Raw genomic sequence first — 57,062 nt, forward strand, 5'->3', positions numbered from 1 at the left:
CGGATCGCCGGCAGGTCCACCGCTGTCGCGTCGCCCTTGAGCAAGGCGCGCCAGTTGGTCTTGTCCGCCACCTGGCTGCGGAACAGGTCCTCGACGAACCCTGACTGCTGGCGAGTGGCGACCCGCAGGATCGGCAGTGCCTGGCTGGCGCCCTGGTCCAGCCAGCGGGTCGGCAATTGCGTGGCGCGGGTAATGCCGACTTTCACGCCCGAGGAGTTGGCCAGGTAGACCACATGATCGGTCATGCAGAATTGCTCGCCCCAGGCCGGGTCACGGCAGGTGCCCGCGTCGAAATGGCAACGCTCCGGGCTCATGATGCACAGGTCGCACTGGGCCAGCTTGGTCATGCAAGGGTAGCAATACCCCTGGCTGAAGCTGGTCTTGGTCCGGCGTCCGCAATGGGTGCAGTGGATCGCACCGAGGTACTCCAGGCGGATCGTGCTGCCGATCAACGGGTTGACCGGCACCTCGACCTCGTCCAGGCGAAAGGCGTATTGAACGGTCGGCCCGTCAAGGCGGGCCGACATCTTGCTGATTGCACCACGGCCAATCTCGATCAATGGATGGCATCCGACTTGAACAGGATATTGGGCACTTCGATCGACTTCGACTGGCATTCCTGCGGGCCCATGTAGCCAGTGCGCTCGTCTTCGGGCAGGTTCTGGACTTCCCAGGCGATCATGGCCTGCAGCGACAACTCGCGCTGCTCGGCAGTGAGCTTGTTGCCATCGGCCCATTTACCGATTTCCACGGCCAGTTTCAGGCTCTTGTAGATATCGGGGGTGATGTTTTTGATCATTTCGTTGAAGGAAGACATGGGTTCTCCGCGCAATCGCGCATTCTCAAAAGGCACAGGCGCCGGTCAAAGGGCCATTTTACGGCGAGCGAACAGCCCGCCCAACAAGCCCGTGAAGCATCCGACGAGCAGCCCGCCGACGTGGGCAGCATTGGCGATTTCACCGAAGCCGATCAGCGAAACCAACCCTGACAGGCACAACAGCAACCACACCAGCATCATCACCAGCACCCCACGGGGCAGGTGATAGGCCGGGTTCGGTGCGAGCAGTTGGTAGATCCAGCAATGGCCCAGCAGGCCGTACAGCACGCCGGACAACCCGCCGAACAGCGTCGGCCCGCTGAAAAAGTACTGGGCGAAATTGGAGACGAGGCTGAACAACAGTGTCAGCCCCAACAGGTTGATACCGCCCTGGCGCGCTTCGATCCGCCGCCCCAGTTCCCAATACCACATGCCATTCATGGCGATGTGCAGGAAGCCGAAGTGAATCAGCATCGGCGTTACCAGGCGCCACCACTGCCCCGCCGCCAGGCTATCGCCCAACGGCGTGAACTGGATGTAATCGCCAACGACGCGAAACTCGAGGAAGGTCAGCCAGCGCAGCGTCGCAAGATTCTCCCCCAGCAGGGTGACCGCGCTGACAATCAGGCTCAGCAACAGCACCAGGGCTGTCACTGGATGGCGGGTCAGTTGCTGGACGAATCCCGCTCGCCGGGAAGTCCCCCCCGTGTCGGGCAGCTCCAACAGCTGTTCGGGATCGCCGGCGGGAAAACGGGCATACAACGCACGCACGTCCTCGCTGATTTCATCCGGCACCCAGAGCACCTGCTCGCCTGCCTCTTCGCTGACGCGATGGGGCACCTGCATGCGTTGCAGCAGCTTGACGAAGCCGCTCAAGTCCACTGCCAGGGGCAGGCGCAGAACCGCGACGGCACTCATTTCATCTCCTCTGGCCGCTCGACATCGACCCAGACGAACTTGTGCGGATCCAGGCGGGTTTCCTGGTCGAGGCGATAGGCGACCAGCTTGCCGTAGAGCACCGCGCTGTAATCCAGGCAGGCCAGGTTCGGGCGGATCGGCGCGGGTTTGCCGCTGCGCCAATAGTGACCGACGAACAACAGCGGCTCATCGATGCCATAGCGCAGCAGGTTGTTTTTTTCATCCGGCGACAGCGGCGTACGGGCCACCGGTTCCGGCAAGGCGTCGGGCTGGAACACGATGTCGCCGTAGGTCTGCGGGTTGTCTTCCCAGAACTTGGTGCGGAAAAACGAACGGGTCAGGCCATCGCCCCCCGTCAGCGTCAGGCCGTGGGGCAGGCGCATGTCCGTGCCGCGCAACAAGCGATCGAACACCGTGCAGGCAAAACTGCCCGGTTGCGCCGAGGCCTGGAGGAAATGCTCGTCGACACAACCGTCCGGGAACAGGCCCCGCAGCGGTTCGATCAGGCCGGCATCCCAACAGGCGTGCACCACCCGGAAGCGGCCGGCGTCGACAAACAGCGGCAGCTCATAGAACCATTCGAGAAAGTCATGCCAGTCGCCGGGATGCTGCTCGAACTGGGTCAGTGTCTCGTTGAGCAGGCGGGCATGGCGCGGCGTGTGTTCGCGCACGTAGCGCTGGCCGCTGCCCGGCAATGCCGGTGTGCTCCAGCCCAGGGCGTTGAACTCGTGGTTGCCCATGATGCACAGCGCTTGGCCGGCCATGACCATGTCATGGACGATGTGCAGCGCCTCGCGGATCCGCGGGCCACGGTCGATGATGTCCCCCAGGAACACGGCCATGCGCGACGGATGCCGCCAGACCCCGCCCTGCTTGTGGTAACCGAGTCGGTCCAGCAGGTGTTCCAGGGTCAGGGCGCATCCGTGCACGTCACCGATCAAATCGTAACTGCGCGCAGGATCGAGCATCAGTCGCCTCCACCCCCCAACCGACTGCCCCAACCAAGCTTGGTCCGGCAGACTTCGTAGTAATTGTGATCCAGCGGGTGGATCAGGCGCAGCTTCTGCGCTTTTTTGCTGACGGTGATGGTGTCCCCCGGCGCGCAGGTGAAATGGTTCTGGCCGTCACAGGACACTTGCGGGTAGATCTGCATATCCTTGGACACGACGATTTTCAGCTCACTGTTGCCATCGACCACGATCGGTCGCCCAGACAAGGTATGGGGGTACATGGGCACAATCACAATAGCGTCGAGCTTGGGATGCATGATCGGCCCGCCGGCCGACAGCGCATAGGCGGTGGAGCCGGTGGGGGTGGCGACGATCAGGCCGTCGGCTTTCTGGCTGCAGACGAACTGGCCGTCGATGTACAGCTCGAACTCGATCATCCGCGTGGATTTGCCGGGGTGCAGCACCACGTCGTTGAGGGCGTCGCCCTGGCCGATGGCCTCGGCGTGACGGCGGACCTCGGCCTGCAGCAGGAAGCGGTTTTCCACCAGGTAGTGGCCGTCCAGCACCTCGGCGACCTTGATCTCCAACTCATCGGGGCGGATATCGGTAAGGAACCCCAGGCTGCCGCGGTTGATCCCCAGCACCGGGATATTGTGCCGCGCCAGGGCCCGGGCGGCCCCCAGCAGGCTGCCGTCGCCACCGACCACGATCACCATGTCACAGACTTCGCCGAGCATCTTGCGCGACGACGTCTGCAAGCCATGGCCCGGCAGGACTTCGGCGATGGTATCTTCGAGGATCACATGCAGGTGCCGCTCCAGGAGGAAACGTTTGAGACGGCGAACGGTGTCCAACACCTGCGAACTGCCCAGGCGACCGATGATGCCGATATTGCGAAATTGCTCCATGAGGCTCCTGCGAGGGTCTGCGGCGGGCGAAAAACACGATTATGGGCGAAAGCGCGCCGTAGACAAAATCCTTTAAGCCTTCAGCGCAACGGCTATGCTCGCAAGATGATCCTGTTCCCTGAATTGCTGGACTTGCCCCGACGCCTGCACCATCCCGAAGTGCGCGACCTCGCGTGGGCGATCATCGCCCCGCCGATGCTCATCGACACGCCCTGGCCCCAGCGCCACCCCCTGACGGGCAGTGATTGGGTGCAGGAGCCAGGCCGACTGGAACACTGGCTGCGGCAACTGGACCGCGACAGCTATCCATTGCTGCACTGCCTGTCCCAAGGGCGAACGCGCCGCCTGGGCCTGTATTACGAAAGGCTGTGGCAATTCGCCGTGCAGCATGCCCCGGGCATCGAATTGATCGCCGCGAACCTGCCGATCCGGCGCGAAGGCCATACCCTGGGCGAACTGGACCTGTTGCTGCGTGATCGCGACGGCACCCACCACCTGGAACTGGCCATCAAGTTGTACCTCGGCCCCCAGCACGGAAACGGACTGGACGCCGCGCAATGGCTGGGCCCGGGTTGCCATGACCGGCTCGACCGCAAGCTGGCGCATCTGCGCGAACACCAACTGCCGATCTCGGCCCGCCCGGAAAGCCGCGAGGCCCTGGCGGCACTGGGCATCGAGCCCTCGGGCCTCGAGCTGTTTCGCTCCGAGCTCTGGCTGGGCGGGTATTTGCTCTACCCCTGGCCGGGCCAGGCCGAACCACCGGCCGGTGCCCATCCCAGGCATTTGCGCGGGCGCTGGCTGCATCAACGGGACTGGCCTGCGTTCATCGCCCAACGTCCGCCGGGTCGCTGGCAACCCCTGCCCCGCGCCGCCTGGCTGGCCCCGGCGCATTATCCGGCCGAGCAAACCTGGAGCACCGCGCAGCTGGAGGCTTGGCGAATAGCCCTGGACCCCATGGCGCCGGCACAGTTGATGGTGCGCCTGAGCGAAAACGCCGAGGGTGAGTGGGAAGAAGCCGAGCGGGTGTTCCTGGTGGCGGATCGTTGGCCGGATGTGCCGGGTGGTAGCTGAGCCTTGCGCTGCCTGTCAGGGCCTCATCGCGAGCAAGCTCGCTCCCACATTGGAAAGCACCTTTCTGCATAAGTGAGTTCCCGCATTGGAATGCGCGCCCTTGTGGGAGCGAGCTTGCTCGCGATGAAGCCAACTCGGTTCTAGAAGGACAACCGCACAGCCAACGCCGCCAACGTCACCAGCAGCACCGGCACGGTCAGCACAATCCCGACCTTGAAGTAATACCCCCAGCCGATCCGGATGTTCTTGCGCGCCAGCACATGCAGCCACAGCAACGTCGCCAGGCTACCAATCGGCGTGATTTTCGGGCCCAGGTCGCTGCCGATGACGTTGGCGTAGATCATCGCCTCCTTCACCGCCCCGGTGGCCTGGCTGGCATCGATGGACAAGGCGCCGATCAGCACCGTCGGCAAATTGTTCATGGCCGACGAGAGCAGCGCCGTCAGCACACCGGTGCCCATGGCCGCGCCCCACACGCCATATTCGGCGAAACCGTCGAGCCAATGGGCCAGGTAACCGGTCAGTCCGGCGTTGCGCAGGCCATAGACCACCAGGTACATGCCGAGGGAAAAGATCACGATCTGCCAGGGCGCTTCCTTCATTGCCTTGCGGGTGGAGATCTTGTGGCCGTGGGCCGCGACCGCCAGCAGCAACGCAGCACAGACCGCCGAGATCGCACTGATGGGAATCCCCAGGGGCTCCAGGGCAAAACAGCCCAGCAGCAGGATCACCAGCACCGCCCAGCCGGCATAGAACGTCGCCTTATCGTGGATCGCTGTCGCCGGATCATCCAGTTGATCGGGGTCATAGTCGCGCGGAATGTCGCGGCGAAAGAACCACAGCAGGATGGCCAGGCTGGCCGCCACGCTCACCAGGTTCACCGGCACCATGACCGCCGCGTAGCGGTTGAAACCAATGCCGAAGAAGTCCGCCGAGACGATGTTCACCAGGTTCGATACCACCAGCGGCAGGCTCGCGCTGTCGGCAATGAAACCGGCGCCCATCACGAACGCCAGGGTCGCCGCCGGGGAAAACCGCAGTGCCAGCAGCATCGAAATCACGATAGGGGTCAGGATCAACGCCGCCCCGTCATTGGCAAACAACGCCGACACCAGCGCCCCCAGCAACACCATGAACGCAAACAGCTTGCGCCCACTGCCTCGGCCCCAGCGAGCCACATGCAAGGCCGCCCAGGCGAAGAACCCCGCCTCGTCCAGCAGCAGGCTGATGATGATCAGCGCGACGAACGTACCGGTGGCGTTCCAGATGATCTGCCAGACCAGCGGGATATCGCTGATCTGCACCACCCCGCTCAACAACGCCAGCAGCGCGCCGAGCGTCGCGCTCCAACCGACACCGAGCCCCTTGGGCTGCCAGATCACCAACGTAATGGTCAGCAGGAAAATCAACGACGCAATGAGCATGCGCAACAGCCTTGAAAAAGGGAAGGGAAAGAAGGACTCAGCAACAACGCGCCACCGGACGATCAGGCATGGCGTTCAAGCGCTGCACGTCCGCTGTCAGCCACGCGGTACTGGCCGCCAACGCCTGCTCCAGCATCATACTGACCCAGGCCGGTAACTGCGGGTGCTGGCGGTAATAAACCCACTGCCCTTGGCGTCGGTCGCTGAGCAGCCCAGCGTTGCGCAACTGCGCCAGGTGCCGAGAGATCTTCGGCTGGCTCAGGCCCAGCGCGGCGGTGAGTTCACAGACACACAACTCGCCTTCACGGGCCACCAGCAACGCAATGCGCGTACGGGTGTCATCGGCCAGGGCCTTGAAGACATCGACGGGATTGGGGGAATCGGGCATGGCGTGGGCAAGCCTGGGATGAGCGAATGGCGAATATATGGATATTCGAATATCCAGTAAAGCGGGGATTTTGATTTGCCAGATGCGTTTGCAGATGTACATGCACTTGTGGCGAGGGGATTTATTCCCGCTGGGGCGCGAAGCGCCCCCATTCAAATTGTCTGGCACACCAGGGTGTTGGGTTTGGGGCCGCTTCGCAGCCCAACGGGGATAAATCCCCTCGCCACAGAGGTGCTCTGCTTGAAGTTCCAGTGGCCGTCAAGCCTTCTTATGCTGCTCGACCCACTTGCCATAGGCATCGATGAATTTCTGCAAGAATGGCCTGACGGACTCCGACAGGTTGCCCGCCTCGTCGAACGCCGTCCCGGCGTTACTCAGGTAGCCTTCCGGCTGCTGCATGCAGGGCACGTCAAGGAACACCAGGGACTGGCGCAAATGATGATTGGCGCCGAAACCGCCAATGGCACCCGGCGAAGCGCTGATCACCGCGCCTGGTTTGCCACTCAGGCAACTCTGGCCGTAGGGACGCGACCCCACATCGATGGCATTTTTCAACGGCGCCGGCACCGAACGGTTGTACTCCGGCGTGACGAACAACAAGGCATCGGCCGCGCCTACCTGCTGGCGGAAAGTGCTGTAGGCTGCCGGAGGGGACACATCGATGTCTTCGTTGTAGAGCGGCAACTCGCCAATCTCGATGATATTCAGCTTGAGGTTGGCTGGCGCCAGGTCAGCCAGTGCCAGCGCGACCTTGCGGTTGATCGATGCCTTGCGCAGGCTGCCCACCAAAACGGCCACTGTGTAGACATTACTCATGAGAGGCTTCTCGACTGTCGGCTCAAAGGAGCCTGTAGTTATAGATGATCGGGGTGACAATTGGACCAGTGGAGCGACAAAAACCGGCCGGCTGGACTATTTTTTTCATGTAGGAAAACTTACCGCGCTTGACCAGGGTCTACAGAACCGCAAATCGAGTGATTTATTTCCAGAGGTTCTAAGCAATGGCAGCAGTACTTGTCGGACAATTTCATGCGCGGGACGCCGAAGGTCGCGTCTACTCGGTGCATGAGTTTCAGGAATCGACCCCGTCGCCCGACGGAAATGGCAAGGAGCCTGTCACTACCTATAAATTGGCTATCGGGGATCGAGTCAACAAGCTCGACGATGGCAGATTTATTCTCGTGCAATCTCAAATCGAATTGACGCGCGAACCGGAAACGCCACTGTCCACTCAAACGCCCGCTGAAACGCAAATAGCTTCATAACCGTTGGTTATGAGCAGAAGTCATGCCCGGACTTGGGTTAGGATTCAGCCAATCAATGGCTCACCCGCCGAACATGGACTTCTTGCATGCGTTTACGCCACATCGAAGTGATCCAGGCGCTGCTGCAGACCGGCCACCTCGGCACGGCGGCCGAATGGCTGCAACTGCCGGTGGCGGAGGTCGAGACGATACTGCGCGACGCCGAGGCCCAATTGGGTTTCATGCTGTTCGCCAGCGTGCGCGGTCGTTTGCAGGCGACCCGGGAAACCCTTGAATTGCGTGACGGTATCACGCGGGTGTACGACACCCTCGAACCGGTGCAGCGCCTGGCCAGCAGCCTGAAACACCATCAGGCAGCGCCCTTGCGCATTATCTGCACACCGCCGCTGGCCCAGCGGTTGCTGCCCCAGAGCATCGCTGCCTTGCGTCGTCGCCATCCGGATGCGCCGTGCACCCTCCTCAGCCGACCGACCCGCGATATCGTCCACAGCCTGCTGTTGCGTGAAAGTGACCTGGGCCTGAGCCTGCACGACCCGGAACATCCCGACATCCATTGCCGGATTATCGCCCAGGGCAAACTGCAATTGCTCGCGCCCCACGGCTGGCTGCAACCCCGTCAAAAATATATTTCGCTTCAGGACCTGGCGGGCCAGCCGTTGGTGGGCCTGGATGGCCACGACCCGCTGAGCCCTGCATTCGAGCACAAACTGGCGGCGCTGCGTCCGGCGCCCATGATCCAGCTCCGCGTCCAGACCCATCAGATGATGCGCGCCATGGTCGAGGCCGGCGAAGGCCTGGCCATCGTCGATCCGTTCACCGCCTCGGGCGCCAAGGACGGCGGCCTCGACGTCTGCCCGGTATCGCCCGCCATCGCGATTGGCCTCTATGCCTTGAGCCTCAACGGCGCCCCCTCTTCACCCGCCCTTCAATCGCTGCTGGAACGAATTACGGAACAAGCCGAGGCGTTGCTGAGCCACTGATCGACATGCCCAGTGGGTCGTCGAACAGCCGGTACCAGAACAGCGCGACTTCGGCGGTATGCCGGTCAATGCCGCGATAGCGCAGGTGATCGATACCACCCAGCACGTAACCGCAACGCTCATAGAGCCGGCAGGCGCCCAGGTTGTTGTTCTGGGTCTCGAGCATGATGCCCGGCAGTTTTTTCTTGCGACTCCAGAACTGGGCGACATCGAGCAACGCCTTGGCCACCCCGTGGCGACGGGCCGGGGCGTGTACCGCCAGCTCGTCGATGTGAGCATAGCCGTTCCAGTTGGTACTGACCACCAGGTGCCCGACGGGCTGGTCATCGAGGTAAGCCATGAAGATCTCGCTGTCCGGGGCATCGCGGAAGCTGCTGAACTCCTCGGGATCGATGCCATAGCACTTGCGATAGGGAACGATGGGCGTCACCGCCCATTGGCTGACGGGACGGCCGATCTGCGCCGTCGCGTAGTCGCTGACTTCAAAGCTGAAATCGCTGCCCCAGATGTAGGCGGCAAAGCCATCATCGACAATGCGCACCGACAGCCCGGGGTGCTTGGGGTTCATGACCGGTTGCATACTGGGGAAGGTCCTCATTCCTTGAAGCACCCAACGGCGTGGTGCCATCCATTGCCCTTGTCTTTCAAATCATCACACATCAAGCGGGATCCGTACCGTAGCCTGCCCGTTACCTCAGGGTAGAAGGTCGTGGCGATTGTGGCGAGAAATGAACAATGGGTGTCCCTGCGCAAACGAGCTTGTTCGCGATGACGGTAGTCCAGCCTCCATCAATGCTGGATGTGCCGCCGCCATCGCGAGCAAGCTCGCTCCCACAGGGTTTCATCAGTGCGTGGCGGCCTGTGCCTCGGCCAACTGTGTCCACAATGCCGGAGCACCCGCGGACTTGGCGATGGCTTCCAGACGCGCGGCATGCTCGGCCAGGTCGCTTTCGCTGGCGCGAATGATCCGCGATGGCTGGCGGTCGGCGGGCAAACGGCGAATTTCCGTGGCCTGGTTGCCGGAGCCTTCGCCGGTACCGTTGCCGTCCGAGGCGTTGCCGGCCAGGGACAGGCTGGTCTGGCCGCCGGTCATGGCCAGGTAGACGTCGGCCAGGATCTCGGAGTCGAGCAAGGCGCCGTGCAGTTCACGGCCGGAGTTGTCGACACCGTAGCGCTTGCACAAGGCGTCGAGGCTGTTGCGCTGCCCCGGATGCCGTTCCCGGGCCATCATCAGGGTGTCGAGGATGGTGCAATGCTGGGTGATGTCGGCCCGCTCGTGCTGCCCCATCAGGGCGAATTCGTTGTTGATGAACCCCACGTCGAACGCCGCGTTGTGGATGATCAACTGCGCGCCCTGGATGAATTCGAAGAACTCATCGGCCACTTCGGCAAAACGCGGCTTGCCCACCAGGAATTCGTTGGTGATGCCGTGGACGCCGATAGCGCCCTCGTCGCTTTCGCGGTCCGGTTGCAGGTAAACGTGGAAATGGCGACCGGTCAGGCGCCGGCCGATCAGCTCGACACAACCGATTTCAATAATCCGGTGACCATCGGTCACCGGCATGCCGGTGGTTTCGGTATCCAGTACTACAGATCTGTTGGCCATCAGTGTTCAGCTCTCAGCGGGCAGTCTTGCAAAAGCGCGGATATTAACACGCTCCGAGGGAATGACTGACCACAGCTTTTGTGGCGAGGGGATTTATCCCCGCTGGGCTGCGAAGCAGCCCTAAAGCCAGGCATCACAGTGCGCCAGGAAGATCGAAGGGGGGGGCGCTTCGCGCCCCAGCGGGGATAAATTCCCTCGCTACAAGTGCGCATGCTTCAGTGGACATGGTTGCATCAGGCCTGCTTGTAGCCCCGCACCTCATCCACCCCACGGTTGGCCAACTGGTCGGCCCGTTCGTTGCCGTGGTGGCCGATGTGGCCACGGACCCATTTCCAGGTGACGTTATGGCGGTTGACCTGCTCATCCAGCAGCTTCCAGAGGTCGGCGTTTTTCACCGGTTCCTTCGCCGCCGTCTTCCAGCCGCGCTTCTTCCAGTTGGCCATCCACTCGTTGATGCCTTTCATCACGTATTGCGAGTCGGTCACCAGCAGTACATCGCAAGGCCGCTTGAGCTCTTCGAGGCCTCGGATGGCGCCCATCAGCTCCATGCGATTGTTGGTGGTATTGGCTTCGCCGCCCCAGAGTTCCTTCTCCACGCCCTTGCACACCAGCAACGCGCCCCAGCCGCCCGGGCCGGGGTTGCCCTTGCAGGCGCCATCAGTGAAGAGTTCTACGCTATCGCTCATGCCAATCTATCCAGAAAAAATGCAAAGGCCAGCCGACCAGGCGGGTTGATGCCTGTCGTCGAAAGGCCGGCCAGGCCTGCTAAAAAGGGTTATGGCTCGATGTGACGACGATTGACCTTGGCCATTGGCAAGGGAATCAGCTTGCCCATCGGCTCGCGTCGCGCCTGACGCACCGGGCGCAGCCCGACCGCGATCTTGCGCGCCACCAGCAGGTAGAAACCGCCGCCGGACAGCTGCCAGTCGCCGGCCTTGCGCTCCCAACCGGCCAGGCGAGCCTGCCACTTGGGTGACGCAAGCGGCGGACGATAGCACCCGAAGCGGCGTTTCTCCAGCGCGAAGCCCAGCAGGTTGAGCCAGTCGCCGACCCTCGACGCCGAGATGCAGCGGGCCTGGCGCAAGGCGTCGTGGGCAAACACATGACGCAACCCCCAGGTGCTCCAGGGGTTGATACCGATGATCAACAGATGCCCGCCGGGGCGTACGCTGCTGGCGGCTTCACGCAGCAAGCCGTGGGGCGACAGGCAGAAATCCAGGCCGTGCTGCATGACCACCACGTCGGCGGCATGTTCGCTCAGCGGCCAGGCCTGCTCCTCGCAGACGATTTCCACCCCAGGCAACGGCGCCCCCAGGCGTACGTTGCGCTGGACCTGCGGTGCCGACGGCGGCGTTTGCGCCGAAGGCCCGTAGTGCACCAGATAGCCGCCAAAGAACCGGCCCAACTCGTCTTCGAGCATGCGCCGTTCCTCTTCCAGCAAAAATTGCCCGACAGGGCCGGACAGCCATTCACGGGCGGCGCTGATCAACGCCAGCCAGTCAGGATCAGCCTGAGCGAACGCTTCATCGGTCATTGCATTCTCCAACGCGTCAGGAAGTTCTAAGATGCGCCTTTGTTTTCCGCTTGGCGAATTCCGCGATGATACAGATCAGTGCCCTGCCCGCGTTCACCGATAACTACATCTGGTTGTTACAGGATCACTCCACCCAGCGCTGCGCCGTGGTCGACCCGGGTGATGCCGCGCCAGTACAGGCCTGGCTCGACGCCCATCCGGGCTGGGTCCTGAGCGACATCCTGATCACCCACCATCACCATGATCATGTCGGCGGCGTCCAGGCGCTGAAGAATGCGACGAACGCCACCGTCTACGGCCCGGCCAGCGAAAACATCCCGGCACGGGACCAGGCCCTGCATGACAACGACCAGGTCAACGTGCTCGGCTGGGACTTCGATGTCTACGCGGTGCCTGGCCATACACTGGGGCACATCGCCTACTACCACCATGGCCTGCTCTTTTGTGGCGACACCCTGTTCGCCGCCGGTTGCGGTCGACTTTTCGAAGGCACGCCCGCGCAGATGCACCATTCCCTGGGTCGCCTCGCCGCCTTGCCTGAAGACACGCTGGTCTACTGCACTCATGAATACACCCTCAGCAACCTGAAGTTCGCTGCCGCCGTGGAGCCGGGCAACCCGGACATCGCCGCCCGCCTGGAAAAAGTCACCCGCCAACGCAACGAAGGCATCATGACGCTGCCCTCGACCCTGGCCCTGGAAAAACTCACCAACCCGTTCCTGCGCACGACTGAAACATCCGTTAAACAAAAAGCAGACGAACGGAACGGCCAGCGAAACCAGACGCCGAGTGAGGTTTTTGCGGCCTTGAGGGCTTGGAAAGATAAGTTCTAAGGCAGCTATCGATTGATACAAAAATTCTGAAAGGTTGACCTGTTGGGGTGCGCTTCCTAGAATCGGCCGACATTTTTGCCCGGAACTTACTTCCAGCCAATGTCGTCATCCATACGCAGGTCCGTCCAGTCAGACACATTGACCCGCTTGGCTCAGGCCATCGCGGTGGCTGTGTCCGCCACCCTGGCGGGCTGCCAGAGCACGAGCCAGCTGCCGCAGACCGACGCGGCGCACACCCCGAATATCGCCGCTCGCGCCAAACAGAAGCCGGTATGGCTCACCGAGAAACCCAGCCCCCAAGTGCCCCAGGACATCTGGGAACGCATGCGCCAGGGCTTCCAGCTGCAGGAAACGGCCGGCGTCAACCCGCGTATCGAGCAACAGCGCCTGTGGTTCGCCAGCAACCCTTCCTTCCTGGAAAACGCCGGTGAGCGCGGCAGCCTGTACATCCATTACATCGTCGAACGCCTTGAAGAACGCAACATGCCGCTGGAACTGGCGCTGCTGCCGGTGATCGAGAGCGCCTACAACCCCATGGCCTATTCCCGGGCCAACGCAGTGGGGCTGTGGCAATTCATCCCGTCCACGGGGCGTTACTTCAACCTGCGCCAGACCCGCTTCTATGACGGGCGACGCGACATCACCGCCTCCACCACGGCCGCCATGGACTACCTGACGCGCCTGCATGACATGTTCAACGGCGACTGGTTGCTGGCGCTGGCGGCCTACAACGCCGGTGAGGGCACCGTCAGCCGCGCCATCGAGCGCAACGAGAAGCTTGGCCTGCCCACCGACTACTGGAACCTGCCGCTGCCCAGCGAGACCCAGGCCTATGTGCCGAAGTTGCTGGCGCTGTCCCAGGTGGTGCTCGCGCCCGACGCCTATGGCGTGAACCTCAACCCGATCGCCAACGAACCCTATTTCCAGGTCGTCGAGATCAACCAGCGCATGGACCTGTCCAAGGTCGCGGCGGTGGCCAATATCGACGAAGACGAGCTGTTCCAGCTCAATCCGGCCTTCAAGCAGCGCACCACCATCGACGGCCCCCAGCATTTACTGGTCCCCACCTCCAAGGCGCAGTTGCTGACCGCCAGCCTGTCGACCATGCGTCCGGAAGAGTTGATCAGCCAGCGCGCCCTCAAGCCGGTTTTCGAATCAGCCGACGACAGCGAAGTGGAAGGTGCCAGGCGCACCTACCGCGTCAAGCGCGGCGAAAACCTGGCCCAGATCGCCAAGGCCAACAACGTCCAGACCAAGGACCTGCAACGCTGGAACAAGCTCAGCGGCAACAAACTCAAGGTCGGCCAGACCCTGGTGATGCAGGACGCCAGGGCCAGCAAGGCCACCGGCAAGCGCATCAACACCGTGGTAGCCGCCAACAGCAAGGACCAGAAGAAGCAGACCCAATACAAGGTCAAGCAGGGCGATTCGTTGTACGTCGTCGCCAAGCGCTTCAACGTGGAAATGCAGCACCTCAAGCGCTGGAATCCACGGATGGGCAAGGCACTCAAGCCTGGGCAAATGCTGACGGTGTACTCCCCGCACTGACATGACCGGGGGCTCCCGCTGGGCTGTGTGTAGGAGCTGGCGAAGCCTGCGATCTTTTGATCTTTCGCTTGGGACTCAAGTGTCTGGGGAAAGATCGCAGCCTCGTTGCACTCGACAGCTCCTACACCGCTCCTACAGCCCCCGCCTTTTTCCTGCCGATACAAGCTGTTACTGTACAGGCCATAAAAGCCCAAGCCGCCTGGATCGGATCTCCGACTTGATACGTCCCCTCCTCCTGTTCCTGATCAGCCTGGCCTTGAGCTCTCCCGCCAGCGCAACCATCAGCGAAAGCCATGGCTATGCGCAGTTCGGCACGCTCAAGTACCCGGCCAGATTCACCCACTTCGACTGGGTCAACCCGCAAGCGCCCAAGGGCGGAGTCTTGCGGGTCATGGCATTCGGCACCTTCGATACGCTCAACCCCTACACGTTCAAGGGCAGCAGCCCGGTTTCCACGCCCAATTTCCTGCAATACGGCATCAATGAGCTGAACGAACCGCTGATGGTCGGTACTGGCCAATACGCACCGTCCGGCGATGAACCGACGTCGAGCTATGGCCTGATCGCCCAGTCGGTAGAGTACAGCGAAGACCGCAGCTGGGTAGTCTTCAACCTGCGCCCCGAAGCGCGCTTCCACGATGGCGTGCCCATCACCGCCTATGACGTGGCGTTCTCCTACAGGACCCTGCTCAAGGACGGCCACCCGCAATACTGCACCAACCTGCAGGAAGTGCTGCGGGTCGACATTCTCAACCCGCTGAAAATCCGCTTCGTCTTCAAGCGCGCGGGCAATCCCTTGCTGATCCTGCGCCTGGGTGAGCTGCCGGTGTTGCCCCAGCATTACTGGAAAGGCCGCGACTTCAAGGCGACGACCTTCGAACCGCCCCTGGGCAGCGGGCCGTATCGCATCACCAAAGTGCAGCCAGGCCGCCAACTGGTGTTCGAACGGGTCAAGGACTACTGGGGCAAGGACCTGCCGGTCAATCGCGGCAAATACAACTACGACCGCATGGACGTGGAGTTCTATCGTGACAGCGAAGTCGCCTTCGAAGCCTTCAAGGCCGGCGAGTTCGACATCTACATCGAACACCAGGCCAAGAACTGGGCCAACGGCTACGACTTTCCGGCAGTCAACCGGGGCGATGTGATCAAGGCGCAGATACCCCACCAGATCCCGACCCAGACCCAGGGCCTGTTCATGAACACCCGGCGCGGCACATTCGCCGACGTCAAGGTGCGCGAAGCCCTGGGGCTGATGTTCGATTTCGAGTGGACCAACCGCACCCTGTTCAGCGGCGCCTACAAGCGCACCCTCAGCTATTACCCCAACAGCGAATTCTCCGCCACCGGCCTGCCGGTGGGTCATGAATGGCTGCTGCTCAAGCCGTACCGGGATCAATTGCCACCCAAACTGCTCACCGAACCCTTCAGCTTGCCCAAGACCGACGGGCGCGGCATTCCCCGGGAAACCCTGCGCAAGGCATTGGGACTCTTGAAGGAAGCCGGCTGGAATCTCAACGGCCAACGCCTGCTGAACGCTGACCACCAGCCCCTGAGCTTCGAAATCCTGCTGGTGAACCCGAACCTGGAGCGTATCCTGCAACCCTACGTCGAAAACCTTGCCAGCATCGGTGTCCAAGCCCGGCTGCGCACGGTGGACCGCGCCCAATACAAACAGCGCCTGGACCAGTTCGACTTCGACATGATCCTGCTGACCTTGAACCAGACCCTCAGCCCGGGCCTCGAGCAATGGCAGTACTTTCACTCCAGCCAGGTCGGGGTCAAGGGCAGCAAGAACTACGCCGGGATCGCCAACCCGGTGGTCGACCATCTGCTGGAAAAACTGCTCGCCGCCCAGACCCGCGATGAACAGGTCGCCGCCGGCAAGGCCCTGGATCGCGTACTGCTGTGGCAGCATTACTGCATTCCCAACTGGTATCTCAACTATCATCGCCTGGCGTACCGCAACCGGTTCGCCTTCGTCACCACGCCGCCCTATACCCTGGGCCTGAGCGCCTGGTGGCTGAAATCTTCGGAGAAAGATCAATGAAGCCTTTACGTGCCCTGCTCCTGCAGGCCAGCAGCCTGTTATTCGCCGGGCTGGCCTGCGCCGCGCCGCAGCATGCCGTGACCTTGTACAACGAGCCGCCGAAATACCCGGCCAACTTCCAGCACTTCGACTACGTCAACCCGGACGCGCCCAAGGGCGGCATCTTCCGCCAGGGCGGCTTTGGAGGGTTCGACAGCCTCAACCCGTTCATCAGCAAAGGCGTGCCAGCCGATGACATTGGCCTGATCTACGACACCTTGGCCAAGCAGGGCCTGGACGAACCCTTCACCGAATATGGCCTGATCGCCGAAAAAATCGAGAAAGCCCCGGACAATGCCTGGGTGCGCTTCTACCTGCGCCCCGAAGCCCGTTTCAACGATGGCCATCCGGTACGGGCGGAAGACGTGGTCTTCAGCTTCCAGACCCTGACCAAGGACGGCGCACCGATGTTCCGCGGCTACTACAACGACGTCGCCGAAGTCATCGCCGAAGATCCGCTCAAGGTCCTGTTCAAGTTCAAGCACACCCATAACCGCGAGCTGCCGTTGATCCTGGGCCAATTGCCGGTATTGCCGAAGCACTGGTGGGCCGAGCGCGACTTCAACAAGGGCAACCTGGAGATCCCCCTGGGCAGCGGCCCCTACAAGGTCGCCGAAGTGAAGGCCGGCCGCTCGATCCGCTATGAGCGGGTGAAGGACTACTGGGGCAAGGACCTGCCGGTCAATCGCGGGTTCTACAACTTCGACGTGCTGGTCACCGACTACTACCGCGACAACACCGTCGCGGTCGAGGCGTTGAAAGCCGGGCAGTTCGATTACTGGCTGGAAATGACCGCCAAGAACTGGGCCAATGCCTACAACATCCCGGCCGTGACCGAAGGCCGGCTGATCAAGGAACAGATCCCCAACGGCAACCCCACCGGCATGCAGGGCTTTGTCTACAACCTGCGCCGGCCAGTCTTCCAGGATGTGCGAGTACGCAAGGCCTTGAGCCTGCTGCTGGATTTCGAGTGGACCAACAAGCAACTGTTCAACGGCGCCTACGCCCGCACCCGCAGCTATTTCGAGAATTCGGAAATGGCCGCCACCGGCCTGCCCGGCGAAGACGAACTGAAGATTCTCGAGCCCTTGCGCGGCCAGATTCCCGAGCAGGTCTTCAACGAGTCCTTCCAGCCTTCGATGTGCGATGGCAGCGGCATGATTCGCGACCAGCAGCGCAAGGCCTACCAATTGCTGCAAGAAGCCGGCTGGCGCATCGTCGACGACAAGATGGTCGACGCCCAAGGCAAACCGGTGGTGCTGGAGTTCCTGCTGGCCCAGACCGAGTTCGAGCGGATACTGCTGCCCTTCAAGCGCAACCTGAGCGACCTGGGCATCGACCTGGTGATCCGCCGGGTGGACGTGTCCCAGTACATCAACCGCGTGCGCTCCCGGGACTTCGACCTGGTGGTGGGCAGCTTCCCGCAATCCAGCTCGCCGGGTAACGAACAGCGTGAGTTCTGGATGTCCGCCGCCGCCGACAAGCCCGGCAGCCGCAACACCATGGGCCTGAAGGACCCGGCCGTGGACCAACTGGTGGAGCAACTGATCAATGCCGACTCGCGCAAGAGCCTGGTGGCTCACGCCCGGGCATTGGACCGGGTCTTGCAATGGGGCTACTACGTGATTCCCAACTGGCACATCAAGACCTGGCGCGTGGCCTACTGGAACCACATCGGCCATCCGAAAATCACCCCAACCTATGACATCGGCACCACCACCTGGTGGGTCAAGCCGGAGGTCAAGCCGGCCGATGAAGTAGAGAAGCAGGTCATCGAGCAGCAAATCGCCGCCCCTGCGAGCGTGGAGTAACAAGATGCTGGCTTACATTTTTCGGCGACTGCTGCTGATCATCCCGACCCTGTTCGGCATTCTGCTGATCAACTTCGTCATCATCCAGGCCGCGCCCGGCGGGCCGGTGGAACAGATGATCGCCAAGCTCGAAGGGTTCGAGGGCGCCACCAGTCGCATTGCCGGCGGCGGTGCCGAAGTGTCGGTGGCCGGCTCCTCCTACCGCGGGGCCCAAGGCCTGGACCCAGGGCTGGTCAAGGAAATCGAACGCATGTACGGCTTCGACAAGTCGGCCCCCGAACGCCTGTGGATCATGATCAAGAACTATGCCCACCTGGACTTCGGCGATAGCTTCTTCCGCGATGCCAAGGTCATCGACCTGATCAAGGAAAAGATGCCGGTGTCCATTTCCCTCGGGCTGTGGAGCACGCTGATCATGTACCTGGTGTCGATCCCGCTGGGGATCGCCAAGGCCACGCGGCATGGCAGCCATTTCGATGTGTGGACCAGTTCGGCGATCATCGTCGGCTACGCGATCCCGTCGTTCCTGTTCGCCATCCTGCTGATCGTGGTGTTCGCCGGCGGCAGTTATTTCGACTGGTTCCCGTTGCGCGGGCTGACTTCCAACAACTTCGACGAATTGAGCATGGGCGGCAAGATCCTCGATTACTTCTGGCACCTGGCCTTGCCCGTGACCGCCCTGGTGATTGGCAACTTCGCCACCATGACCCTGCTGACCAAAAACAGCTTCCTCGACGAAATCAACAAGCAATACGTGGTCACCGCCAAGGCCAAGGGCCTGACCCGCCATCGGGTCCTCTACGGCCATGTCTTCCGCAACGCCATGCTGCTGGTGATCGCCGGCTTCCCCTCGGCATTCATCGGGATCTTCTTCACCGGTTCCTTGCTGGTGGAAGTGATCTTTTCCCTCGACGGCCTGGGCCTGATGAGTTTCGAAGCGGCCATCAACCGCGATTACCCGGTGGTGTTCGGCACCCTGTTCATCTTCACCTTGCTGGGGCTGGTGGTGAAACTGATCGGCGATCTGACCTACACCTTTGTCGATCCGCGCATCGACTTCGAAAGCCGGGAGCATTGAGATGAACCTGTCCCCTCTCAATCGCCGTCGTTTCGAACTGTTCAAGGCCAACAAGCGTGGCTGGTGGTCGCTGTGGTTGTTCCTGATCCTGTTCGGGCTGAGCCTGGGTGCCGAGTTGATCGCCAACGACAAGCCGCTGGTGGTGCATTACGACAACGGCTGGTACTTCCCGGCCCTCAAGCGCTACCCGGAAACCACGTTCGGCGGCGAGTTCCCCCTGGAAGCCAACTACAAGAGCCCGTACATCCGTGAACTGCTGGCGGCCAAGGACGCCTGGGTGCTGTGGGCACCGATTCCGTTCAGCTACCAGAGCATCAACTACGACCTGAAGGTCCCGGCCCCGGCACCGCCCTCTTCCGTGAATTGGCTGGGCACCGATGATCAGGGGCGCGATGTTTTGGCCCGGGTGATCTACGGCTTCCGTATCTCGGTGTTGTTCGCCCTGACCCTGACACTGCTCAGCTCGATCATCGGCGTGGTCGCCGGCGCCTTGCAGGGCTTCTATGGCGGCTGGGTCGACCTGGCCGGCCAACGTTTCCTGGAGATCTGGTCCGGGCTGCCGGTGCTGTACCTGCTGATCATCCTCGCCAGCTTCGTACAGCCGAACTTCTGGTGGCTGCTGGGCATCATGCTGCTGTTTTCCTGGATGAGCCTGGTGGACGTGGTCCGCGCCGAGTTCCTGCGCGGGCGCAACCTCGAATACGTGCGCGCCGCGCGGGCGCTGGGTATGCAGAACGGCGCGATCATGTTCCGGCACATCCTGCCCAACGCCATGGTGTCGACCATGACCTTCATGCCGTTCATCCTCACTGGCGCCATCGGCACCCTCACCGCCCTGGATTTCCTCGGCTTTGGCCTGCCGCCGGGGGCGCCGTCCCTGGGCGAACTGGTGGCCCAGGGCAAATCCAACCTCCAGGCGCCGTGGCTGGGCATCAGTGCGTTCGCCGTGCTGGCCGTGATGCTGAGCCTGTTGGTGTTCATCGGCGAGTCCGCTCGCGATGCCTTCGATCCGAGGAAGTGATATGAACCAGGACAATCTGATCGAAGTGCGCGACCTGGCGGTGGAGTTCATTGTCGGTGAACGCCGCCAGCGCGTGGTCGAGGGCGTCAGCTTCGACATCAAGCGCGGCGAAACCCTGGCCCTGGTGGGTGAAAGCGGCTCGGGCAAGTCGGTCACCGCCCACTCGATCCTGCGCTTGCTGCCCTACCCGCTGGCCCATCACCCCACCGGGACCATTCAGTACGCCAACCAGGATTTGCTGGGATTGAAGGAAAAGACCATCCGCCATATCCGCGGCAACCGGATCGCGATGATTTTCCAGGAGCCGATGACCTCCCTCAACCCGCTGCACTGCATTGAAAAACAGATCAATGAAGTGCTTGGCATCCACAAGGGCCTGACCGGCAAGGTCGCGACCCGGCGGACCCTGGAGTTGCTGGAGCTGGTCGGCATTCCCGAGCCCCACAAGCGCCTCAAGGCCCTGCCTCACGAGTTGTCCGGCGGCCAGCGCCAGCGAGTGATGATCGCCATGGCCCTGGCCAACGAGCCGGAACTGCTGATCGCCGACGAGCCGACCACCGCCCTGGACGTCACCGTCCAGCTGAAAATCCTGCAATTGCTCAAGGAGTTGCAGGCGCGATTGGGGATGTCGTTGCTGCTGATCAGCCACGATTTGAATCTGGTGCGAAGAATTGCGCATCGCGTATGTGTCATGCAGCGCGGTTGCATCGTCGAACAGGCATCGTGCGAAGAGTTGTTCCGCACGCCGCAGCATCCGTACACTCGGGAACTGCTGGGCGCCGAGCCCAGTGGCACGCCGGCGAACAACGTCGTCGGCCCGCCGCTGTTGCAGGTCGAGGACCTGAAAGTCTGGTTCCCGATCAAGAAAGGCCTGTTCAAACGCACGGTGGACTACATCAAGGCCGTGGACGGCATCCGCTTCAGCCTGCCCCAGGGCCAGACCCTGGGTATCGTCGGCGAAAGCGGTTCCGGCAAATCCACCCTGGGGCTGGCAATCCTGCGGTTGATCGGCAGCCAGGGTGGGATCCGCTTCGAAGGCAAGTCGCTGGACAGCCTGACGCAGCAACAGGTCCGGCCACTGCGCCGGGAGATGCAAGTGGTGTTTCAGGACCCGTTCGGCAGCCTGAGCCCACGGATGTGTGTCAGCCAGATCGTCGGCGAAGGCCTGCGGATCCACAAGATCGGCACCGCGGCCGAACAGGAACAAGCGATAATCGCGGCATTGAAGGAGGTAGGCCTGGACCCGGAAACCCGGAACCGCTACCCCCATGAATTTTCCGGAGGGCAACGGCAGCGTATCGCCATTGCCCGGGCCCTGGTGCTCAAGCCGGCGTTGATTCTGCTGGATGAACCAACGTCGGCCCTGGACCGTACCGTGCAACGCCAAGTGGTAGAGCTGTTGCGGTCGTTGCAAACCAAGTACAACCTGACGTACCTGTTTATCAGCCATGACCTGGCTGTCGTCAAAGCGCTGAGCCACCAATTGATGGTGGTCAAGCATGGCCAAGTGGTCGAACAAGGTGATGCCCGCAGCATATTCGCCGCGCCGCAACACCCCTATACACAGCAGTTGCTGGAGGCCGCCTTCCTGGCCCCAACAATTGCCGAATAACCTGAAAAGAGGAGCAACACATGGGTTTTCTCGCCGGTAAGCGCGTACTGATCGTCGGTGTCGCCAGCAAGCTGTCCATCGCATCCGGCATCGCCGCCGCCATGCATCGCGAGGGCGCTGAGCTTGCCTTCACTTATCAGAACGACAAACTCAAGGGTCGTGTCGAAGAGTTCGCACAAGGCTGGGGCTCGAGCCCTGAGCTGTGCTTCCCGTGCGATGTGGCCAGCGACGAAGAAATCGCCAAGGTTTTCGAAGCGCTAAGCAAGAAGTGGGACGGCCTGGACTGCATCGTGCACTCCGTGGGCTTCGCCCCGGGCGACCAGTTGGACGGCGACTTCACCGAAGCCACCACCCGCGAAGGTTTCCGCATTGCCCACGACATCAGCGCCTATAGCTTCGTGGCCCTGGCCAAGGCTGGTCGCGAAATGATGAAAGGCCGCAACGGCAGCCTGCTGACCCTGTCGTACCTGGGCGCCGAGCGCACCATGCCGAACTACAACGTCATGGGCATGGCCAAGGCCTCCCTGGAAGCCGGCGTACGTTACCTGGCCGGTTCCCTGGGCCCGGACGGTACCCGCGTCAACTGCGTATCGGCCGGCCCGATCCGCACCCTCGCCGCTTCCGGCATCAAGAACTTCCGCAAGATGCTGGCCGCCAACGAAGCGCAAACCCCGCTGCGTCGCAACGTCACCATCGAAGAAGTCGGCAACGCCGGCGCCTTCCTGTGCTCGGACCTGGCGTCGGGCATCAGCGGTGAAATCATGTACGTGGACGGCGGCTTCAACACCACCGCCATGGGTAACCTCGAAGAGTAATCTTCACCGCGCATAAAAAAGCCGCGGGCCTTGCAAAGGGCCCGCGGCTTTTTTTATCCCGATTTCCGTGGAAAACCAATCAGAACCAAAACAAGGGAGAACACAAACAGCAGCCCTCCCAATACACCTGCGATGGTGTCGTACATGTAGATGGCGGCGACGAACGTCCCCATGAGCGACGTCAGGAAAAGCAGGACATTGGTCAACGCATACACGCCAATGCGCCATTTGAAAGCACGTCGCCTTAGAAGCCTTTGAAACAGATAACCCAACCCCGTCAGGGCCACCGAAGCGGCGGTTAAGATGATCAGCATGACCGTGTACATCGCTACCGCGGGAATACCCCGAGTATCACTTAAATCATTGGGATTTTCCGAGACACCCTCCAGCGCAAAAAAGAACAACAATGCGCATGCGCCCATCACTGAAGCAATGGCGGCGAGACTTAATGTGTTTCTTCCTGCTGCCATGGCTACCTACCTAGAGAAATTGATTGGCAGCTCGCCAGTGATTCGAATTTCATAATCCCGTGCGTTGGCCACCCTTCCCACTTCACGGAGCGCGCTCGTGGCTTGCTCATCAAAGGCAGCCCTATGACTGCTGGCATTAGCATCATAACGATCCGAGTACGCTTTGATCTTTCCGGAGAACTTGAGAGTACCTGATGCATATCGAGTAACGTCTCCGGTAATTTGAAGCGTAATGTTTCCAAGGTAGATCCGTGCGACGTTTGAGTCCTGGGCCGTGGAATAAGGCATCTCGAGATTGACGCTGGTAACTCCTACACCCGCCGTATTAATAATCGCCATCAAATCTGGAATTTTGCTTGGCGTAGGGCTGATACCAATTCTATCCAGCCGGACGCTGACAGGCTTGCCCTTCCCCAGAAGCCAATGACTAAACGCTTTGAAGGGAGTAAAGATCCCACCCGAGAATTCCTGCTCAATGGCCAACTGGTCCGTATTCTTGATCTTTGCCCCTTCCTTGATCCCGAGATTCCAGGCGTCAGCGGTGCTGAGTGTTGAATTCCTCAACATGACCAAATCGGCGCCGTGGGCGACTTTCAACTCACCTATGATAATGCCGTCCAATCCGTAGCGAATGGGACGGTTATTAACCATGGATTTGAGATGACGCTGCAACATTTGAGGCCAGTGGCCTCTTACGTAAGCCGAGTTTCGCTCTTGAATCATTTTTCCAATCATCGCCATTGGCGCAGGGTTTGGAAGACCTCTACCACTTCCACGTGAGGTTCCGAAATCATCGGGGTAAATAAATGTCGGGGGTAACTCGGTATTCATACGGGTACTCGCCAAGTGAGTAATGGATAACACTGCAGTTATGAATCCGCATCACACGATGCGAAAAACTCATTCTGCGTATTTCCCATACCCTTGGTGCGGTACATATTTATTGCGTTGTTTCTGGCATCAGCGGTGAAATCATGTACGTGGACGGCGGCTTCAACACCACCGCCATGGGTAACCTCGAAGAGTAATCTTCCTTTCGGCCCTGCGTAAAAACGCCGCTTGCCCTGAAAAGGACAAGCGGCGTTTTTTTATGCCCACCACACATTTCCTGTGGGAGCGAGCTTGCTCGCGATAGCGGTGGATCAGTTGGCATTGATGTTGGATGTACCGCCGTCATCGCGAGCAAGCTCGCTCCCACATTGGTTCCGGCTGTTCATAAAAGTCGCGCCCACCACACATCCCCTGTGGGAGCGAGCTTGCTCGCGGTGGCGGTGGATCAGTTGGCATTGATGTTGAATGTACCACCGCCTTCGCGACCAAGCTCGCTCCCCCGGAGGATCGGCGGTTGGCTTGCGCTAACTGCGAAGCGCCTGTTTCTGGGCATACATGGCCGCATCCGCGTCGGCCAACAGGTGGTCGATTGACGAATGCCGCCGGGGTTCGTACTCGATCTGGCCCACGCTGAAACGAATGTCATAGCCACGCTGCAACATCGCATTGCGCTCATCGAGGATTTCCCCGAGGCGCGCCATGATCGCCGAGGTCTCGACATAGGAAGAGCCGGTGAGCAGCGCCACGAACTCATCACCGCCCAGGCGGCCGATCACATCACTTTCGCGAAAGGCGATACGCAGCACATCCGCGAAGGTTTTCAGCGCGCTGTCACCCTCGGCATGCCCATAGCGATCGTTGATCGGCTTGAAGTCGTTGAGGTCGAAGAACAACAGCGTCGCCGGTCGCGACAAGCGATCACACACATTCAATGCATGCTGGGCCAACGTCCTGAAGCCGCGCCGATTGGACAACAGCGTCAACTCGTCCATGCTCGCCATCTGCACCGCAACCATTTCCTGCTCGGCCATGCGCGCCAAGTCGCGCAGCAGTTCGCGCTCTTCGTCATTGAGCTGGCGCGGCTTGGTGTCGAGCAGGCACAGCGTGCCAAGCTTGCTGCCATCCTCCAACCCCAGCGGATGCCCGGCGTAGAAGCGAATGCCAGGCGTGTCCGTGACCAGCGGATTGTCGTGAAACCGCTCGTCCTGCTCCGCGTCGCAGATTTCCAGGATCTGATCCTGCAAAATCGCATGCCCACAAAAGGACACTTCCCGCGGGGTTTCGCTGGCCTCCAGGCCGGCACTGGACTTGAACCACTGACGGTTGGCGTCCACCAGGGACACCAGGGCGATGGGCACGTCAAACAGACGCCGGGCAAGGCGGGTCAGGCGGTCAAACCGCTCTTCAGGCGGGGTATCGAGCAGCTTGAGCGAATGCAGATTCTTGAGGCGAACCGCTTCGTTGTCCGGTTTACCTGGCGCAAGCATCGGGAACTCCATGGGCGAGACTTCACGAAGTCTAGTTCAGGACCACTACCATTCAAACCGAACGGCCAAATCAATCGGGCATTTGCCGGCCAGGGCTAATACACTGCTTCACAGGTTCAAGACGAGGACGCTGACCGATGAAGCACGCCCCCCATGACGCCGCCCCACGCTTCTGGCGCGACGCGGCCCTGCCCTTCATCGAAGCCCGGGCCATCACCGATGGGCGCAAGGTCTGCTACTCACGCCACTCCCACGACCATTTTTCCATCGGAGCGATCACCGCCGGGCGCAGCACCTATATTCATGAGCGGTCGAATTTCCAGGTGCAGAGCGGCACGGTGGTGCTGATGAACCCCGGCGATGTCCATGCGTGCAACCCGATCGACGATGAGCCGTGGTCGTATGTCATGCTGTACGTCGATACCCAGTGGCTCAGGGATTTGCAACGTCGTATCGGTTTCGATGAAACCCTGGATTTCCAGAGCTTTTCCACGACCCACAGCCGTGATGTCGAGCTGTTTGCCGCCTTGCAAGGGTTGTATGAGCAACTGGTGGATGAGCGGCTCGGCACCGACCGCAAGCGCACCGCCGCCGAGGCGTTTTTCACCGACCTGCAACAACGGCTCAACCCTGCCGGCCGTCCGGACCGGGGTAGCCACCCGGGATTGATGCGCGCGGCGCAGTTCATTCACGACCATTGCAGCGAAGCCTTGAAGCTCGAAGACATCTGCACCGCCGCACAACTCTCGCCGTCCTACCTGAGCCGTGCCTTCAAGCGCCACTACGGGATGACGCCCCATGCCTTTCTGGTCAACCGCCGGATCCAGTTCGCCCGCCGCCAGTTACGCGAAGGCAAGCTGATCGCCGACGTGGCGCTGGACAGCGGGTTCGCCGACCAGGCGCATTTCCAGCGGGCCTTCAAGCAACACCTGGCGGCTACTCCGGGCCAGTATCGCGGTTGATGCAGCGCTCTGGCCTAAACACACTTCTGTGAGCCCGATTCAAGGCAATACCAAATACACCGCGCTTGCCACCAACAGTCCTGCCATCGCCCGGTTGAACAGGCGTAGGGTCGCCGGATTCCCAAGCCAATTACGCAGAAAGCTGCCGGCATAGGCCCAGCAGCCCACCGAGACGTAACAGATCACCAGATAGACTGCCGCGAACTGCCACACCAGCCGTGCCTCGCCATCGGCGACGAACGCGCCCATTCCTGCGACGCAAGCCAGCCAGGCCTTGGGATTGAGCCATTGCATCAGCGCGCCGTAGAACATCGACGGGGCCCGGTCCTCGTCCTTGGCGCCCAGGTGCCCGTTGTCCATCGCCAGTTTCCAGGCCATGAACAACAGGAACGCCACGCCACCCAGTTGCACCACCCGTGTGAGCCCAGGCCAGCGTTGTAGTACTTCATGCAGCCCAAGCCCCATCAACACCAATAACAAGACAAAACCCAGGGTCGCGCCGGCCACGTGGCGCAAGGTCGCTCGAAACCCGTACCGGGCCCCGGAACTGAGGGCCACAATGTTGACCGGCCCCGGCGTAATGGAGGCGACCAAGGCAAACGCCGCCATGGAAAGAATCAGACTCATCGCAAACCTTCTTCATATCTGTGAGGTGGCGATCAAGGTAAATCGCCCGCTGCTACCGGTATTGAAGAAAACTGCCCCATGGAGGATCCACGGTGCAAGTGGTGCCGCTGTGGTCGCCGGCCAATCCTCGCGAGCATCCGACCAACTGCGGGAAAATTCACTGTCGATTTTCCGGTGGAGTCGTCCCGGGCACGGTTCTATGCTTTGACCCATGAACCTACAAGACTCGCTGCTCCCGCCCCACGCCGAGATGGTCCGCGCCATGCTCGAACGAGACACCGCCTACGAGGGGGTGTTCTTCACCGCGGTCAAGACCACCGGCATTTTCTGTCGTCCCAGTTGCACCGCGCGCAAGCCGAAGCCGGAGAACGTGGAGTTCTTCGCCCATGCCGACGAAGCCATGTCGGCCGGCTATCGCGCCTGCCTGCGCTGCAAGCCGCTGGACGCCGCCGCCATCGCGCCGGACTGGATCCAGGCCCTGCTCCAAGCGGTGGACGCCGAACCCGACCTGCGCTGGACCGACGCCCTGCTGCTGGAACAAGGTATCGAACCGCTGAAACTGCGGCGCTGGTTCAAGCAACATTTCGGTATGACCTTTCACGCCTACCTGCGCACTCGCCGTCTGGGCATTGCCCTGGGCGGCATCAAGGACGGCACTTCCATCGACAATGCTGCGTTCGATTCCGGTTATGAGTCGTTGAGCGGTTTTCGGGACGCCTTCGTCAAATCCTTCCACATCACACCGGGCCGCGCCGCCCTCAGTGAACCCTTGTTGTTCACCCGACTGACGACGCCACTGGGGCCGATGCTGGCCATGGCCGAACGGCGGGGCCTGGTGCTGCTGGAATTCCTCGACCGCCCGGCCCTGACCAAGGAGCTGGAAGAGTTGCAGCGACGCTACGGCTACACCGTCGCGCCGGGGCACAACACTCATCTGCAACAGATCGAAACCGAACTGGCCGACTATTTCGCCGGCAAGCTCACGACGTTCAATGTCCCGCTGCACATGCCCGGCAGCGCCTTCGCCGTGCGGGTCTGGGCTGAGTTGCAAAAAATCCCCTACGGCGAAACCCGCAGCTACGGCGGCATCGCCATGGCCCTGGGCAGTCCTGGTGCCAGCCGCGCCGTGGGCCTGGCCAACGGGCAGAATCGCCTGGCCATCGTCATTCCCTGCCACAGGGTGATCGGTGCGGATGGCTCGTTGACCGGTTATGGTGGCGGCCAGCCGCGCAAGGCGTTTCTGTTGCGACTGGAAAAAGCCGCGGTGCAGGTTTCACTGCCCCTGGCGTTTTGAGCGCCCCGGAGAACGAACACCTGATGCCAGTGCCCTATCACGACGCCAGTGTCTTCCTGGCCAACCTCGACGAAGACTGGCGACGGCACGTCGCGACGATCGGCCCTTGCCTGCTGCAACCCAAGCCGGCCCGGGATCCCTATGAAGCCCTGGTCCGGGCGATTGCCTACCAGCAACTGCACGCCAAGGCCGGCGATGCGATTCTGGGCCGGTTGCTGGCGTTGTTCCCGGCACAGACATTCCCCACCCCCGTGCAAATCCTGGCGACGGACGTTGCTCAATTGCGCGGTTGTGGATTTTCCGCCAGCAAGATCGCGACCATCCAGGGCATCGCCCAAGCGGCCCTGGACGCGGTGGTGCCGGATTACGCCACGGCGTGGGAAATGGAAGACGAAGCGTTGATCGAGCGCCTGATCAGCCTGCGCGGCGTCGGGCGCTGGACCGTGGAAATGCTGCTGATCTACAGCCTGGAACGGCCCGACATCCTACCGGCCGATGACTTTGGGGTGCGCGAGGGTTATCGACGGCTCAAGGGGTTGGCGCAACAACCCAGCCGCAAGCAGATGGTCGAGATCGGCCTGGCCTGGAGCCCTTATCGGACGGTGGCGGCGTGGTATTTGTGGCGGGTGCCTGGTCGTTAGACCGTGTCACCGTCCATCGCGAGCAAGCTCGCTCCCACATTGGACTTGGGAAGTTCACAAATCCCCTGTGGGAGCGAGCTTGCTCGCGATGGCGTCCGCATGTCAGTCACGAGTTCAACAGTCCAGAACAACAGGCCGCTCGAGCTGTCCAGAGTCATTACAGTCCCCAATAGGAGGTTCCCATGCAGCTCGAAGGATCCTGCCACTGCGGCGCCGTGTCGTTCAGCCTGGCCTGTGCCCACCCCTACCCTTATCAACGCTGCTACTGCTCGATCTGTCGCAAGACCCAGGGCGGCGGCGGGTATGCGATCAACCTGGGGGGCGATGCCCAGAGCCTGAAGGTGCGCGGTCGCAAGCACATCTCGATCTACCATGCACGGCTCAAGGACGAAGGCGATAAACGCGCCCACCGCAGCAGTGCCGAACGGCATTTCTGTTCCCTGTGCGGTTCGGGGTTGTGGTTGTTCAGCCCCGAATGGCCGGAACTGGTGCACCCGTTTGCCTCAGCCATCGACACACCGCTGCCGGTACCGCCGGAGCACACCCACTTGATGCTCGGTTCCAAGGCGCCATGGGTGGAGGTCGAGGCGCATAAGGGCGATCAGCGGTTCGATGTCTATCCCGAGGAGTCCATTGCCCAGTGGCATGAACGCCTGGGGCTGAGCCGTTAAGGACAAAAAAGATCGCAGCCTTCGGCAGCTCCTACAGGGTCACGCCATCTCAATGTAGGAGCTGCCGAAGGCTGCGATCTTTTGACCTGTCTATCTCACGCCACGACTGGCACACCACTGTGGAACCGGAATTCCACATCCGGCGATTCGATCAGTTCCCGCTCGGCCTCACGGACCTTGTCGATCACCTGGGCAATGTCCTTGGCGTCGCCGTACTGGTAGGCCAGTTTCAGATAACCCTGGAAATGCCGGGCTTCGCTTTTCAGCAAGCCGAAATAGAACTTGCCCAGCTCCTCGTCCAGGTGCGGCACCAAAGCTTCGAAGCGCTCGCAGCTGCGGGCTTCGATGAAGGCACCGACCACCAGGGTGTCTACCAGCTTGACCGGTTCGTGGCTGCGCACCACCTTGCGCAGCCCCGAGGCATAACGCCCGGCGGAGAGCTGGCGCAAACCGATCTTGCGTTTTTTCATCAGGCGCATGACCTGCTCGTGATGCACCAGCTCTTCCCGGGCCAGGCGCGACATCAGGTTGATCAGGTCGACATGGGAATGGTATTTGGCGATCAGGCTCAGGGCGGTGCTGGCGGCCTTGAATTCGCAGTTCTTATGGTCGATCAGCAACGTTTCCTGGTCGGCCAGCGCGGCCTGGACCCAGGCATCGGGGGTGCGGCAACCAAGGAATTCGTGGATTTCGGGAAGATTCATGGGGCTCACGGGCAAAGGTAGTCGAGCGAAGGGCGCCGATTATACCGGCCTGCCCCCAGACCACCAGCCACCGCCATTGATATGCATCAAGTCAATGCCTCACCCACAGCAACTAGACTGCCCCACAACAACTATAGTTGAGCAACGCCAGCCTTTTCATTGCAGGAGAACGCCGATCATGCAAGCCATTCGCAGCATCCTGGTGGTCATTGAGCCAGAACATTCGGAAAGCCTGGCGCTCAAGCGCGCCAAACTGATTGCCGGTGTGACCCAGGCCCACCTGCACCTGTTGGTGTGCGACAAAAAGCACGACCACGCCGGCTTGCTCGGCGTGCTGAAGGCCGCACTGCTGGCGGATGGCTACAGCGTGACGACCGAACAGGCCTGGAACGAAAGCCTCTACGAAACCATCATCGACGTGCAGCAAGCTGAAGGTTGCGGGCTGGTGATCAAACAGCACTTTCCCGACAGCCCATTGAAAAAAGCCCTGCTGACCCCGGCGGACTGGAAACTGCTACGCCATTGCCCGACCCCGGTGCTGTTGGTAAAAACCGCCGGTTCCTGGAAAGACAAGGTGATCCTGGCCGCCATCGACGTTGGCAATACCGACGACGAACACCGTCACCTGCACTCCACCATCATCGACCATGGCTACGACATCGCCCTCCTCGCCAAGGCGCACCTGCATGTAATCAGCGCCCATCCCACGCCAATGCTCTCGTCCGCCGACCCGACCTTCCAGCTCAAGGAAACCATCGAGGCCCGGTATCGCGAACAATGCCGGGCGTTCCAGGCCGAGTTCGACATCGACGACCAGCATCTGCACATCGAAGAAGGCCCGGCGGATGTACTGATCCCGTTCATGGCGCGCAAGCTGCAGGCGGCGGTGACGGTGATCGGCACCGTGGCCCGTTCAGGGTTGTCCGGGGTGTTGATCGGCAATACCGCCGAGGCGGTGCTCGATACGCTGGAAAGCGACATACTGGTGCTCAAGCCCCAGGAAGTCGAGGACCACCTGTTGGAGCTGGCGGCCAAGGAATAAAGCTCCCTGGCACAAAAGCTCCTTTGTACTGGCCGGGGTCAGCCGCCGATCGCATCCTTCAGGAACCCGGGTGCGATGTACCGCTGGTAATGGGCTTCGGACAGGAGGAAAAACTCCCGATCAATGGCATCGCGCAGGTCCGGCAGGTCCCAGTCGCGAAACTCCGGCATCAGCACCATGCCGTAGGCTTCCAGGTTGTTGATCACCCGCGCGCCCCGGGCGATCAACTGGTAGGCCCAGCAATATTCCGACTGGTGCGGCACAAAACGGATCTTGCGCGACTCCAGTTGCTGGCGCAGCAACCCGGGGTCGAAAACCTCCAGCTTGGCCACCATCACCTGCACCAACAGTTGTTCGAGCCGCATCCACACCGCGCGTTTTTCGTCCTCGTTGTAGCCGTTCCAGTGAATCACTTCATGGTGGAACCGCTTGCAGCCACGGCACACCAGGTCACCGTAGACAGTGGAGCAAAGGCCGACGCAGGGGGTCTTGATGAGCTGGTTGGGCATAGGGAAAAACACACGCAAAAGCAGGACAGGCTGGCATGTTAGCCCTTTGTCTAAGATTGATCACCCCTCAAACTTGAGCGCCCAACTTACCTTTAATTTTTTTTTCCCGTAGAATCAGCCAGCCTTTTAAGGCGCCAATGTCCGTTAGAAGCTGTTTTCAAAGCGTCACGAGCACAGTCGTTCCTTCAGAACGGTGTTGGCGAAGGGTCTTTCCAGCGGGGAAAGCCCGACGCCAACCCTCATCAGCTCCCGTTCTGCAGGCGTAAAACTTTGAAAGCAGCTTCTGTGAGGAACGTGCGGAAACTCTGGCGTGATGGCTCAAAAAGCCGTCGACGCGCATGAGTACCGTGGGTTCCTGGATGAGCGTCCCGGACACCCATTTGGGACCACTGATGAGGGTAATAACTGTGCTTGAAGCCTACCGCAAACATATCGAAGAGCGCGCAGCCCTGGGTATCGTTCCCCAGCCGCTTAACGCCGAACAAACCGCAGGCCTGATCGAGCTGCTGAAAAATCCTCCGGCTGGCGAAGAAGCTTTCCTCGTTGACCTGATCACCAACCGCGTTCCGCCTGGAGTCGACGAAGCCGCCTACGTCAAGGCCGGTTTCCTCTCCGCCCTGGCCAAGGGCCAGGCCCAATCCCCTCTGCTGGACAAGAAGCGTGCCGTTGAACTGCTCGGCACCATGCAGGGCGGCTATAACATCGTGACCCTGGTGGAACTGCTGGACGACGCCGAACTGGCGCCGGTAGCCGCCAAGGAACTCAAGCACACCCTGCTGATGTTCGATGCCTTCCACGACGTGGCTGAAAAAGCCAAGAACGGTAACGTTCACGCCAAGGCCGTGCTGCAATCCTGGGCCGACGGCGAGTGGTTCAAGAACCGCCCGGTGCTGGCCGACAAGATCAGCCTGCGGGTGTTCAAGGTCACCGGCGAAACCAACACCGACGACCTGTCCCCTGCCCCTGACGCCTGGTCCCGCCCGGACATCCCGCTGCACGCCCTGGCCATGCTGAAAATGGCCCGTGACGGCATCGTTCCGGACGAGCAAGGCAAGACCGGCCCGATGAAGCAGATCGAAGAGATGCGCGGCCAAGGCTTCCCGATCGCCTACGTCGGTGACGTGGTCGGTACCGGTTCGTCGCGTAAATCGGCGACCAACTCGGTGCTGTGGTTCTTCGGCGACGACGTTCCTTTCGTTCCGAACAAGCGCGCCGGCGGTTTCTGCTTCGGCAGCAAGATCGCACCGATTTTCTACAACACCATGGAAGACGCCGGCGCCCTGCCGATCGAATTCGATGTGTCCAACATGCACATGGGCGACGTGATCGACCTGTACCCGCATGCTGGCAAAGTCTGCAAGCACGGTACCGACGAAGTCATCACCACCTTCGAAATGAAGACCCCTGTGCTGTTGGACGAAGTCCGTGCCGGCGGTCGTATCCCGCTGATCATCGGCCGTGGCCTGACCGAGAAGGCACGCGCCGAGCTGGGTCTGCCACCGTTCGACCTGTTCAAGAAGCCTGAAGCCCCCGCCGAAAGCACCAAGGGTTTCACCCTGGCGCAGAAGATGGTCGGCAAGGCCTGCGGTCTGGCGGAAGGCCAAGGCGTGCGCCCGGGTACCTACTGCGAACCGAAGATGACCACCGTGGGTTCCCAGGACACCACCGGTCCGATGACCCGTGACGAACTGAAAGACCTGGCGTGCCTGGGCTTCTCGGCTGACCTGGTGATGCAGTCCTTCTGCCACACCGCGGCCTATCCGAAGCCGATCGACGTCACCACCCACCACACCCTGCCTGACTTCATCATGACCCGCGGCGGCGTTTCCCTGCGTCCGGGCGACGGCATCATCCACTCGTGGCTGAACCGCATGCTGCTGCCAGACACCGTAGGTACCGGTGGTGACTCGCACACCCGTTTCCCGATGGGCATCTCGTTCCCGGCCGGTTCCGGCCTGGTCGCGTTCGCCGCTGCCACCGGCGTCATGCCGCTGGACATGCCGGAATCGATCCTGGTGCGCTTCAAAGGCAAAATGAAACCTGGCATCACCCTGCGTGACCTGGTCCATGCCATCCCGTACTTCGCCATCCAGAACGGTCTGCTGACCGTCGAGAAGAAAGGCAAGAAAAACGCCTTCTCCGGCCGCATCCTGGAAATCGAAGGCCTGGAAGGCCTGACCCTGGAACAGGCTTTCGAATTGTCCGACGCCTCGGCTGAACGTTCGGCTGCCGGTTGCACCATCAAGCTGTCGAAAGAGTCGATCACCGAGTACCTGCAATCAAACATCACCCTGCTGCGCTGGATGATCGGCGAAGGCTACGGTGATGCACGTACCCTGGAACGTCGCGCCCAAGCGATGGAAGCCTGGGTCGCCAACCCGCAACTGATGGAAGCCGATGCCGACGCCGAATACGCCGAAGTCATCGAAATCGATCTGGCCGACATCAACGAGCCTGTGCTCTGCGCGCCGAACGATCCGGACGATGCCCGTCTGCTGTCCAGCGTTGCTGGCGAGAAGATCGACGAAGTGTTCATCGGTTCGTGCATGACCAACATCGGTCACTTCCGCGCCGCCGGTAAACTGCTGGAGCAGGTCAAGGGGCAATTGCCAACCCGTCTGTGGCTGTCGCCGCCGACCAAGATGGACGCCCACCAGCTCACCGAAGAGGGTTACTACGGCATCTACGGCAAGGCCGGTGCACGGATGGAAATGCCAGGCTGCTCGCTGTGCATGGGTAACCAGGCGCGCGTCGAGCCGAACTCCACCGTGGTGTCGACCTCGACCCGTAACTTCCCGAACCGTCTGGGTGACGGCGCGAACGTCTACCTGGCTTCGGCCGAACTGGCGTCCGTGGCTTCGATCCTGGGTCGCCTGCCGACCGTCGAGGAGTACATGGAATACGCCGGCAAGATCGACAGCATGGCAGCGGACGTGTACCGCTACCTGAGCTTCGACCAGATCGCCGAGTTCCGTGAAGCGGCTGCAAACGCCAACATCCCGGTCGTTCAAGCGTAAAGCTTAGAACGCCCGACTGAAAACGCCGCCCTTCTTGCGAGGGGCGGCGTTTTTTTATGCCTGTCATTTCGATGCCAACCGTACGACCGCCATCGCGAGCAAGCTCGCTCCCACAGGGGATCTGGGGTGGTTGCAACTTTCCATGAACACCCCAAAACCAGTGTGGGAGTTGGGGTGGATGTAAGTTCTGTGAACACCCAAAACCAGTGTGGGAGCGGGCTTGCCCGCGATGGCGCCGGCACATCCAATATCAATGCAAACTGACCCACCGCCATCGCGAGCAAGCTCGCTCCCACAGGGTGATGGTCAAGCCATCAGTGAGTAGACCAACGCCGTAATCGCCACTAAACCCACCAACACAACGAATACATTCGACGCCTGGCCGCGATAGCGAGCCATGGCCGGGACTTTGCGGATGGCGTACATCGGCATCAGGAACAGGATGGCTGCGATGACCGGGCCGCCCAGGGTTTCGATCATGCCCAGGATGCTCGGGTTGAGGGTGGCGACGATCCAGCACACCACCAGCATGAACGCTGCGGTGAGGCGGTCCAGGGTCTTGGGTGCCGGACGGCGGCCGCTCTTGACGATCAGGCCCTTGAGGCCTTCGCTGGCACCGATGTAGTGCCCCAGGAACGATTTGGAAATGGCGACAAACGCAATCAACGGCGCGGCAAAGGCGATGGTCGGGTTGCTGAAATGGTTAGCCAGGTACGACAGGATCGACAGGTTCTGCGCCTTGGCCTCGGCCAATTGCGCCGGGGTCAGGGTCAGCACGCAACTGAACACGAAGAACAGCACCATCACCACCATCAGCACATGGGCGCGCGACAGGATCTGCGAACTGCGCTCCTCGGCGTTGCCGCCGTAGCGACGTTTCTGGTCCACCGCAAACGCCGAGATGATCGGCGAGTGGTTGAACGAGAACACCATCACCGGGATCGCCAGCCACAAGGTATGCAACAACGCCGAAGGTTCAGGCGGCGTCGACGCCGTGCTCAGGATACCGCCGCTCCAGTGGGGAATCAGGAACACCGCCAGAAACAGCAGCGCCACGATGAACGGGTAGACCATCAGGCTCATGGCCTTGACGATCGCCTGCTCGCCGCAACGGACCACCGCCAGCAAGCCGAGGATCAGCACCAGGGACAGCACGGCCCGAGGGGGCGGCTGGATATGCAACTGATGCTCCAGGAAGCTGCCTACCGTGTTGGTCAGCGCCACGCTGTAGATCAGCAGGATCGGGAAAATGGCAAAGAAGTACAAAAGCGTGATCAGCGCACCGGCCTTGAGGCCGAAATGCTCCTCCACCACCTCGGTGATGTCCGCGCTGTCGCGACCGGACAACACGAAACGGGTCAGGCCCCGATGGGCATAGAACGTCATGGGGAACGCCAGCAACGCCAGGATCAGCAGCGGCCAAAAACCACCCAGGCCCGCATTGATGGGTAAGAACAGAGTGCCTGCACCGATGGCGGTGCCAAACAGACCCAGCATCCAGGTGGTGTCCTGGCGACTCCATTGGCTGAGGGTGGCTGGGACTGTCGTTTCAAAGCGCTCTTCGACGCTATTGGCCTGATCATTCATCCGGTCGGATCTCCGCTTTCCGGTCACATGCACCCGGCCGGGACGAGTCGGAAAACCCCGACAGGCAGCGCCCTGGCCGAAACAGGGGCGCGATTGTCCGGGATTCACGAGCAGAAGCAAAGACTTAGCTGAGGAGCGGTTGTGCGGATCAGATCGCCGCGGTGGAATTGTCCCTGTATTTCCCTGCGCTCCCTGTAGGAGCGAGCTTGCTCGCGATAGAGGTGGATCAGCTTGCATCGATGTGAACAGACCGGCGCCATCGCGAGCAAGCTCGCTCCCACCATTGGATATTGGATCGGAGTACAAGCAGCGAGACAGGCCATCTGCCAGGCCCCCACACAAAGTCCCCCTGCAACCAAAATGCACATAAAAAGCCAAGCCCCCCCTGCCCCCGGCTCCTACAATCAGGTTGAATAGCCACAATCGATCCAGCGCCCACAGGAGCCCAGCATGACCGCAACCGTTCTGGTACTGGTTGAAACCGTCAATGAATACCTGCCGATTCTCGAGCGGCAGGGTTACCACCTGGAATTGGCGCCCACGCCGGCCGAACGCAAGACAGCGATTTTCGAACACGGTGAACGCTTCAGCGCGGTGCTGACCCGTGGCCCCCTGGGTTTGACGGCCGAGGAAATCGCCGCCCTGCCCAACCTGCAGATCATCTGCGTGATCGGTGCCGGCTATGAGCAGGTGGACCTGCAAGCCGCCCGCAACCGGGGCATCGTGGTAACCAACGGCGCCGGGGTCAACGCCTCGTCGGTGGCCGACCATGCCATGGCGCTGTTGCTGGCGTTGGTGCGCGACATCCCTCGGGCCGATGCGAGTGTGCGCCGTGGCGAGTGGGCCAAGGTCATGCGCCCTTCCCTGGCCGGCAAGCGCTTGGGCGTGCTGGGCCTGGGTGCGGTGGGCATGGCCATTGCCAAGCGCGCTGCCCTCGGCTTCGACATGAGCGTCAGCTACCACAATCGCCGGGTGCGCAACGACGTGCCCTACACCTTCTGCACCACGCCCACGGAACTGGCCCGGGTCTCGGACTTCCTGATCGTCGCCACACCCGGCGGCCTGGATACCCGGCAGTTGATCAACAAACAGGCCCTCGACGCCCTGGGGCCCCATGGTTTCCTGGTGAACATCGCCCGCGCCAGTGTGGTCGCCACCGCCGACCTGATCAGCGCCCTGGAACAGCGCCGGATCGCCGGCGCGGCCCTGGACGTGTTCGATCACGAACCCGAAGTGCCGGACGCGCTGAAAAGCCTGCCCAACGTCGTACTGACGCCCCATGTGGCCGGCCTGTCGCCGGAAGCGACGCGTGGCACGGTGGAGTTGGTGGGCCAGAACCTGAACGCGTTCTTTGCCGGCAAACCGGTGTTGACGCCGGTGCCGCTACCCGACGCGCAGCTTTAAAGCACCCCAAGCAAGGTCCACAACCGCCGGGATTCGGCATCGGCACTGATCAGTTCACCCAGCAGCTCGCTCAGCGGCTTGTTGCCCCACTCCACACCACGCCGGATCAGATAGGGCACCGGGCTATGGGGCTCGGTACGGGCCAGGTAACCGGCGATCACCAGTAGCTGTCGGTAGGCCTCTTCACGATTGGCCGGCTCCTGGAAGACTTGGGCGGCCGCCTGCGGCTGGGACGTCGACGTCGGCGCCGGGGACGTTTGCACCGGCACGACGGTGGGTTGCTGTGGGTGCATCGCGATGAACTCCTCTACCAATGTCAGCAATGCCTGGATCACGTCCTGCAGGGATTTGTAGCCCGGGGCCAGGTTGCCCAGGTAAGCATCACTCCAGGCCTCGAGCCGTTGCAGGTGCTGCAGGCTCAGCAACAGGCTGCCCTGGCGATGCAACCAGAACGACAAAGGGGTGCTGCGAATCAGTTCGGTGAGTTTCTTTTGGTCGTTGCGCGCCGCTTCCGCCGACGCCTTGGCATTCTTGCTGTCGTTGACCAACACTTGCTGACGTTGCAAGCGTTGCCAGTCGTCCAGGCAGAAACTGGCAAACGCCGCGTCCCGGCCATCGAGCAAGGGCACCCGCGTCAGCAATACTTCGCTGTAGCGACGGGCCAGCCACTCCAAGGGGATCACCCGCCACGACTGGTCGCCTTCATCGGCCTGGGGATGCAACTGCTCCGGATAGCGCTCACACAACCCCGCCACCAGCGCCAGGCTGCCCGGCAACCCCTCCAGCCCGGCCCGATGCAACCAGGCCTCCCCCAGCCAGGCACTGATCATCAAGTCCTTGCTGCGCTCCAGCAGCAGCGCAGTCGCGAGCCGCTCCAGGTCCGGCCACAGGGCGCGCTTGATCGAAGACTGCCACACACCGGTGGGCAAGCTGGTGTCGTCCTCCCGGCGCAATTCGCGCAGTTGATCGTATTCCGGCTCGTAGCGCAGGTCAGAGCCACAGGGCGACTCGGCACTGATCGGCTCGAGCAACTGAGTGACCAACTCGGGCAAAGGCGATATCGGCACGCTCACAGACCCTCCTCACGGGTGGCGATGGCGGGGCTCGATGAGGTCGCCATGAAAGGTGAACGGGGTGCCCGCGTCGGCAGCGGCGGGATCGACAATGGCAACTTGGAGCCCTGGCTCATCAACGACAGGCGCACGAACATCAGTGTCTGTTCCGCCGTGCGGGCCTGGGTCTGGGCAGTGACCGGCAGTTGCAGGGCCAAGGGAAAATCGGTGTAGTCGACATTCGGCTGGCGCTGGGCCGATCCCAGCGCGCGCATCAGGCGCAGCAATGACCACGGCCCCTGGTACTCCCAGCCGGCCTCCAGGTCGCGCACCACCAGGTTCGGTTGCAATGGATCGTTGGCCGGACGCTGGTAGCCGTTGCGGGCCCAGCGCAAGGTCAGGCGCACGGGCTGGCCGACCATCCACCGCAGGTTCTGCTGGCCGCCGCCAGGGTAGCTGATCTGTTGGTTGCCGGCGTCCAGGCTCCAGGCGATCACTTGGTCAGCGCCGCGCTCTTCATCACGGTCGGTCCGCCAGCGCACGTCCATCTCCACCCCCAGAATGCCACTCTTGTCGCGCACGAACAGCGGCCCGAGCCAGGTGCCGGCCTGTTTCAAACGGCTGAGAAAATCCTCGGCCGCCAGGCGGTCCGGCGTCTGGCTCAACACCAGCCCGGCCTGGGCCAGGGGCAGGCGTGTGTCGATCAGTTCCAGCAGGTGCCGGACCCGCGCCGGGTCGGCATCGCTGGCTCGCACATCCAGGGCGAACGGAAAGCGCCCGGCCAGGTATTGATTGAAATAGTTGGCCAAGTCATTCCAGGCGGTCGCCGCCTGGTTCTGTTGCAGGTACAGGCACCGTTGCAGGGCGCCCTGCTGCAACGCGACCGTGCGCTGGGCCAGGTCGCCGCGCCCGCTGGGCAGGCTGGAGGTCTGCAAGATCTGCGCACAGGACGTGGTGTCCATGGCGATGAAGTCCCGGCTCACCAATTGCTCCAATTGGGCCGCCGAGCTGGCCGGGTTCTGGTTCTTGTACTTGAGCAATTCATCGTTGAGGGCCATGAAGCGCGCCACCTGGTCGTGCTCCAGGGCCGACAGGTTGTCCTGCTGGACGATCAGCCATTCCAGGGCGGGCATTCGCTGCTCGGCAACCTGCAACATCACGCCGAATTGCTGGCTCAGGCTCAGCTTCAAGTCTTGTGGATCGCTGGCACCGTACAACTGCAAGCCGAAGTTCTTCGAACCGTCCCAGCGCTGGACATCGGCTCGCTGGCTGAACAGCGGCTGGGCATCGATTTCGTCCAGGCCACTCTTGATCTGCGCCAATGCCCGGCGATTGAGCAGACGCTGGAAACGGATCGCCAGGTCGCCGCGGTGCACATCCATGAAGGCTTTTTGCAGCGCCACGGCCTGGGTCGTTTGCACATTGAAACCCATGCCGGGCAACGATGCGTCGCTTTCATCCAGGCTCAGCCACATGGCCCGTGCGGCAGCGCCTTCGGCGGCCTGCATCAGCGCGTCACGGTAATCCGGCGGAATGCGCGGCAGTTCTTCGCTGGCATAGCTCTTGTAGCTGGCGAAGTAGTTCAGGGCGACGCTGAAATCATCACTGCCATCGCCCTGGCCCATCGCATCGGGGTTGCTGTCCGACGGATCCTTCTGCATGGCCAACGCCACGAAATCGCGCTTGAACAGTGCCTGCACCGCACCGTCCAGCGCGGTGACATGGTCCTGCAAGACCAGCAGGCCGCTGCCCTGTTGCACCAGCAGGTTGTCCCGGGAGCCGGTCTGGACGATCCACTGGTCACGAAAACTCTGCTGCAACTTCGCCGCCTGGCTCTCCAGGTCCTGCTCGATATCCGGCCCCAGCAAAGCGCTGTGACTGACCTTGTCCAGCATCTGGCTGTAGCCGGGCACCAGGTCCTGGCCCTTGCCTCGGCCCCAGGCCGAATTGGTCAGGCTGACCAGCGTCTGCAAATCGTCGATCAGCGCCATCAGGTCTTCGAGTTCGCTCAAGGAATTGCCGCTGCCGGCTTCCAGCCGTTGCAGGTGCAGCTTGAGGTAACCGGCCTGGCGCACGAAGTTGTCCGCCAGGAAGTAATGGTCCAGCCAGCGCTGCATCAGGCCGGTGAAATTATCGGAGATCACCGGGCGCGCGGCGTTCAGGTCCAGCCCTTTCAAATCGCCGTTCTGGGCATCGAACAGCACCCGGTTGTAGAAATGTGCACGGCTCAAGGTGCCGGTGTTGAGTCCCAGGGACAACGCGGTATTGCTCAGTTGCACCAGTTCGTCCAGCGGCGCCTTGGGGTCGTTCACCACCTGGCTGAACATCTGGTTGTGCTGTTCCAGGCGTACCGCCAGGTCCACCAGTGCCTTGGCCTTCACGTAGCTCTGCCATTGCGCCGGGTCTTCACTCTCGACATTGCCCCGCCGCTCGGTGTTGCGGATGGACTTGAGTTGCTCCAGGTCTGCGTTCAACAGATCCCGCAACGGCAAGATCCAATGATGCCGGGCGGTCAGGCGCAACCCATTCTCCAGTTGCGTGTCCACGGAAGAGAACCACGAGGTGGGAAAGACCACCGAGACGAAGCGCCAGCGCGGGGCTTTTTCCAACACGTTCCAGTAGTTCTGCACGTTGTGGCGGGTCGGCTCCAGTTGGGGTTCGTCGGGGTCGACGACGAGGTGGTTCTTATGGGCGCTGAGGATCAACCGCGACAACCCTTCGGCTTGCTCCACCGAATCGTGCCAGACCCAGACCATGCTCCCCAGCCAGACCAGGCCCACCACCAACGCCACCGCCGCGGCCAACCGATGCCCGCGCTGGCGCAAGCGCAACAGCCTTGGCACAGGCTGGGCCAGGCCACGTTCGGCCACTAGCCGTCGCGACCACAATTGCCGGGCGAACACGGTTTGCCCCTGGGCGCTGTCGGCGGCGGCCAACCCGTCGCCGCTGACGGCCGGCGCCTGGCGGGCGGTGAAATACACCCCGCGAAAACGCGGCGCTTCGCCTTGGGCGTTGCCCTGGAACACCGGTTCCAGCAGGATCTGCAAGGCCCGCCGCAAGCCTTCGAAACGCTCCGGCAAGCCATAGAGATCGGTGCCCAATTGTCCCGACAGCGCACCGATCTCGATGATCGACTGCGACAGCGCGGCGTTGACCTGGTCCAGGGCCTGATCACTCCATTGCGACTGCCACGCCGCATCCGGCAAATACGGCGACGACCAGCCCAGCATCGACTCGCGCGCCTCGGCGGGCAGCGCGCTGACCAGTTCCTGGAACCCGGGCAGTTCCTCCATCCCGGTCATCACCACATACACCGGCAGGCTGAGGCCGAAGCGTTGCAAAAGGTCGATGAAGCAGCGCCGGACCTTGAGGCTCAGCTCGGTGGTGTGCTCGATGTCATCGAGGGTGCTGAACGGCACGGTCCAGATCACCGCATCCAATGGCCGTTTGCTGCGCAAGCGCAACATCAGCCCGAGCAGGCGCCACCAGTTGCCCCGTTGCCGGTTCATGCCTTCGTCGGGCAGGAACAGCGCCTGGGGCACCACCAGCACCGCGCCTTCGACATCGCAAAACCAGCGCCCGAACCAGGCGGCCTTGTCGGTCGGTTGCAAGCGCCACTGGGCGCACAGTCGGGCACCGTCGGTTTCATTGCCGAGCATCATCAGCCAGGGCATCTGATAGCGGTCCCGGGTGCCCTGCTCCTGTTCCATGTGGCGCACCGCCCCATAGAAACTGCGGATCGCCGCCCCGCCCTGGGTCCGCAGCCACCAGATCAGAGCCGCGATCAACAGCACCGCGACGATGGCGATCAACACCAGGGCAACGATGCCCAGGGTGCTCATGAATCCAGCTCCTGAACCACCGCCGACTCGTTCAGTTGCAACACTGGCTCGAGCTCCAAACGGATGTCACGCCAGAACACCTGCCCCAAGCCGGTCAGCAACAACACCATCGCCAGGATCGCCAGCCCCAGGCGCAAGCCGTCCGGCAACGACTGCTGCACCGGCATGCGCACCGGCGGTGCCGCCGCAGCCAACGCCAGGCGCTGGCTGACGTCGACATAATCGGGGTCGTGTTGCCAGGCGAAGGTGAACAGCGCCGCGCGCCACTTGGCCTGCTGGATCTGGCCGGGCTCGCCCCGCAATCGCCCCTGGAACCCCAGGATCAGGCACTGCAGGTAGACGTTCGCCAGGTCCCGGGTACCGGGCATCTGCTCGTCCAGCAATTTCTTGATCGCCGCCGGCAAGCGCTCGCCGGCCTGGCGACTGGCATACATGCGTGATTCGAGGGGGTGTTGCTGCCAGGCCAGTTGACCGGGCCAAGGGCTGAACAACAAGGTTTCGTCCACCAGCGCGACGAAGGCATAGACCAGTGCCTTGACCTGTTCGGTGGCCGCATCGCCGACGGTGGCGAAGGCCACCCGCCACAGACGTTGGGCGCTGCGCCCGGAAAACTCCACCACCCGGTTGACCAATACCGCGGAGTCGCTGTCCTTGGGCAAGTCCTGCCATTCCTGGGACCACTTCAGCCAGGCCTGGCGAAAAGCGCTGCTCAACGGCGCCTCATGCAGACTCCGAACCGCCCCGCCACTTCCGTCAGGCATACGATTCCCCCTTTGCGATCAGGCACTATCACTGGCTTGCGCCACGAACAACACCACTTGCCACGGGCTGCTGGCCTGGGCCGATGCCGGCGCCACGATGTGCAGCGGCAATTGCCCGTCGAACCATTGCCCGCTGGCGGCCACCACGAACAAACGGGTGTCGTCGCCGACGCTGTAGGCCACCTGTTCGTTACGGCTCATGGCCTGGTGGTGCAAACCGCTCATGCGCTGCCGGCTCAGCAGCGGAACGTGCCGCGCCGACGCGATGATCGCCCCGCGCAACCAGTCGGCCGCCGCCTGCTCGTTGGCACCGTTGGGCATGCGCAGGCCGATCACCAGGCGTTGATCCGGCTGGTCGTCCGGCAACTGGATGGAGAAGACCTGCTCGTTGCGCTCGAAGGCCAGGCTGCGATAGCCGGCACGGACCAGCTCCAGGGTGGTTTCCAGCCAATCCAGCAACGGCTCGTAGCCACGCTGCAACTCGAGAAAATCCAACGGTGCGAAGGCCGGGACGCCCGCCAGCGGGTCGAGGGCCGACCAACTCCCGGCCAGCCCCAGCAGCAAACCATAGAGTGCCTGGGGCGTCGCCACGCGGGTGTTCAGCACCCCTTCGACTTCCGGCAAGCGCGCCCACAAGGCGGTCAATTGCCGGCGGATCTCCATGGCATCGTCCTGGTTGCCGGCCGCCTGGGCCTGACGCAAGCGACCGGCGAGGAACATGCACTTTTCCCGGGCCCGGGCACACACCCCGGCGACCCGCCGGCCAAGGACCGATTCCGGCAACAGGACCGGCGTTGGTGGCGTGTAAGGTACGCGCCAGAAGCCACCGCCCTCCTTGCGGATGCGCAGCAACGGCAGGCAGATCGAATCGGCCTTGCTCAGTTGTGTGCACAACCTCGGGTTGGGTCGCCAGACCGTGATCGATTCGGGAAACTCACCGCTGGTGAGGTCCGGCAACGCCTCGCCGACCACCGACTGCAAACGGCCCTTGAGCGGCAGCAGTTGCCCGGCGCGCCACAGTGGGCTGACGGCCAGGTACACGGTCACGGTGGCATCGGCGGTCTTGTCGATGGCCTCGGTGATGTCCAGCTCCAGGGTCGGCCCGACGCCAGCCTGCAGATTGACCGGCAAGCCGTCCGGCAAGGTGCCTTGCAGTTGCAGCAGGCGTACCTGGCCGGCGCTGAGGGCCGACGGGTCGACGTCCAACTGGCTGACGCCCCAGAACCAAGGGTTGCAGGCCCCGGCGAAATGCGCGGCCAAGGCCTCTGCACGCAGCCCCTGCAATTGAAAATGCTGGGGCAGCAATTGCATGCCCTCATGCCAGCACACCGCGTCAGGTAACAGACTCATACGACTCCCTTCGACATCCCAATGTCGCCGCCCATGGCGGCCCGCGGTTTACTCAAGGTTGACGGTCATCACGCTGGCCATCGTTGACGAGGGTCATCTCGCGACTGTCGAACTTCAGCCAGGCCTTGCGCTGATCGTCCAGCCGAAGCCGGTGGGCTCCGGGAGTGTTATAGCTGGCGAAGACCAAAAGTCCAGCGGCGCGCCGGCCCTCCAATGGGAAGGGTTGGCGGTCGATGAATTGCCCCGGGACCAGCTCCAGCCCCCACACCGACATGAGTTGACGATAGTCGCGCTGGAACTGTTCGCGCTCGGCGAACCATTGGCTGGCGGTGATGCCCGACAGCTGCTTGAGCAGGTCCGGGTCGTTCACCGCGATGAAATCCACCGCGATCGGCGTGTCGTCATTGGCCCGGGGCGCGACGTCAAGGGTCAGGCTGTCCAGGTCGACACTGGGGGCAAAGAACGAGCAACCGGTGAGTGCCAGGCTCAAAAAAAATCCATAAAAAAAGCCACGCAAAATGAATCTTCCTTTTCTCAGCGGTCAAAAATTGTTTTTGCTTGCTTTTTTATAGACCTGTTCTAGCGTCTTGGGTAGTTCGACCCACGCGGTTGAATGGACCAGGTTCGTCAAGGGAATGACAGGTTTCCTGCCGCCCGTTTGCAACCTGCGGATCAGCAAGGGAATGCGATGAGCGGGACTCCCGATGCATTGCTCCCACACATGCATCGGAGTCGGCCGCCATGGCAGAAAGTACCCAGCACAAGCTCGACAGAGTCCGTCCTCCCCGCGTCCAGATCACCTATGACGTGGAAATCGGCAACGCCATCGAGAAAAAAGAATTGCCACTGGTGGTCGGCATTCTGGCCGACCTCTCGGGCAAGCCGTTGGACCCGCTGCCCAAGCTTAATGAGCGGCGCTTCACGGAAATCGATCGGGACAATTTCAACGAGGTGCTCGCCTCCATCTCCCCCCGCGCCACGCTGCAGGTGAACAACACCCTCAGCGGCGACGACAGCAAGCTCAACATCGAACTCAACTTCCGCCACATCGACGACTTCGACCCGGTCAAGGTTGTGGAGCAGGTCACGCCGTTGCGTCGGTTGTTCGAGGCGCGCCAACGCCTGCGGGATCTGTTGACCAAGCTCGACGGCAACGATGACCTGGACAAATTGCTGCGTGACGTGATCGCTAACACCGAAGGCCTGCAAGAGATCAAGTCGGCCCGGCCTCAGGACGCAACGCAGGAGCTGCCGACCGTCGCCGCCAACGATGACCCTGCCCCGGCCGAACCACAGGCCTGATCGCGCGCATCATTCAAGGGAGATACCGCCATGCCCGCTTCATCCAGCGCTCAAACCAGCGAGAGCACGACCCAGACCCTGTCCCTGCTGGACAAGATCATCGCCGAAGGCCGCATGGCCCACGACGACAGCCAGCAAGACTACGCCCGCGACATGCTGGCCGAATTCGCCACCCAGGTCCTCGACGAAGGCATGGCCATCGACAAGGATACGGTGGCGATGATCAACGACCGTATCAGCCAGATCGATGAGTTGATCAGCGCCCAGCTCAACGAAGTGCTGCACCATCCCGACCTGCAGAAACTCGAAGCCTCCTGGCGCGGCCTGCACTTGCTGGTGCAAAACACCGAAACCAGCACCCGGCTGAAATTGCGCCTGCTCAACGTCACTCAGAAAGAACTGCAGAACGACCTGGAAAAAGCCGTCGAATTCGACCAGAGCGCGCTGTTCAAGAAAATCTACGAGGAAGAATACGGCACCTTCGGCGGGCATCCGTTCAGCCTGCTGGTGGGTGACTACACCTTTGGCCGGCATCCCCAGGACATCGGCCTGCTGGAAAAACTCTCGAACGTCGCCGCCGCCGCGCACGCCCCATTCATTGCCGCCGCCAGCCCGCGGTTGTTCGACATGACCAGCTTCACCGAACTGGCGATCCCCCGGGACCTGTCGAAGATTTTCGAGAGCCAGGAGTTGATCAAGTGGCGCGCCTTCCGGGAAAGCGAAGACTCGCGCTACGTGTCCCTGGTGTTGCCGCACTTCCTGCTGCGCCTGCCCTACGGCCCGGACACGCTGCCGGTGGAAGGCATCAACTACGTCGAAGACGTCAACGGCACCGACCACAGCAAGTACCTGTGGGGCAATGCCGCCTGGACGCTGGCGCAACGCATCACCGAAGCCTTCGCCAAATATGGCTGGTGTGCGGCGATTCGCGGGGCCGAAGGCGGTGGCGCGGTCGAAGGCCTGCCGGCCCATACCTTCCGCACCAGCTCCGGGGACCTGTCGCTCAAATGCCCGACCGAAGTGGCGATTACCGACCGCCGTGAAAAAGAACTCAACGACCTGGGCTTCATCTCCCTGTGCCACAAGAAAAACAGCGACGTGGCAGTGTTCTTCGGCGGCCAGACCACCAACAAGGCCAAGGTCTACAACACCAACGAGGCCAACGCCAACGCGCGGATCTCGGCGATGTTGCCGTATGTACTCGCGGCCTCGCGTTTTGCCCATTACCTGAAGGTGATCATGCGTGACAAGGTCGGCAGTTTCATGACCCGCGACAACGTGCAGACCTACCTCAACAACTGGATTGCCGACTACGTGCTGATCAACGACAACGCGCCGCAAGAGATCAAGGCGCAGTACCCATTGCGCGAAGCCCGGGTGGACGTGACGGAGGTGGCCGGCAAGCCCGGCGCCTACAAGGCCACGGTATTCCTGCGGCCGCACTTCCAACTGGAGGAGTTGACCGCCTCGATCCGCCTGGTGGCGACCCTGCCGCCGCCGGTAGCTGCCTGACGGTTGAACTTGTGGCGAGGACACTGTTGTGGCGAGGGGATTTATCCCCGCTGGGGCGCGAAGCGGCCCTAAATACCGGCCACTCGGTGTATCCGGCAGATTAAGTTGACTGCTCAAGGGGCTGCTGCGCAGCCCAGCGGGGATAAATCCCCTCGCCACAGGGGTTTGGCATTCGTTTCTAGGGGTATCGGGTACCACCTACTTGTCTTCTTCAGGAGTTCCACACAATGGATGCAATCATTCTCGACCTCGGCGGCGACATCAAGGGCGACAGCCTGCTGGAGGGGTTCACGGACAAGATCGAGGTCATGTCCTACAGCCATAACGTGGCAATGCAGGTCACCAACGACGTCAGCAACTCGGAGCGTACCTCCGGCCGGCCCCACATCGGCGAATTCACCCTGACCAAATTCGTCGACAGCTCCACCCCCTCCCTCAATGAGTATTGCTGCGCCGGCAAGCCAATCCCGCAAGCCGTCATCACCATCGGCCGCAACGCCGCCGAAGGCAGCGGTAAACTCATGCCCTTCATCATCTACACCCTGACCAACGTCGTGCTGTCCAACGTCAGTGTCAGCGGCGGCACCGGCGGCAAACCGGTGGAAACCCTGTCGCTGAACTTCACCAAGATCAAATGGGAGCTCACCGCGCAGAAAGACGACGGCACCAAGGAAGGCACGGCGGGCACGACCTGGGACCTGGCCGCCAACAAAATGACCAAGTAAGGCCGCCGCGCCCATGGCTGGCTTCGGGCTGCGCCCGCCCCTGTTCGAACGCCTGGCCAGCCCGGACGACACCGGGCGGGCGTTCGACCGACAGGCGTTGCAAGACTCGGTGCATGCCGAACTGTCGCGCCTGTTCAATACCCGACGCGGTCCACGGGCGCTGACCGAACCACCGAGCATCCTCGACTACGGCATCGCCGACTGGACCGCGCTGCAACAGCAGCGCAGCGATGACCGGCGCCAACTGACCCGGGAAATCCGCCAGGCCATCACCCACTTCGAACCTCGCCTGCGCCTGGGCGAGGTCCAGGTCTGCCCGGTGCCAGGCCATCCACAGCAACTGTGCATACGGCTGTCGGGCGAACTGCGCGGCGACCTGCACGCCTGGCCCGTGGCCTTTGTCATCGAGCACGCCGGCGACGGCCTGGAGGTACGCCATGAGCGACTCGATTGACCCGCAACTGCTGGACTACTACCAACGCGAGCTGACCTGGTTGCGTCACGCCGGGAGCCTGTTCGCCGAGCGTTATCCCAAGGTCGCCCGGCGCCTGGAACTGTCCCCCGGCGAATGCCCCGACCCCCACGTCGAGCGCCTGCTGGAAGGGTTCGCCCTGCTGGCCGCGCGCTTGCAACGGCGGCTGGACGACGACTACGCCGAATTCAGCGATGCCCTGCTCGAACAGCTTTACCCGTTGGCCATGCGGCCCTTGCCGTCGTGTGCCATCGTGCAATTCGAGCCCGACCCGAGCAAAGGCAACTTGAACGAGGGTTACCCGCTGCCCCGCGACACACCGCTGTTCGTCACCACCGACACAGGCCAGAGCATTCATTTCCGCACCACGGCCGCCGTGCATCTGTGGCCAGTCCACGTTAGCGAAGCGCTGCTGCTGGGCAGCGATGAAACCCAGGCGCTGACCGGGGTGGTCCAGGCCCGTTCGGCCTTGCGCCTGGAATTGCGATGCCTGGGGGAAAGCCAGTGGTCGACGCTGGGAATCGAATCGCTGCGGGTGCACCTGGCGGCGTCACCGATGATCAACGCCGGGCTGTACGATTTGCTGGGTGCCCACGCCATCAAGGTCCTGGCCGGCGCGCCGGGCAGCGTGCCCGAGCCGTTGGCCGGCTTGCCGCAGATCGTCGGCTTCGCCAGCGACCAGGTCTTGTTGCCGGACGAGGACGGCGTGCACCCTGGCATGCGCCTGCTGGCCGAGTACTTTGCCTTCCCGGACAAATTCGGTTTCTTCGACCTGCCCCTGGCCGGCGCCACCAGCGACAGCCAGGCCTTGTACCTGTACATCGTGTTCGACCGGGCGCCCAGCAGTCGCCTGCCGCTCCAGGCCAGCGACATCGCCCTCGGTTGCACGCCGGTGATCAACCTGTTCCCCCGCACGTCCGAGCCGCTGCGCCCGGATGGCACCCGCAGCGAGTACCGGTTGGTGGCCGACAGTCACCGGGAAAACAGCGTCGAGATCCACAGCATCCGGGGCATGCGCGCCATCTCCGGCCAGGGCGTGCGCAAAGTGCCGGCCTACTACGGCAGCCAGCATGGCAGCGACCAAACCTGCTACTGGCATGCGCGCCGGGTCAGCGGCATGAGCCCGAACCGACTGGGCACCGACTTGATGGTCAGTCTGGTGGACACCCGGTTCGACCCGCTGGCCGACACCCGCGACTACAGCCTCACCGCCGAACTGCTGTGCACCAACCGCCACCTGGCCCAAAGCCTGCCGGCCGGTACGCCGCTGGGTTTCGAGCGCCCGGGACCGGTGGCCTGGGCACGCCTGCGCAACCCACCCAGCCCGCAAAGCCTGCCGCGCCTGGACGGTGAATCGCGCTGGCGGCTGGTGTCGCAATTGACCCTCAACCATCTGTCACTGGTCGAAGGTCCCCAGGCACTGGACGCACTGCGTGAAATTCTCCAATTGCACAACCTGCGGGACGAGGCCAGCGCCCACCGCCAGATCGAAGGGGTCGCCGGACTGGGCTGCGAGCGCGTCATCGCCCATGTCGGCGAAGATGCCTGGCGCGGCTGGCGCAACGGCCTGGAGGTGCGCCTGCAACTGGATCCGCAACACTTTGTCGGCAGCAGTGCCGTGCTCTTCTCCGGTGTGCTGGCGCAGTTCTTTTCCCTTTACGCCACTGCCAACCGCTTCGTACGCACGGTGCTGGTCCAGTCCGACAAGGAGGTGAAGACATGGCAACCCCAAGCCGGCAAACCCCTGGTGCTCTGAACCTGAGCGAGCGACTGCGACGCGACCCGCAACGCTTCGAATGGCTCCAGGCCCTGTTGTTGCTCGAACGCGAACACCCCCAGGCCGAGCCCCTGGGCAGCGGCACCGCGCCGCACGCCGAGGCCTTGCGCCTGCGCGGGCCCTTGACGCCGCTGTTCGCCGCCAGTGAAGTCGAGAGCCTGGACTACGAACCCGGCTTGCCGCCCACCTTGACCACACCGATCTTCGGCCTCGGCGGCCCCGACGGCCCGCTGCCCTACGCCTACCAGGAATGGCTGCAACAGCGAGCGCGGGCGAAGGATCACGCCCCGGCGCAGTTCCTCGACCTGTTCCAGCATCGCCTGCTCAGCCTGCTGTACAAGGTGATGCGCAAACATCGTATCGCCCTCGGCTTCACCGCCCCAGGCGCGTCCGCCGTACACGCGCAACTGCGTGCGTTGACCGGCCTGCTGCCCAAGGCCTTGCAGGAGCGCCAGGCCGCCCCCGACTCGGCGGTCCTGGCCTGCACCGCGCTGTACGCCGATGGCCGGCGCTCCCTGGACGGGTTCGCGGCGATTGTTCGCGAGCAGTTCGGCTTGCCCGTGGAACTGAGCGCCTACGAAGGCGGCTGGCGTGAAATCCCGCCGGCCAGTCGCAGCCGCCTGCAACCGGGCGGGCGCAACCTGCGCCTGGGCCGCAACGCGGTGGCCGGCACCCGGGTCTGGGACGAACATGCCGGCGTGCGCATGACCCTCGGCCCCCTGAGCACGGCCCAGGCCAGCGGATTGCTGCCCACCGGCGAGACCCATCCGCTGCTCGCCAGCCTTTACGCCCTGTACTTCGGCCCTGACCTGGACTGCACCCTGGTGCTGCTGGTCCGCGGTGCCGGCCCGCTGCAACTGGGTCGCCAGGCAGCGCCACGGTTGAACTGGAACGCTGGCCTGCAACGCCAGCCAAGCCTGGCCGTGCAACGGATCGAAACCCGCCTTCGCCAGCAGGAGATCGCCTGAAATGGAACTGGCCAGCCTGATCGGACGCCTCAACCCGGACAACCGCCGCGCCCTGGAACGGGCCGCGCAACGCTGCATGCAGCGCAGCCACCACTACGTGGAAATCGAGCACCTGCTGTTGGAGTTGCTCGATATCGAGGGCGGTGACTTCGCCTGCCTGCTGCCGCGTTTCGGCCTGGAACGTGACGCAGTGGCGGCGGAAACCAACAAGGCCCTGGACCTGTTCAAATCCGGCAGCACCCGTACGCCCGCCCTGTCGGCGCACACCATCGGCCTGCTGGAAGATGCCGTGGTCCAGGCCAGTGTGCTGGGCCTGGACAGCATCCGCTCCGGGCTGTTGCTGCTGGCACTGCTGGACCGTGATGAGCGCCGCAGCCTGCTGCTCAACAGCGCCTCGTCGTTGCTGCGCATTCCCCGCGACGCCCTGCGCGCCCAGCTATTGGAATGGACCGAAAGCTCCCGCGAACATGTCGGCGGTGTGCGCCCGGCCAAACCCGGCGAGGCGCCACAGAAACAGGACCGGGTGCTGGACCAGTACACCCAGGACCTGACCGCCGACGCCCGGAACGGTCGCATCGACCCCATCGTCGGCCGCGACGGCGAAATCCGCCAATGCATCGACATCCTGCTCAGGCGCCGGCAGAACAACCCGATCCTGGTGGGCGCGCCGGGTGTCGGCAAGACCGCCGTGGTGGAAGGCCTGGCCCTGCGGATCGCCGCCGGGGATGTGCCGCCATCGCTGCAGGAAGTCACCCTGCGCGTCCTCGACCTGGGCCTGTTACAGGCCGGCGCCGGGGTCAAGGGCGAATTCGAACAACGCCTCAAGGGCGTGATCGACGCGGTACGCAGCGCCGAAAAACCGATCATCCTGTTCATTGACGAAGCCCACACGCTGATCGGCGCCGGCGGTGCGGAAGGCGGCAGCGATGCGGCCAATCTGCTCAAGCCGGCCCTGGCCCGGGGCGAATTGCGCACCCTGGCCGCCACCACCTGGCTGGAATACAAAAAATATTTCGAGAAAGACCCGGCCCTGGCCCGCCGCTTCCAGTTGGTGCAGGTCGAAGAACCGGACGAACTCACCGCCGTGGAAATGCTCCGGGGCGTGGCGAGCAAACTGGAACAGCACCACGGCGTGCAAGTGTTGGACGCCGCCATCCACGAGGCGGTGAAGCTGTCCCACCGCTACATCTCCGGGCGGCAGTTGCCGGACAAAGCCATCAGCGTGCTCGACACCGCCTGTGCCCGGGTCGCCCTTGGCCAACACGATGTGCCGCCGCCGCTGGAAAGCCTGCGCCACCGGCAGAACAGCCTCAAGGATGAAGTCGAACGCCTGCGCCGCGAGCAGGCCACCGGCCTGGATCACCGCGAGCGCATCACCCTGCTGGAGGCCGAATCGACCAGCAATGTGCAGGCCATTCGTGAGCTGGAAACCCGCTGGGGCGAAGAGCGCGAAGCCGTACGCGAACTGCTCGATACCCGGCGCGAACTGCTGGCCCTGAGCGAACGGGCCGACAGTGAAAAAGCCGACACCGAGATCGATAACCGCATCGACCACCTGGCCGCCGAACTGCTGCGCCTGGAAGCCGGCCTGGATGCCATTCGCCAGGACGATCCGCTGGTGCCCGAACAGGTGGACAGCAAGACCGTCGCCGCCGTGATCGCCGGCTGGACCGGCATCCCGGTGGGCAAGATGCTCGCCGACGAAGCCCACGCCGTGCGCACCCTCGGCCAGCGCATGGGCCAGCGAGTCATGGGCCAAAGCACGGCGCTGAACACCATCGCCCAACGCCTGCAAGCCTACCGCGCCGGCCTCACCGACCCACAGAAACCGGTCGGCGTGTTCCTGCTGGTGGGCCCCACCGGCGTGGGCAAGACCGAAACCGCCTACGCCCTGGCCGATGCCTTGTACGGCGGCGAACGCAACCTGATCAGCATCAACCTCTCGGAATACCAGGAGGCCCACACCGTCAGCCAACTCAAAGGCGCCCCGCCCGGCTATGTCGGCTATGGCAGCGGCGGCGTGCTCACCGAAGCGGTGCGACGCAAACCCTATTCCGTGGTGCTGTTGGATGAAATCGAAAAGGCCCACCCGGACGTGCTCGAAGCCTTCTACAACGTCTTCGACAAAGGCCTGATGGAAGACGGCACCGGCCTGGTGGTGGACTTCAAGAACACCGTGATGCTCGCCACCAGCAACGTCGGCGCCGAACTGCTGCTGGACACGCCGGTGGCGCAACTGGGCAGCGACGCCTTCAACGAAGCCTTGCACAAGGTGCTGCTGCAAGCGTTCCGCCCGGCGTTTCTGGCGCGCATGACGGTGGTGGCCTATCGGCCACTGGATGAGGCGACGCTGGAGGGGATTGTGTTGGCGAAACTGGAGAAATTACGCGGGCGTTACAAGGCGGCGACCGGTAAGCAATTCGAGTTTGATGCGGGGATTGTCAAGGCGGTGTTGGCCAAGTGCAGCGCGGCGGGTGCGCGGGATGTCGAGAATGTGTTGATGACGCAGGTGACCGGGAAGTTAGCGGAGTGGGTGTTGGAATAAAGCGCGGTCCCAATTTCAACCGGATCTGCTATTAAAATTAAGGAGTAGCAAATATGGGCTATGCACAATCAACGCTCACAGCAGCCAGTATCGCCACGCACGACCCTTGGACACCGATGGTGAACTTCATCGCTAAATCAGGGGACATTTACGGAGAGGAGCTCGATGTGATCGGAGCGGTGGCTGGTACAAACCTTGTTACCAGCACCCGATCGGGGATGCTTCTGCTTGACGGTTTGAAAGTGGGCGACAATAACGCGCATATTTCTATTACTCCGAACGATTCAGGCATGTGGACTTATTTTCATGTGACCCTGGTAGGTGGAAAAAATAACGGATCTATCTATTTTCAGCTTGAAGCTGACCAGGACGATGAACTTGACGTCAAGTCCTCAACGAAGACCTTGCTTAAGGAGGAAGGTAAAAAAGCAAAAATATCTAAAGCCACCCATACCATCACGACCCCACCTGAACACTTACTCAAAGACCTGAGAACTGTGATGCAGAAGCTGATAGACACGAATTTCGTGAAGGGCGAGGCGGTATAGAGGTATTAATCGATGGCTCGATCCACCGACAGCAACACCACGCTATCGCTCACCGCCGCCACACTATCGGCGCTGTACCCTGATTCGCTGTCCGGCGAAGAACGCCTCAATGCATTGGGCTCGCACATCCTCAACGGTATCAACGACGGCGCTTCGTTGACCCTTACCACTGCCGTCGCCAGCCACGTCACCACGACGCTGCACAAGGATGCCCTACTGCGCCCCATGGACTTTCTGGTGGCCGAAATCCGCCAGCTCCCTGCCGATGCCACCGCCGAGCGCTATCAACTCTTGTTGCGGCCATGGCTGTGGTGGCTGGGCCTTGCCAGCAACAACCGCGTGTTCCAGAACCTTGCCACCTCGGACATCGTCACCACGATTTTCAAGGCCCACGGTTTCACCGATTTCCAACTCAAACTCACTGGTAGCTACACCCCCCGTGAATATTGCGTGCAATACGGCGAAACCGACCTGGCCTTCGTCTCGCGCCTGCTGGAAGAGGACGGGATCTTCTGGTTCTTCACCCACGAGGAAGGCAAGCACACGCTGGTCCTGGCCGACAGCAACGACGCCTTCGCGCCCATCCCCAATGGGCCGACGGTGAATTATCTCGGGCAGAAAATGGGTGAGCGAGAACTGCACGGCATCCGCTCAGGGCAGGTGTGCCTGCAGGCGGTGGCCGGGGTTTACCAAGCCACCGATTATGAATTCACCACGCCGACCACATCGCTCTTCAGCCAGGCCGAAGCCGTGGCCGGACCCAACTCGATGTACGAACATCCGGGCGGCTACAACGCCAAGGCCCAGGGCGATGCACTGACCAAACAGCGGGTGGACGGCCTGCGCAGCCAGGAGAAACGTTTTGTCGGCGAGAGCGACTGTCGCTGGTTGGTGCCGGGGTATTGGTTCACCCTCGCCGGCCATGAAGACACGACGCTGAATATCGATTGGGTGGTGACCTCGGTCAGCCACGAAGCCAGCCATGAAAGCTACCGCAATCGCTTCGAAGCGATCCCCAAGGCCACCGCTTATCGACCGGCCCGCACCACATTAAAACCGCGCATGCACACCCAGACGGCCGTGGTGGTGGGCAAGGCCGGTGAAGAAATCTGGACCGACGAGTACGGGCGGATCAAGTTGCAGTTCCCCTGGGACCGCACCGGCAAGAACGACGAGGCTTCCTCCTGCTGGGTGCGCGTGGTCCTGCCCTGGAGCGGCAAGGGCTTTGGCATGCAGTTCGTGCCGCGAATCGGCCAGGAAGTCATCGTGACCTTCATCGACGGCGACCCGGACCGTCCACTGGTGACCGGCTGCGTCTACAACGGTGACAACGCCCTGCCCTACGCGCTGCCGGCGAACCAGACCCAATCCGGAATCAAGACCAACTCGTCCAAGGGCGGCGGCGGATTCAACGAGTTGCGTTTCGAAGACAAGAAGGATGCCGAGGAGGTGTTTCTCCAGGCCCAGAAGGACTTCAACATCAACGTGCTCAACGACACCACCGCCACCGTCGGCCACGACGAAACCCTCACGGTGCAGAACGCCCGCACCCGCACGGTGAAGGACGGCGACGAAACCGTCACCCTGGAGAAAGGCAAGCGCAGCGTGACCATCCAGACCGGCAGCGACAGCCTCGATGTGAAGGACACCCGCACCGTCACCGTGGGCTCGGACCAGACCCACAGCACCGGCGGCAACTATGAGCACAAGGTCACCGGCAATTACAGCCTGACGGTGGACGGCAACCTGACCATCAAGGTCAGCGGCACCCTGACCCTGCAAAGCGGCGGCAGCTTCGCCATCAAGAGCGGCGCGGACCTGGCGGCCCAGGCCAGCACGTCCATCAGCCAGAAAGCCGGCACGGCCCTGAGCAACCAGGCCGGTACGTCATTGGAAAACAAGGCTGGCACCACCCTGACCAACGACGCCGGCATCAGCCTGGTGAACAAGGCCGCCGCAGAACAGACGGTGGACGGCGGCGGCATGCTGACCATCAAGGGTGGCCTGGTGAAGGTCAACTGACGGGAGCATGGCGATGACCACGAAAAGACTGGACCTGGAACGCGGCGACAGCCGGCTGGACGGGCAACTGGTCGATGGTCGGCTCGACGGCCCGCTGCACATCGAAGAAGCTCAACGCCCGCAGGCGAAACTCAACTACAGCCAAGGTGAACTGCAGGGCACCAGCACCCTGTACCACCCCAATGGCAAAGTCTCTGCGGTCCTGCCGTTCATAAAGGGGAAATTGCAGGGCGTGGCGAGTTTTTACGCGGCCGAAGGCGGCTTGCAACGCC

General features: G+C 62.3%; 52 protein-coding genes and 1 pseudogene (2 of these 53 running past the window's edge). 29 read left to right on the forward strand and 24 right to left on the reverse strand.

Annotated elements, in window-relative coordinates; all coding sequences use genetic code 11:
* The 5 genes in view from BLQ55_RS03185 to BLQ55_RS03205 are tightly spaced (at most 45 nt apart) and all read right to left on the reverse strand, a layout consistent with a single transcriptional unit that may run on beyond the window.
* Positions 1-560, reverse strand: partial view of a DUF2797 domain-containing protein gene (locus BLQ55_RS03185; protein WP_092252333.1) — the 5' portion only. The gene continues 271 nt to the left of window position 1, outside the view; only the first 560 of its 831 coding nucleotides appear in the window; the start codon lies at positions 558-560; its stop codon lies off the left edge, out of view.
* Positions 557-817 carry a YeaC family protein gene (locus BLQ55_RS03190; protein WP_092198202.1) on the reverse strand — a complete coding sequence of 87 codons (261 nt, stop codon included), beginning with the start codon at positions 815-817 and terminating at the stop codon, positions 557-559. Before BLQ55_RS03190 ends, BLQ55_RS03185 begins: the two co-directional genes overlap by 4 nt.
* A gap of 45 nt (positions 818-862) precedes the next feature.
* A complete protein-coding gene (locus BLQ55_RS03195) occupies positions 863-1,735 on the reverse strand; it encodes a rhomboid family intramembrane serine protease (protein ID WP_092252335.1) in 873 nt (290 codons plus the stop codon).
* Positions 1,732-2,706 carry a metallophosphoesterase gene (locus BLQ55_RS03200; RefSeq protein ID WP_176814180.1) on the reverse strand — a complete coding sequence of 325 codons (975 nt, stop codon included), beginning with the start codon at positions 2,704-2,706 and terminating at the stop codon, positions 1,732-1,734. Before BLQ55_RS03200 ends, BLQ55_RS03195 begins: the two co-directional genes overlap by 4 nt.
* Positions 2,703-3,593 (reverse strand): NAD(+) kinase, encoded by an 891-nt coding sequence (locus BLQ55_RS03205; protein WP_003180647.1) that lies wholly within the window; start codon positions 3,591-3,593, stop codon positions 2,703-2,705. Before BLQ55_RS03205 ends, BLQ55_RS03200 begins: the two co-directional genes overlap by 4 nt.
* A 105-nt stretch (positions 3,594-3,698) precedes the next feature.
* On the opposite strand from BLQ55_RS03205, the gene BLQ55_RS03210 reads away from it, so the two are divergent.
* The gene (locus BLQ55_RS03210; protein ID WP_092252339.1) at positions 3,699-4,664 is read left to right on the forward strand and encodes a DUF1853 family protein; all 966 of its coding nucleotides are present in this window, start codon (positions 3,699-3,701) and stop codon (positions 4,662-4,664) included.
* 140 nt (positions 4,665-4,804) lie between these two features.
* Here the strand turns inward: BLQ55_RS03210 and BLQ55_RS03215 are convergent, their stop codons facing one another.
* The 3 genes from BLQ55_RS03215 to BLQ55_RS03225 form a co-directional block, all read right to left on the reverse strand.
* Positions 4,805-6,088, reverse strand: coding sequence for an arsenic transporter (locus BLQ55_RS03215; protein ID WP_092198190.1), 1,284 nt, complete (start codon positions 6,086-6,088; stop codon positions 4,805-4,807).
* A 37-nt stretch (positions 6,089-6,125) separates the two neighbouring features.
* Positions 6,126-6,476, reverse strand: coding sequence for a metalloregulator ArsR/SmtB family transcription factor (locus BLQ55_RS03220; RefSeq protein WP_092252341.1), 351 nt, complete (start codon positions 6,474-6,476; stop codon positions 6,126-6,128).
* Positions 6,477-6,734: 258 nt separating this feature from the next.
* Positions 6,735-7,292 (reverse strand): NADPH-dependent FMN reductase, encoded by a 558-nt coding sequence (locus BLQ55_RS03225; protein WP_092252343.1) that lies wholly within the window; start codon positions 7,290-7,292, stop codon positions 6,735-6,737.
* Positions 7,293-7,477: 185 nt separating this feature from the next.
* On the opposite strand from BLQ55_RS03225, the gene BLQ55_RS03230 reads away from it, so the two are divergent.
* Together BLQ55_RS03230 and BLQ55_RS03235 are read left to right on the forward strand one after the other, a co-directional pair.
* Entirely contained in the window at positions 7,478-7,741 is a 264-nt protein-coding gene (locus tag BLQ55_RS03230; RefSeq protein WP_092198181.1) for a hypothetical protein, read from the forward strand.
* A gap of 86 nt (positions 7,742-7,827) precedes the next feature.
* A complete protein-coding gene (locus tag BLQ55_RS03235) occupies positions 7,828-8,721 on the forward strand; it encodes a LysR substrate-binding domain-containing protein (protein ID WP_092252345.1) in 894 nt (297 codons plus the stop codon).
* Here the strand turns inward: BLQ55_RS03235 and BLQ55_RS03240 are convergent.
* The 4 genes from BLQ55_RS03240 to BLQ55_RS03255 form a co-directional block, all read right to left on the reverse strand.
* Positions 8,687-9,301 carry a GNAT family N-acetyltransferase gene (locus BLQ55_RS03240; RefSeq protein ID WP_092198175.1) on the reverse strand — a complete coding sequence of 205 codons (615 nt, stop codon included), beginning with the start codon at positions 9,299-9,301 and terminating at the stop codon, positions 8,687-8,689. The genes BLQ55_RS03235 and BLQ55_RS03240 overlap by 35 nt on opposite strands.
* A gap of 264 nt (positions 9,302-9,565) precedes the next feature.
* The gene (gene dnaQ / locus BLQ55_RS03245) at positions 9,566-10,327 is read right to left on the reverse strand and encodes a DNA polymerase III subunit epsilon (RefSeq protein ID WP_092198172.1); all 762 of its coding nucleotides are present in this window, start codon (positions 10,325-10,327) and stop codon (positions 9,566-9,568) included.
* Between the two features lie 233 nt (positions 10,328-10,560).
* Positions 10,561-11,013 carry a ribonuclease HI gene (gene rnhA / locus BLQ55_RS03250; protein WP_030142629.1) on the reverse strand — a complete coding sequence of 151 codons (453 nt, stop codon included), beginning with the start codon at positions 11,011-11,013 and terminating at the stop codon, positions 10,561-10,563.
* 89 nt (positions 11,014-11,102) lie between these two features.
* Positions 11,103-11,861 carry a class I SAM-dependent methyltransferase gene (locus BLQ55_RS03255; protein ID WP_053119806.1) on the reverse strand — a complete coding sequence of 253 codons (759 nt, stop codon included), beginning with the start codon at positions 11,859-11,861 and terminating at the stop codon, positions 11,103-11,105.
* Positions 11,862-11,926: 65 nt separating this feature from the next.
* Between BLQ55_RS03255 and gloB the strand changes: the two genes are divergently transcribed.
* From gloB to fabI, 8 genes are all read left to right on the forward strand, one after another.
* The gene (gene gloB, locus BLQ55_RS03260) at positions 11,927-12,694 is read left to right on the forward strand and encodes a hydroxyacylglutathione hydrolase (protein ID WP_092198556.1); all 768 of its coding nucleotides are present in this window, start codon (positions 11,927-11,929) and stop codon (positions 12,692-12,694) included.
* Between the two features lie 99 nt (positions 12,695-12,793).
* Complete coding sequence (locus tag BLQ55_RS03265; protein WP_092252347.1) at positions 12,794-14,242, forward strand: transglycosylase SLT domain-containing protein; 1,449 nt, start codon at positions 12,794-12,796, stop codon at positions 14,240-14,242.
* Between the two features lie 217 nt (positions 14,243-14,459).
* A complete protein-coding gene (locus BLQ55_RS03270) occupies positions 14,460-16,292 on the forward strand; it encodes an extracellular solute-binding protein (protein ID WP_092252349.1) in 1,833 nt (610 codons plus the stop codon).
* Entirely contained in the window at positions 16,289-18,142 is a 1,854-nt protein-coding gene (locus BLQ55_RS03275) for an extracellular solute-binding protein (protein WP_092198163.1), read from the forward strand. Before BLQ55_RS03270 ends, BLQ55_RS03275 begins: the two co-directional genes overlap by 4 nt.
* A 4-nt stretch (positions 18,143-18,146) precedes the next feature.
* On the forward strand, positions 18,147-19,220 hold the full coding sequence (locus BLQ55_RS03280; RefSeq protein WP_092198160.1) for a microcin C ABC transporter permease YejB: 1,074 nt from the start codon (positions 18,147-18,149) through the stop codon (positions 19,218-19,220).
* A 1-nt stretch (position 19,221) separates the two neighbouring features.
* Entirely contained in the window at positions 19,222-20,241 is a 1,020-nt protein-coding gene (locus tag BLQ55_RS03285) for an ABC transporter permease (RefSeq protein WP_092198157.1), read from the forward strand.
* A gap of 1 nt (position 20,242) precedes the next feature.
* The gene (locus tag BLQ55_RS03290; RefSeq protein WP_092252352.1) at positions 20,243-21,853 is read left to right on the forward strand and encodes an ABC transporter ATP-binding protein; all 1,611 of its coding nucleotides are present in this window, start codon (positions 20,243-20,245) and stop codon (positions 21,851-21,853) included.
* 20 nt (positions 21,854-21,873) lie between these two features.
* Complete coding sequence (gene fabI, locus BLQ55_RS03295) at positions 21,874-22,668, forward strand: enoyl-ACP reductase FabI (RefSeq protein WP_025213267.1); 795 nt, start codon at positions 21,874-21,876, stop codon at positions 22,666-22,668.
* A 53-nt stretch (positions 22,669-22,721) separates the two neighbouring features.
* Here the strand turns inward: fabI and BLQ55_RS03300 are convergent, their stop codons facing one another.
* A complete protein-coding gene (locus BLQ55_RS03300; RefSeq protein WP_139207889.1) occupies positions 22,722-23,138 on the reverse strand; it encodes a hypothetical protein in 417 nt (138 codons plus the stop codon).
* A 6-nt stretch (positions 23,139-23,144) separates the two neighbouring features.
* Complete coding sequence (locus tag BLQ55_RS03305) at positions 23,145-23,969, reverse strand: lipid II-degrading bacteriocin (protein WP_092252354.1); 825 nt, start codon at positions 23,967-23,969, stop codon at positions 23,145-23,147.
* 116 nt (positions 23,970-24,085) lie between these two features.
* On the opposite strand from BLQ55_RS03305, the pseudogene BLQ55_RS32730 reads away from it, so the two are divergent.
* Positions 24,086-24,166 (forward strand): annotated as a pseudogene (locus BLQ55_RS32730) (enoyl-ACP reductase); the annotation flags it as partial.
* 327 nt (positions 24,167-24,493) lie between these two features.
* Here BLQ55_RS32730 and BLQ55_RS03315 read toward each other — a convergent pair.
* Positions 24,494-25,456 (reverse strand): sensor domain-containing diguanylate cyclase, encoded by a 963-nt coding sequence (locus BLQ55_RS03315; RefSeq protein WP_092198145.1) that lies wholly within the window; start codon positions 25,454-25,456, stop codon positions 24,494-24,496.
* A gap of 137 nt (positions 25,457-25,593) precedes the next feature.
* Between BLQ55_RS03315 and BLQ55_RS03320 the strand changes: the two genes are divergently transcribed.
* Entirely contained in the window at positions 25,594-26,418 is an 825-nt protein-coding gene (locus BLQ55_RS03320) for a helix-turn-helix transcriptional regulator (RefSeq protein WP_092252356.1), read from the forward strand.
* A 39-nt stretch (positions 26,419-26,457) separates the two neighbouring features.
* Here the strand turns inward: BLQ55_RS03320 and BLQ55_RS03325 are convergent, their stop codons facing one another.
* The gene (locus BLQ55_RS03325; RefSeq protein ID WP_092252358.1) at positions 26,458-27,045 is read right to left on the reverse strand and encodes a LysE family translocator; all 588 of its coding nucleotides are present in this window, start codon (positions 27,043-27,045) and stop codon (positions 26,458-26,460) included.
* A 211-nt stretch (positions 27,046-27,256) separates the two neighbouring features.
* On the opposite strand from BLQ55_RS03325, the gene BLQ55_RS32680 reads away from it, so the two are divergent.
* The 3 genes from BLQ55_RS32680 (at position 27,257) to BLQ55_RS03340 (ending at position 29,651) form a co-directional block, all read left to right on the forward strand.
* Positions 27,257-28,339: a bifunctional transcriptional activator/DNA repair enzyme AdaA gene (locus BLQ55_RS32680; protein WP_092198136.1), complete on the forward strand. Its 1,083-nt coding sequence runs from the start codon at positions 27,257-27,259 to the stop codon at positions 28,337-28,339.
* Between the two features lie 23 nt (positions 28,340-28,362).
* Positions 28,363-28,980: a DNA-3-methyladenine glycosylase family protein gene (locus BLQ55_RS03335; RefSeq protein ID WP_092252360.1), complete on the forward strand. Its 618-nt coding sequence runs from the start codon at positions 28,363-28,365 to the stop codon at positions 28,978-28,980.
* Positions 28,981-29,162: 182 nt separating this feature from the next.
* Positions 29,163-29,651, forward strand: a complete 489-nt coding sequence (locus BLQ55_RS03340) for a GFA family protein (protein ID WP_092252362.1) — start codon at positions 29,163-29,165, stop codon at positions 29,649-29,651.
* 95 nt (positions 29,652-29,746) lie between these two features.
* Here BLQ55_RS03340 and BLQ55_RS03345 read toward each other — a convergent pair whose 3' ends face one another.
* Positions 29,747-30,355 (reverse strand): MiaE family protein, encoded by a 609-nt coding sequence (locus BLQ55_RS03345; RefSeq protein ID WP_092252364.1) that lies wholly within the window; start codon positions 30,353-30,355, stop codon positions 29,747-29,749.
* Positions 30,356-30,533: 178 nt separating this feature from the next.
* Between BLQ55_RS03345 and BLQ55_RS03350 the strand changes: the two genes are divergently transcribed.
* Entirely contained in the window at positions 30,534-31,397 is an 864-nt protein-coding gene (locus BLQ55_RS03350) for a universal stress protein (RefSeq protein ID WP_092252366.1), read from the forward strand.
* 38 nt (positions 31,398-31,435) lie between these two features.
* Here BLQ55_RS03350 and BLQ55_RS03355 read toward each other — a convergent pair whose 3' ends face one another.
* Positions 31,436-31,906, reverse strand: a complete 471-nt coding sequence (locus BLQ55_RS03355) for a DUF1289 domain-containing protein (RefSeq protein WP_060741956.1) — start codon at positions 31,904-31,906, stop codon at positions 31,436-31,438.
* A gap of 407 nt (positions 31,907-32,313) precedes the next feature.
* On the opposite strand from BLQ55_RS03355, the gene acnB reads away from it, so the two are divergent.
* Positions 32,314-34,923 (forward strand): bifunctional aconitate hydratase 2/2-methylisocitrate dehydratase, encoded by a 2,610-nt coding sequence (acnB, locus tag BLQ55_RS03360; RefSeq protein WP_092198122.1) that lies wholly within the window; start codon positions 32,314-32,316, stop codon positions 34,921-34,923.
* A 306-nt stretch (positions 34,924-35,229) separates the two neighbouring features.
* Here acnB and BLQ55_RS03365 read toward each other — a convergent pair whose 3' ends face one another.
* A complete protein-coding gene (locus BLQ55_RS03365) occupies positions 35,230-36,510 on the reverse strand; it encodes a serine/threonine transporter (RefSeq protein ID WP_092252368.1) in 1,281 nt (426 codons plus the stop codon).
* A 450-nt stretch (positions 36,511-36,960) separates the two neighbouring features.
* Here BLQ55_RS03365 and BLQ55_RS03370 point away from each other — a divergent pair, with 450 nt between their 5' ends.
* On the forward strand, positions 36,961-37,914 hold the full coding sequence (locus tag BLQ55_RS03370; protein WP_092198116.1) for a 2-hydroxyacid dehydrogenase: 954 nt from the start codon (positions 36,961-36,963) through the stop codon (positions 37,912-37,914).
* Here the strand turns inward: BLQ55_RS03370 and tssA are convergent.
* The 5 genes from tssA to BLQ55_RS03395 are packed head-to-tail and all read right to left on the reverse strand — an operon-like array spanning position 37,911 to position 45,436.
* Complete coding sequence (gene tssA / locus BLQ55_RS03375) at positions 37,911-38,987, reverse strand: type VI secretion system protein TssA (protein ID WP_092252370.1); 1,077 nt, start codon at positions 38,985-38,987, stop codon at positions 37,911-37,913. The two genes, BLQ55_RS03370 and tssA, sit on opposite strands and share 4 nt — an antisense overlap.
* The gene (locus tag BLQ55_RS03380; protein ID WP_092252372.1) at positions 38,984-42,808 is read right to left on the reverse strand and encodes a type VI secretion system protein; all 3,825 of its coding nucleotides are present in this window, start codon (positions 42,806-42,808) and stop codon (positions 38,984-38,986) included. Before BLQ55_RS03380 ends, tssA begins: the two co-directional genes overlap by 4 nt.
* Positions 42,805-43,569, reverse strand: coding sequence for a DotU family type IV/VI secretion system protein (locus BLQ55_RS03385; RefSeq protein WP_092252374.1), 765 nt, complete (start codon positions 43,567-43,569; stop codon positions 42,805-42,807). Before BLQ55_RS03385 ends, BLQ55_RS03380 begins: the two co-directional genes overlap by 4 nt.
* Before the next feature lie 18 nt (positions 43,570-43,587).
* A complete protein-coding gene (gene tssK, locus BLQ55_RS03390; RefSeq protein ID WP_092252376.1) occupies positions 43,588-44,919 on the reverse strand; it encodes a type VI secretion system baseplate subunit TssK in 1,332 nt (443 codons plus the stop codon).
* A gap of 52 nt (positions 44,920-44,971) precedes the next feature.
* Entirely contained in the window at positions 44,972-45,436 is a 465-nt protein-coding gene (locus BLQ55_RS03395; protein WP_092165325.1) for a type VI secretion protein, read from the reverse strand.
* Between the two features lie 224 nt (positions 45,437-45,660).
* Here BLQ55_RS03395 and tssB point away from each other — a divergent pair, with 224 nt between their 5' ends.
* The 10 genes from tssB to BLQ55_RS03450 all read left to right on the forward strand — a co-directional run.
* Positions 45,661-46,221 carry a type VI secretion system contractile sheath small subunit gene (gene tssB, locus BLQ55_RS03405; protein ID WP_060741947.1) on the forward strand — a complete coding sequence of 187 codons (561 nt, stop codon included), beginning with the start codon at positions 45,661-45,663 and terminating at the stop codon, positions 46,219-46,221.
* 30 nt (positions 46,222-46,251) lie between these two features.
* A complete protein-coding gene (gene tssC, locus BLQ55_RS03410) occupies positions 46,252-47,733 on the forward strand; it encodes a type VI secretion system contractile sheath large subunit (RefSeq protein ID WP_060741946.1) in 1,482 nt (493 codons plus the stop codon).
* 227 nt (positions 47,734-47,960) lie between these two features.
* Positions 47,961-48,458, forward strand: a complete 498-nt coding sequence (locus BLQ55_RS03415; protein WP_024617958.1) for an Hcp family type VI secretion system effector — start codon at positions 47,961-47,963, stop codon at positions 48,456-48,458.
* A gap of 13 nt (positions 48,459-48,471) precedes the next feature.
* Positions 48,472-48,912 (forward strand): type VI secretion system baseplate subunit TssE, encoded by a 441-nt coding sequence (gene tssE, locus BLQ55_RS03420; protein ID WP_092252379.1) that lies wholly within the window; start codon positions 48,472-48,474, stop codon positions 48,910-48,912.
* Positions 48,896-50,686, forward strand: coding sequence for a type VI secretion system baseplate subunit TssF (gene tssF, locus BLQ55_RS03425; RefSeq protein ID WP_092252380.1), 1,791 nt, complete (start codon positions 48,896-48,898; stop codon positions 50,684-50,686). The genes tssE and tssF overlap by 17 nt, the downstream gene beginning before the upstream one ends.
* Positions 50,650-51,675 (forward strand): type VI secretion system baseplate subunit TssG, encoded by a 1,026-nt coding sequence (gene tssG, locus BLQ55_RS03430; protein WP_092252381.1) that lies wholly within the window; start codon positions 50,650-50,652, stop codon positions 51,673-51,675. Before tssF ends, tssG begins: the two co-directional genes overlap by 37 nt.
* Before the next feature lies 1 nt (position 51,676).
* Entirely contained in the window at positions 51,677-54,220 is a 2,544-nt protein-coding gene (tssH, locus tag BLQ55_RS03435; protein ID WP_092252382.1) for a type VI secretion system ATPase TssH, read from the forward strand.
* Between the two features lie 53 nt (positions 54,221-54,273).
* Entirely contained in the window at positions 54,274-54,768 is a 495-nt protein-coding gene (locus BLQ55_RS03440; protein ID WP_092252384.1) for a hypothetical protein, read from the forward strand.
* 12 nt (positions 54,769-54,780) lie between these two features.
* Complete coding sequence (gene tssI, locus BLQ55_RS03445) at positions 54,781-56,790, forward strand: type VI secretion system tip protein TssI/VgrG (RefSeq protein ID WP_092252386.1); 2,010 nt, start codon at positions 54,781-54,783, stop codon at positions 56,788-56,790.
* A 13-nt stretch (positions 56,791-56,803) separates the two neighbouring features.
* A protein-coding gene (locus tag BLQ55_RS03450) for a toxin-antitoxin system YwqK family antitoxin (protein ID WP_092198073.1) crosses the window boundary here: on the forward strand, positions 56,804-57,062 show its start. 278 nt of this gene lie beyond the right edge of the window; the window shows 259 of its 537 coding nt (coding positions 1-259); the start codon lies at positions 56,804-56,806; the stop codon falls past the right edge of the window.

Source organism: Pseudomonas sp. NFACC13-1 (genome assembly GCF_900104425.1).
Classification (GTDB): Bacteria; Pseudomonadota; Gammaproteobacteria; order Pseudomonadales; family Pseudomonadaceae; genus Aquipseudomonas; species Aquipseudomonas fluorescens_AA.

What these genes read in the sequence shown, in the direction of transcription:
- BLQ55_RS03190 (WP_092198202.1), bottom strand. Translation starts at nt 817, where the DNA reads ATGTCTTCCTTCAACGAAATGATCAAAAACATCACCCCCGATATCTAC.
- BLQ55_RS03195 (WP_092252335.1), bottom strand. Translation starts at nt 1,735, where the DNA reads ATGAGTGCCGTCGCGGTTCTGCGCCTGCCCCTGGCAGTGGACTTGAGC.
- BLQ55_RS03205 (WP_003180647.1), bottom strand. Translation starts at nt 3,593, where the DNA reads ATGGAGCAATTTCGCAATATCGGCATCATCGGTCGCCTGGGCAGTTCG.
- BLQ55_RS03210 (WP_092252339.1), top strand. Translation starts at nt 3,699, where the DNA reads ATGATCCTGTTCCCTGAATTGCTGGACTTGCCCCGACGCCTGCACCAT.
- BLQ55_RS03215 (WP_092198190.1), bottom strand. Translation starts at nt 6,088, where the DNA reads ATGCTCATTGCGTCGTTGATTTTCCTGCTGACCATTACGTTGGTGATC.
- BLQ55_RS03220 (WP_092252341.1), bottom strand. Translation starts at nt 6,476, where the DNA reads ATGCCCGATTCCCCCAATCCCGTCGATGTCTTCAAGGCCCTGGCCGAT.
- BLQ55_RS03225 (WP_092252343.1), bottom strand. Translation starts at nt 7,292, where the DNA reads ATGAGTAATGTCTACACAGTGGCCGTTTTGGTGGGCAGCCTGCGCAAG.
- BLQ55_RS03230 (WP_092198181.1), top strand. Translation starts at nt 7,478, where the DNA reads ATGGCAGCAGTACTTGTCGGACAATTTCATGCGCGGGACGCCGAAGGT.
- BLQ55_RS03235 (WP_092252345.1), top strand. Translation starts at nt 7,828, where the DNA reads ATGCGTTTACGCCACATCGAAGTGATCCAGGCGCTGCTGCAGACCGGC.
- BLQ55_RS03240 (WP_092198175.1), bottom strand. Translation starts at nt 9,301, where the DNA reads ATGCAACCGGTCATGAACCCCAAGCACCCCGGGCTGTCGGTGCGCATT.
- dnaQ (WP_092198172.1), bottom strand. Translation starts at nt 10,327, where the DNA reads ATGGCCAACAGATCTGTAGTACTGGATACCGAAACCACCGGCATGCCG.
- rnhA (WP_030142629.1), bottom strand. Translation starts at nt 11,013, where the DNA reads ATGAGCGATAGCGTAGAACTCTTCACTGATGGCGCCTGCAAGGGCAAC.
- BLQ55_RS03255 (WP_053119806.1), bottom strand. Translation starts at nt 11,861, where the DNA reads ATGACCGATGAAGCGTTCGCTCAGGCTGATCCTGACTGGCTGGCGTTG.
- gloB (WP_092198556.1), top strand. Translation starts at nt 11,927, where the DNA reads ATGATACAGATCAGTGCCCTGCCCGCGTTCACCGATAACTACATCTGG.
- BLQ55_RS03265 (WP_092252347.1), top strand. Translation starts at nt 12,794, where the DNA reads ATGTCGTCATCCATACGCAGGTCCGTCCAGTCAGACACATTGACCCGC.
- BLQ55_RS03275 (WP_092198163.1), top strand. Translation starts at nt 16,289, where the DNA reads ATGAAGCCTTTACGTGCCCTGCTCCTGCAGGCCAGCAGCCTGTTATTC.
- BLQ55_RS03280 (WP_092198160.1), top strand. Translation starts at nt 18,147, where the DNA reads ATGCTGGCTTACATTTTTCGGCGACTGCTGCTGATCATCCCGACCCTG.
- BLQ55_RS03285 (WP_092198157.1), top strand. Translation starts at nt 19,222, where the DNA reads ATGAACCTGTCCCCTCTCAATCGCCGTCGTTTCGAACTGTTCAAGGCC.
- BLQ55_RS03290 (WP_092252352.1), top strand. Translation starts at nt 20,243, where the DNA reads ATGAACCAGGACAATCTGATCGAAGTGCGCGACCTGGCGGTGGAGTTC.
- fabI (WP_025213267.1), top strand. Translation starts at nt 21,874, where the DNA reads ATGGGTTTTCTCGCCGGTAAGCGCGTACTGATCGTCGGTGTCGCCAGC.
- BLQ55_RS03300 (WP_139207889.1), bottom strand. Translation starts at nt 23,138, where the DNA reads ATGGCAGCAGGAAGAAACACATTAAGTCTCGCCGCCATTGCTTCAGTG.
- BLQ55_RS03305 (WP_092252354.1), bottom strand. Translation starts at nt 23,969, where the DNA reads ATGAATACCGAGTTACCCCCGACATTTATTTACCCCGATGATTTCGGA.
- BLQ55_RS03315 (WP_092198145.1), bottom strand. Translation starts at nt 25,456, where the DNA reads ATGCTTGCGCCAGGTAAACCGGACAACGAAGCGGTTCGCCTCAAGAAT.
- BLQ55_RS03320 (WP_092252356.1), top strand. Translation starts at nt 25,594, where the DNA reads ATGAAGCACGCCCCCCATGACGCCGCCCCACGCTTCTGGCGCGACGCG.
- BLQ55_RS03325 (WP_092252358.1), bottom strand. Translation starts at nt 27,045, where the DNA reads ATGAGTCTGATTCTTTCCATGGCGGCGTTTGCCTTGGTCGCCTCCATT.
- BLQ55_RS32680 (WP_092198136.1), top strand. Translation starts at nt 27,257, where the DNA reads ATGAACCTACAAGACTCGCTGCTCCCGCCCCACGCCGAGATGGTCCGC.
- BLQ55_RS03335 (WP_092252360.1), top strand. Translation starts at nt 28,363, where the DNA reads ATGCCAGTGCCCTATCACGACGCCAGTGTCTTCCTGGCCAACCTCGAC.
- BLQ55_RS03340 (WP_092252362.1), top strand. Translation starts at nt 29,163, where the DNA reads ATGCAGCTCGAAGGATCCTGCCACTGCGGCGCCGTGTCGTTCAGCCTG.
- BLQ55_RS03345 (WP_092252364.1), bottom strand. Translation starts at nt 30,355, where the DNA reads ATGAATCTTCCCGAAATCCACGAATTCCTTGGTTGCCGCACCCCCGAT.
- BLQ55_RS03350 (WP_092252366.1), top strand. Translation starts at nt 30,534, where the DNA reads ATGCAAGCCATTCGCAGCATCCTGGTGGTCATTGAGCCAGAACATTCG.
- BLQ55_RS03355 (WP_060741956.1), bottom strand. Translation starts at nt 31,906, where the DNA reads ATGCCCAACCAGCTCATCAAGACCCCCTGCGTCGGCCTTTGCTCCACT.
- BLQ55_RS03365 (WP_092252368.1), bottom strand. Translation starts at nt 36,510, where the DNA reads ATGAATGATCAGGCCAATAGCGTCGAAGAGCGCTTTGAAACGACAGTC.
- BLQ55_RS03370 (WP_092198116.1), top strand. Translation starts at nt 36,961, where the DNA reads ATGACCGCAACCGTTCTGGTACTGGTTGAAACCGTCAATGAATACCTG.
- BLQ55_RS03380 (WP_092252372.1), bottom strand. Translation starts at nt 42,808, where the DNA reads ATGAGCACCCTGGGCATCGTTGCCCTGGTGTTGATCGCCATCGTCGCG.
- BLQ55_RS03385 (WP_092252374.1), bottom strand. Translation starts at nt 43,569, where the DNA reads ATGCCTGACGGAAGTGGCGGGGCGGTTCGGAGTCTGCATGAGGCGCCG.
- tssK (WP_092252376.1), bottom strand. Translation starts at nt 44,919, where the DNA reads ATGAGTCTGTTACCTGACGCGGTGTGCTGGCATGAGGGCATGCAATTG.
- tssB (WP_060741947.1), top strand. Translation starts at nt 45,661, where the DNA reads ATGGCAGAAAGTACCCAGCACAAGCTCGACAGAGTCCGTCCTCCCCGC.
- tssC (WP_060741946.1), top strand. Translation starts at nt 46,252, where the DNA reads ATGCCCGCTTCATCCAGCGCTCAAACCAGCGAGAGCACGACCCAGACC.
- BLQ55_RS03415 (WP_024617958.1), top strand. Translation starts at nt 47,961, where the DNA reads ATGGATGCAATCATTCTCGACCTCGGCGGCGACATCAAGGGCGACAGC.
- tssE (WP_092252379.1), top strand. Translation starts at nt 48,472, where the DNA reads ATGGCTGGCTTCGGGCTGCGCCCGCCCCTGTTCGAACGCCTGGCCAGC.
- tssF (WP_092252380.1), top strand. Translation starts at nt 48,896, where the DNA reads ATGAGCGACTCGATTGACCCGCAACTGCTGGACTACTACCAACGCGAG.
- tssG (WP_092252381.1), top strand. Translation starts at nt 50,650, where the DNA reads ATGGCAACCCCAAGCCGGCAAACCCCTGGTGCTCTGAACCTGAGCGAG.
- tssH (WP_092252382.1), top strand. Translation starts at nt 51,677, where the DNA reads ATGGAACTGGCCAGCCTGATCGGACGCCTCAACCCGGACAACCGCCGC.
- BLQ55_RS03440 (WP_092252384.1), top strand. Translation starts at nt 54,274, where the DNA reads ATGGGCTATGCACAATCAACGCTCACAGCAGCCAGTATCGCCACGCAC.
- tssI (WP_092252386.1), top strand. Translation starts at nt 54,781, where the DNA reads ATGGCTCGATCCACCGACAGCAACACCACGCTATCGCTCACCGCCGCC.